Origin of the sequence: Rhodoferax potami, from assembly GCF_032193805.1 — a bacterium.
In the GTDB taxonomy this organism is placed as follows: domain Bacteria; phylum Pseudomonadota; class Gammaproteobacteria; order Burkholderiales; family Burkholderiaceae_C; genus Allorhodoferax; species Allorhodoferax potami_A.
The window spans coordinates 1,726,715-1,783,907 of record NZ_JAVBIK010000001.1; the positions used below are offsets into that span (position 1 = coordinate 1,726,715).

Annotated in this window: 52 protein-coding genes and 2 pseudogenes (2 of these 54 cut by a window edge); 17 read left to right on the plus strand and 37 right to left on the minus strand. The window is 61.9% G+C overall.

What is annotated here, in order from left to right:
- Both RAE19_RS08270 and RAE19_RS08275 read right to left on the minus strand, forming a co-directional pair.
- Positions 1–497: the 5' portion of an ABC transporter ATP-binding protein gene (locus RAE19_RS08270; protein WP_313874423.1), read on the minus strand. The gene continues 301 nt to the left of window position 1, outside the view; 497 of the gene's 798 nt are visible here — the first part of the coding sequence; it begins with the start codon at positions 495–497; its stop codon lies beyond the left edge, outside the window.
- Positions 494–1,630: an MlaE family ABC transporter permease gene (locus RAE19_RS08275; protein ID WP_313874424.1), complete on the minus strand. Its 1,137-nt coding sequence runs from the start codon at positions 1,628–1,630 to the stop codon at positions 494–496. The genes RAE19_RS08270 and RAE19_RS08275 overlap by 4 nt, the downstream gene beginning before the upstream one ends.
- Positions 1,631–1,713: 83 nt before the next feature.
- On the opposite strand from RAE19_RS08275, the gene RAE19_RS08280 reads away from it, so the two are divergent.
- From RAE19_RS08280 to RAE19_RS08295, 4 genes are all read left to right on the plus strand, one after another.
- The gene (locus RAE19_RS08280; RefSeq protein ID WP_313874425.1) at positions 1,714–2,499 is read left to right on the plus strand and encodes an enoyl-CoA hydratase/isomerase family protein; all 786 of its coding nucleotides are present in this window, start codon (positions 1,714–1,716) and stop codon (positions 2,497–2,499) included.
- Positions 2,496–3,770 carry a putative Na+/H+ antiporter gene (locus RAE19_RS08285; protein WP_313874426.1) on the plus strand — a complete coding sequence of 425 codons (1,275 nt, stop codon included), beginning with the start codon at positions 2,496–2,498 and terminating at the stop codon, positions 3,768–3,770. Before RAE19_RS08280 ends, RAE19_RS08285 begins: the two co-directional genes overlap by 4 nt.
- Entirely contained in the window at positions 3,767–5,506 is a 1,740-nt protein-coding gene (locus RAE19_RS08290; protein WP_313874427.1) for a GMC family oxidoreductase, read from the plus strand. Before RAE19_RS08285 ends, RAE19_RS08290 begins: the two co-directional genes overlap by 4 nt.
- 290 nt (positions 5,507–5,796) lie before the next feature.
- The gene (locus tag RAE19_RS08295; RefSeq protein ID WP_313874428.1) at positions 5,797–6,561 is read left to right on the plus strand and encodes a sulfite exporter TauE/SafE family protein; all 765 of its coding nucleotides are present in this window, start codon (positions 5,797–5,799) and stop codon (positions 6,559–6,561) included.
- 6 nt (positions 6,562–6,567) lie between these two features.
- Here RAE19_RS08295 and mrdA read toward each other — a convergent pair whose 3' ends face one another.
- Genes mrdA through RAE19_RS08315 form a run of 4 tightly spaced genes read right to left on the minus strand, consistent with a single transcriptional unit; the run spans position 6,568 to position 11,043 of the window.
- A complete protein-coding gene (gene mrdA, locus RAE19_RS08300) occupies positions 6,568–8,514 on the minus strand; it encodes a penicillin-binding protein 2 (protein ID WP_313874429.1) in 1,947 nt (648 codons plus the stop codon).
- Between the two features lie 11 nt (positions 8,515–8,525).
- Entirely contained in the window at positions 8,526–9,056 is a 531-nt protein-coding gene (gene mreD, locus RAE19_RS08305) for a rod shape-determining protein MreD (protein WP_313874430.1), read from the minus strand.
- Positions 9,053–10,057, minus strand: coding sequence for a rod shape-determining protein MreC (gene mreC, locus RAE19_RS08310; protein WP_313874431.1), 1,005 nt, complete (start codon positions 10,055–10,057; stop codon positions 9,053–9,055). The genes mreD and mreC overlap by 4 nt, the downstream gene beginning before the upstream one ends.
- The gene (locus tag RAE19_RS08315; RefSeq protein ID WP_313874432.1) at positions 10,000–11,043 is read right to left on the minus strand and encodes a rod shape-determining protein; all 1,044 of its coding nucleotides are present in this window, start codon (positions 11,041–11,043) and stop codon (positions 10,000–10,002) included. Before RAE19_RS08315 ends, mreC begins: the two co-directional genes overlap by 58 nt.
- Positions 11,044–11,244: 201 nt before the next feature.
- Here RAE19_RS08315 and gatC point away from each other — a divergent pair, with 201 nt between their 5' ends.
- From gatC to gatB, 3 genes and pseudogenes are all read left to right on the plus strand, one after another.
- Entirely contained in the window at positions 11,245–11,544 is a 300-nt protein-coding gene (gene gatC / locus RAE19_RS08320) for an Asp-tRNA(Asn)/Glu-tRNA(Gln) amidotransferase subunit GatC (RefSeq protein WP_313874433.1), read from the plus strand.
- Positions 11,545–11,558: 14 nt separating this feature from the next.
- A pseudogene (gene gatA, locus RAE19_RS08325) lies at positions 11,559–13,075 on the plus strand (Asp-tRNA(Asn)/Glu-tRNA(Gln) amidotransferase subunit GatA).
- Positions 13,076–13,077: 2 nt separating this feature from the next.
- Entirely contained in the window at positions 13,078–14,619 is a 1,542-nt protein-coding gene (gene gatB / locus RAE19_RS08330; protein WP_313874434.1) for an Asp-tRNA(Asn)/Glu-tRNA(Gln) amidotransferase subunit GatB, read from the plus strand.
- A gap of 3 nt (positions 14,620–14,622) precedes the next feature.
- Here the strand turns inward: gatB and RAE19_RS08335 are convergent, their stop codons facing one another.
- Entirely contained in the window at positions 14,623–15,285 is a 663-nt protein-coding gene (locus RAE19_RS08335) for a DUF4124 domain-containing protein (RefSeq protein WP_313874435.1), read from the minus strand.
- Positions 15,286–15,960: an orotate phosphoribosyltransferase gene (gene pyrE, locus RAE19_RS08340; RefSeq protein ID WP_313874436.1), complete on the minus strand. Its 675-nt coding sequence runs from the start codon at positions 15,958–15,960 to the stop codon at positions 15,286–15,288. It abuts the gene before it with no gap.
- Positions 15,961–15,970: 10 nt separating this feature from the next.
- Between pyrE and RAE19_RS08345 the strand changes: the two genes are divergently transcribed.
- The gene (locus RAE19_RS08345) at positions 15,971–16,762 is read left to right on the plus strand and encodes an exodeoxyribonuclease III (protein ID WP_313874437.1); all 792 of its coding nucleotides are present in this window, start codon (positions 15,971–15,973) and stop codon (positions 16,760–16,762) included.
- A gap of 300 nt (positions 16,763–17,062) precedes the next feature.
- Here RAE19_RS08345 and RAE19_RS08350 read toward each other — a convergent pair whose 3' ends face one another.
- Complete coding sequence (locus RAE19_RS08350; protein WP_313876203.1) at positions 17,063–17,863, minus strand: M48 family metallopeptidase; 801 nt, start codon at positions 17,861–17,863, stop codon at positions 17,063–17,065.
- 1,104 nt (positions 17,864–18,967) lie between these two features.
- Here RAE19_RS08350 and ltrA point away from each other — a divergent pair.
- From ltrA to RAE19_RS08370, 4 genes are all read left to right on the plus strand, one after another.
- Positions 18,968–20,722, plus strand: a complete 1,755-nt coding sequence (gene ltrA / locus RAE19_RS08355; protein ID WP_313874438.1) for a group II intron reverse transcriptase/maturase — start codon at positions 18,968–18,970, stop codon at positions 20,720–20,722.
- A 72-nt stretch (positions 20,723–20,794) separates the two neighbouring features.
- Positions 20,795–22,153: an AmpG family muropeptide MFS transporter gene (locus tag RAE19_RS08360; RefSeq protein ID WP_430962522.1), complete on the plus strand. Its 1,359-nt coding sequence runs from the start codon at positions 20,795–20,797 to the stop codon at positions 22,151–22,153.
- Between the two features lie 104 nt (positions 22,154–22,257).
- Positions 22,258–22,974 carry a response regulator transcription factor gene (locus tag RAE19_RS08365; RefSeq protein WP_313874439.1) on the plus strand — a complete coding sequence of 239 codons (717 nt, stop codon included), beginning with the start codon at positions 22,258–22,260 and terminating at the stop codon, positions 22,972–22,974.
- 6 nt (positions 22,975–22,980) lie between these two features.
- Entirely contained in the window at positions 22,981–24,228 is a 1,248-nt protein-coding gene (locus RAE19_RS08370) for a sensor histidine kinase (RefSeq protein ID WP_313874440.1), read from the plus strand.
- Positions 24,229–24,232: 4 nt separating this feature from the next.
- Here RAE19_RS08370 and RAE19_RS08375 read toward each other — a convergent pair whose 3' ends face one another.
- The 4 genes from RAE19_RS08375 to RAE19_RS08390 form a co-directional block, all read right to left on the minus strand.
- Positions 24,233–25,492 carry an ROK family transcriptional regulator gene (locus RAE19_RS08375; RefSeq protein WP_313874441.1) on the minus strand — a complete coding sequence of 420 codons (1,260 nt, stop codon included), beginning with the start codon at positions 25,490–25,492 and terminating at the stop codon, positions 24,233–24,235.
- A gap of 91 nt (positions 25,493–25,583) precedes the next feature.
- Entirely contained in the window at positions 25,584–26,372 is a 789-nt protein-coding gene (locus RAE19_RS08380; protein ID WP_313874442.1) for an ATP-binding cassette domain-containing protein, read from the minus strand.
- Positions 26,372–27,331, minus strand: coding sequence for an ABC transporter permease (locus tag RAE19_RS08385; protein ID WP_313874443.1), 960 nt, complete (start codon positions 27,329–27,331; stop codon positions 26,372–26,374). Before RAE19_RS08385 ends, RAE19_RS08380 begins: the two co-directional genes overlap by 1 nt.
- Positions 27,332–27,472: 141 nt before the next feature.
- Complete coding sequence (locus RAE19_RS08390) at positions 27,473–28,459, minus strand: sugar ABC transporter substrate-binding protein (protein ID WP_313874444.1); 987 nt, start codon at positions 28,457–28,459, stop codon at positions 27,473–27,475.
- Between the two features lie 129 nt (positions 28,460–28,588).
- Here RAE19_RS08390 and RAE19_RS08395 point away from each other — a divergent pair, with 129 nt between their 5' ends.
- Positions 28,589–29,251: a nucleoside/nucleotide kinase family protein gene (locus RAE19_RS08395; protein WP_313874445.1), complete on the plus strand. Its 663-nt coding sequence runs from the start codon at positions 28,589–28,591 to the stop codon at positions 29,249–29,251.
- Between the two features lie 285 nt (positions 29,252–29,536).
- Here the strand turns inward: RAE19_RS08395 and waaF are convergent, their stop codons facing one another.
- The 11 genes from waaF to radA form a co-directional block, all read right to left on the minus strand.
- Positions 29,537–30,571: a lipopolysaccharide heptosyltransferase II gene (gene waaF, locus RAE19_RS08400; protein ID WP_313876205.1), complete on the minus strand. Its 1,035-nt coding sequence runs from the start codon at positions 30,569–30,571 to the stop codon at positions 29,537–29,539.
- 8 nt (positions 30,572–30,579) lie between these two features.
- The gene (locus RAE19_RS08405; protein ID WP_313874446.1) at positions 30,580–30,786 is read right to left on the minus strand and encodes a zinc-finger domain-containing protein; all 207 of its coding nucleotides are present in this window, start codon (positions 30,784–30,786) and stop codon (positions 30,580–30,582) included.
- Between the two features lie 2 nt (positions 30,787–30,788).
- Entirely contained in the window at positions 30,789–31,739 is a 951-nt protein-coding gene (locus RAE19_RS08410; RefSeq protein WP_296510026.1) for a branched-chain amino acid transaminase, read from the minus strand.
- 50 nt (positions 31,740–31,789) lie between these two features.
- Positions 31,790–32,242, minus strand: a complete 453-nt coding sequence (locus tag RAE19_RS08415) for a glycerate kinase (RefSeq protein WP_313874447.1) — start codon at positions 32,240–32,242, stop codon at positions 31,790–31,792.
- 61 nt (positions 32,243–32,303) lie between these two features.
- Complete coding sequence (locus tag RAE19_RS08420) at positions 32,304–33,659, minus strand: ATP-binding protein (protein WP_313874448.1); 1,356 nt, start codon at positions 33,657–33,659, stop codon at positions 32,304–32,306.
- On the minus strand, positions 33,656–34,324 hold the full coding sequence (locus RAE19_RS08425) for a response regulator transcription factor (protein ID WP_313874449.1): 669 nt from the start codon (positions 34,322–34,324) through the stop codon (positions 33,656–33,658). Before RAE19_RS08425 ends, RAE19_RS08420 begins: the two co-directional genes overlap by 4 nt.
- Positions 34,325–34,411: 87 nt before the next feature.
- A complete protein-coding gene (locus RAE19_RS08430; protein ID WP_313874450.1) occupies positions 34,412–35,173 on the minus strand; it encodes a cytochrome b/b6 domain-containing protein in 762 nt (253 codons plus the stop codon).
- A 15-nt stretch (positions 35,174–35,188) separates the two neighbouring features.
- Positions 35,189–35,671, minus strand: coding sequence for a diheme cytochrome c (locus RAE19_RS08435; protein ID WP_313874451.1), 483 nt, complete (start codon positions 35,669–35,671; stop codon positions 35,189–35,191).
- Positions 35,672–35,742: 71 nt separating this feature from the next.
- Positions 35,743–36,141, minus strand: coding sequence for a DUF1924 domain-containing protein (locus tag RAE19_RS08440; protein ID WP_430962523.1), 399 nt, complete (start codon positions 36,139–36,141; stop codon positions 35,743–35,745).
- 70 nt (positions 36,142–36,211) lie between these two features.
- Positions 36,212–36,547 carry a hypothetical protein gene (locus RAE19_RS08445; protein WP_313874452.1) on the minus strand — a complete coding sequence of 112 codons (336 nt, stop codon included), beginning with the start codon at positions 36,545–36,547 and terminating at the stop codon, positions 36,212–36,214.
- A gap of 39 nt (positions 36,548–36,586) precedes the next feature.
- On the minus strand, positions 36,587–37,954 hold the full coding sequence (gene radA / locus RAE19_RS08450) for a DNA repair protein RadA (RefSeq protein ID WP_313874453.1): 1,368 nt from the start codon (positions 37,952–37,954) through the stop codon (positions 36,587–36,589).
- A gap of 178 nt (positions 37,955–38,132) precedes the next feature.
- On the opposite strand from radA, the gene RAE19_RS08455 reads away from it, so the two are divergent.
- Positions 38,133–40,712 carry a cation-translocating P-type ATPase gene (locus tag RAE19_RS08455; RefSeq protein ID WP_313874454.1) on the plus strand — a complete coding sequence of 860 codons (2,580 nt, stop codon included), beginning with the start codon at positions 38,133–38,135 and terminating at the stop codon, positions 40,710–40,712.
- Here RAE19_RS08455 and RAE19_RS08460 read toward each other — a convergent pair whose 3' ends face one another.
- Both RAE19_RS08460 and alr read right to left on the minus strand, forming a co-directional pair.
- The gene (locus tag RAE19_RS08460; protein WP_313874455.1) at positions 40,713–41,924 is read right to left on the minus strand and encodes an HD-GYP domain-containing protein; all 1,212 of its coding nucleotides are present in this window, start codon (positions 41,922–41,924) and stop codon (positions 40,713–40,715) included. It abuts the gene before it with no gap.
- A gap of 5 nt (positions 41,925–41,929) precedes the next feature.
- A complete protein-coding gene (gene alr, locus RAE19_RS08465) occupies positions 41,930–43,024 on the minus strand; it encodes an alanine racemase (protein ID WP_313874456.1) in 1,095 nt (364 codons plus the stop codon).
- A 126-nt stretch (positions 43,025–43,150) separates the two neighbouring features.
- Between alr and lplT the strand changes: the two genes are divergently transcribed.
- Positions 43,151–44,434 carry a lysophospholipid transporter LplT gene (gene lplT / locus RAE19_RS08470; protein WP_313874457.1) on the plus strand — a complete coding sequence of 428 codons (1,284 nt, stop codon included), beginning with the start codon at positions 43,151–43,153 and terminating at the stop codon, positions 44,432–44,434.
- A 30-nt stretch (positions 44,435–44,464) separates the two neighbouring features.
- Here lplT and RAE19_RS08475 read toward each other — a convergent pair whose 3' ends face one another.
- Positions 44,465–45,691, minus strand: a complete 1,227-nt coding sequence (locus tag RAE19_RS08475; RefSeq protein WP_313874458.1) for a GGDEF domain-containing protein — start codon at positions 45,689–45,691, stop codon at positions 44,465–44,467.
- A gap of 100 nt (positions 45,692–45,791) precedes the next feature.
- On the opposite strand from RAE19_RS08475, the gene RAE19_RS08480 reads away from it, so the two are divergent.
- A complete protein-coding gene (locus RAE19_RS08480) occupies positions 45,792–46,277 on the plus strand; it encodes a glutathione peroxidase (RefSeq protein ID WP_313874459.1) in 486 nt (161 codons plus the stop codon).
- A gap of 15 nt (positions 46,278–46,292) precedes the next feature.
- On the opposite strand, the pseudogene glcF reads toward RAE19_RS08480, so the two are convergent.
- The 6 genes and pseudogenes from glcF to glnK form a co-directional block, all read right to left on the minus strand.
- Positions 46,293–47,533, minus strand: a pseudogene (glcF, locus tag RAE19_RS08485) (glycolate oxidase subunit GlcF).
- A 25-nt stretch (positions 47,534–47,558) separates the two neighbouring features.
- Positions 47,559–48,728 carry a glycolate oxidase subunit GlcE gene (gene glcE, locus RAE19_RS08490; protein WP_313874460.1) on the minus strand — a complete coding sequence of 390 codons (1,170 nt, stop codon included), beginning with the start codon at positions 48,726–48,728 and terminating at the stop codon, positions 47,559–47,561.
- 121 nt (positions 48,729–48,849) lie between these two features.
- Positions 48,850–49,761, minus strand: a complete 912-nt coding sequence (locus tag RAE19_RS08495) for an SMP-30/gluconolactonase/LRE family protein (RefSeq protein ID WP_313874461.1) — start codon at positions 49,759–49,761, stop codon at positions 48,850–48,852.
- Positions 49,758–50,624, minus strand: coding sequence for an aldose 1-epimerase (locus tag RAE19_RS08500; protein ID WP_313874462.1), 867 nt, complete (start codon positions 50,622–50,624; stop codon positions 49,758–49,760). Before RAE19_RS08500 ends, RAE19_RS08495 begins: the two co-directional genes overlap by 4 nt.
- Positions 50,625–50,770: 146 nt before the next feature.
- The gene (locus tag RAE19_RS08505) at positions 50,771–52,285 is read right to left on the minus strand and encodes an ammonium transporter (RefSeq protein WP_313874463.1); all 1,515 of its coding nucleotides are present in this window, start codon (positions 52,283–52,285) and stop codon (positions 50,771–50,773) included.
- Between the two features lie 18 nt (positions 52,286–52,303).
- Positions 52,304–52,642: a P-II family nitrogen regulator gene (gene glnK / locus RAE19_RS08510; RefSeq protein WP_087495551.1), complete on the minus strand. Its 339-nt coding sequence runs from the start codon at positions 52,640–52,642 to the stop codon at positions 52,304–52,306.
- Between the two features lie 249 nt (positions 52,643–52,891).
- Between glnK and RAE19_RS08515 the strand changes: the two genes are divergently transcribed.
- Complete coding sequence (locus RAE19_RS08515; RefSeq protein ID WP_313874464.1) at positions 52,892–54,445, plus strand: YifB family Mg chelatase-like AAA ATPase; 1,554 nt, start codon at positions 52,892–52,894, stop codon at positions 54,443–54,445.
- A 75-nt stretch (positions 54,446–54,520) separates the two neighbouring features.
- On the opposite strand, the gene RAE19_RS08520 is transcribed toward RAE19_RS08515, so the two are convergent.
- The 4 genes in view from RAE19_RS08520 to RAE19_RS08535 are tightly spaced (at most 24 nt apart) and all read right to left on the minus strand, a layout consistent with a single transcriptional unit that may run on beyond the window.
- Positions 54,521–55,591 (minus strand): tetratricopeptide repeat protein, encoded by a 1,071-nt coding sequence (locus RAE19_RS08520; RefSeq protein ID WP_313874465.1) that lies wholly within the window; start codon positions 55,589–55,591, stop codon positions 54,521–54,523.
- A complete protein-coding gene (locus RAE19_RS08525) occupies positions 55,588–56,004 on the minus strand; it encodes a hypothetical protein (RefSeq protein ID WP_313874466.1) in 417 nt (138 codons plus the stop codon). The genes RAE19_RS08520 and RAE19_RS08525 overlap by 4 nt, the downstream gene beginning before the upstream one ends.
- A gap of 24 nt (positions 56,005–56,028) precedes the next feature.
- On the minus strand, positions 56,029–56,502 hold the full coding sequence (locus RAE19_RS08530; RefSeq protein WP_313874467.1) for an ExeA family protein: 474 nt from the start codon (positions 56,500–56,502) through the stop codon (positions 56,029–56,031).
- Positions 56,502–57,193 carry the final stretch of a secretin N-terminal domain-containing protein gene (locus RAE19_RS08535; protein WP_313874468.1) on the minus strand. Its footprint extends 1,057 nt past the window's final position, so 692 of the gene's 1,749 nt are visible here — the last part of the coding sequence; its start codon lies off the right edge, out of view; its stop codon occupies positions 56,502–56,504. Before RAE19_RS08535 ends, RAE19_RS08530 begins: the two co-directional genes overlap by 1 nt.

The following is a 57,193-nucleotide window of genomic DNA, read 5'->3' on the forward strand; positions in this document are numbered from 1 at the left end:
GGCGGGTCCATGGCGAGTGCGCGCGCCAGTGCCACCCGCTTGATCATGCCGCCGGACAAGTCCGACGGCATTTTGTGGGCGTGCTTGGGGTCCAGCCCCACCATCTGCAACTTGACCATGGCCACATCGCGCACCAAGGCGGGCGGCAGGGTGCCGCGCTCGCGCAGCGGAAACGCAATGTTCTCCAGCACCGTGAATGCGGAAAACAAAGCCCCGTGCTGAAACAACATGCCCACCCGGCTGGACGCTCCAGCGCGCCCCAGCTCTGCAGCAGGCCGCCCTTGCACGGTCACGGTGCCGCGGGTCGGTGTTTCCAGCCCGAGCATCTGGCGCAGCAAGACGGTTTTGCCGCTGCCGGAGCCGCCCACAATCGAAAGCAGCTCCCCGTGCGCGACCGTGAGGTCGAGGTCTTGGTGGATCACGGTGGCGGTACCGGCGGTCTTGAACACGGACCACAGCTTGTCGATCTGCACCATGGCCTTGGCAGCGTCGCTCATAGGCCCACCGATTTAAAGACGACCGCAAAAAGCGCATCCACCAGAATCACCATAGTGATGGAGCTCACCACCGACGCGGTGGTACCCTCGCCCAGACTCTGGGTGTCCGGCTTGACCCGAAGGCCGTGGTGGCAGGCGATCAGCGCAATCAAGACGCCAAACACACAGGACTTGCCCAGGGCCAGCCACAGGTTGGCAATCTCTACGGTTTTGGGCAAGGCCGACACAAAGTAAGCCGGTGTGAGACCCATGCTCAGGTCTGCGGCCAGCATGCCGCCCAGCAAGGCCGCCAGCGTGGTCCACACTGCGACCAAGGGCATGGCCACCGCCATGGCCAAGGTGCGAGGCATCACGAGCCGGAACCCCTTGGGTATGCCCATGACGCGCATGGCGTCGAGCTCTTCCGTCACCCGCATGACGCCGATTTGCGCCGTGATCGCCGAGCCCGAACGCCCGGCTACCAGAATCGCAGCCAGCACAGGCCCGAGCTCGCGTATCAGTGACATACCGAGAATATTGACGATGAAGCTGTCCGCACCGTATTGGCGCAGCTGCTTGGACATCAGGTACGCCAACACCACACCGATCAAAAAGCCCACGAGCGCGGTTATCGGCAGCGCAGTGGCCCCGATGCGGTAAAGATGCCCCGACACATCCCGCCACGGGCCCTGCAGGGGGTGGCGGGCGAGTTGCACGCAGTCCAACAGCAACTGCCCCGTCATGCGCAGCAGCCCGATCAGGTGTGACTGCACACCGGCGAGTTTGCGGCCCAAGGCCGTCAGCAACACATGCCAGTCCATAGGGTCGGCGGGAGGCGGTGGCACCGAAAAGCGCGCCACCCGTTCCAGCAGGGCTTTGTGGATAGGCTCGGCCAGCAGTTGCTCCGGCCAGTGGCGGCTCCAGAAGTTCCAGAGCGCCTGGGCACCGGTATGGTCCATGCGCAGCACCGGCTGCGCGTCCCACACCACAGCCGGAGCGGCCTTGACCGCCGCCGCAACGGTGCGCCATTGGGCCTCGATACCAAGCCAGACGGCAGGCGCGGAGAGCGCATCGGCCGTCCATGTCCCGCGCAGAGTGACCCGCAGACCTTCGGGGTCCTGGGTGATGCTGAGTGCGGGCTGGGTGTCCTCCACGGGTCTGGTACTGTGAGTGGCTAAGGTGCGCATGGTAACTGCTCACAATTGCAAGCAAAATATCGACAGGAGACAAACCGACCATGCAAGAAAACGTAGGCCCGACCGAAGAACTGGGAATCGAACAACGCGGCGCTGTGCTGTGGCTCACCATCCAGCGCGAAGAGCGCCGCAATGCCATGAGCCACGGCGTGATTGCAGGCATGGCCGATGCGATTCGCGCGGCCCAGCACCAACCGGACATCCGCGCGATTGTGATCACCGGTGCAGGCCCTAAGGCGTTTTGCTCGGGCGCTGACTTGCAGGCATCCAAAGTCTTTACCGGCGACTATTCGCAACCCCACGCCCACCTGGCCCAGCTCTTGCGCGCGGCCCGCGCCAGCCATATTCCGCTGATCGCGCGGGTCAACGGCTTTTGTCTGGCCGGTGGCATGGGCCTGCTGTCCATGTGCGACATGGCCGTGGCGGCGAGCCACGCCACCTTCGGCCTGCCGGAAGTCAAAGTCGGCGTGTTTCCGGCGCAGGTACTCACGGTGCTGCAGCACTTGGTGCCGCGCCGGGTGCTTGCCGAGATGTGTATCACCGGCGAGCCGATTACGAGCGCACAGGGACTGGCCTATGGGCTGGTCAACCATGTGGACGACGATGTGGATGCCAAATTGCAATGGCTGCTGGACCGGATATTGGACAAGTCCCCTGCTGCCATTCGCCGGGGCCTGTACACCATGAAATCGGTGGAGACCATGGCGTTCGAGGAGTCCATGGCGTTCACCGAGAGCCAGATCGCGCTCTTTACCCTCACCGATGACGCCCGCGAGGGCCAAAAAGCCTTTCAGGAAAAGCGCAAGCCGCTCTGGACAGGCACATGAGTGGCTCGCTAGATACGGCAAGCCTGCTGAATATGGTGGGCGCCGTGCTGTTCGGCATTGCACTCATCCACACTTTTTGCGCCAAGTACCTGGAGTCGCTGGCCCACCGCCATCCGGCGCATGCCGGTTTGTTTCATCTGCTGGGCGAGGTGGAAGTGGTGTTCGGCTTCTGGGCTTTTGTGCTGGTTGCTGCGATAGCCCTGATCGCCGGTGGCAGCGAGGCCATCGCCTATGCCGAATCTCGCCACTACACCGAGCCGCTGTTTGTGTGCGTAGTGATGGTGGTGGCCGCTTCACGCCCGGTGCTGGAGGCTGTGCGCGCGGCCCTGAATGGCATCAGCCGGATCGTGCCGTTGCCATCTTCCTTGGTGTTGGCCTGGCTGGGTTTGGCTGCAGTGCCGCTTCTGGGCTCCCTGATCACAGAGCCTGCCGCCATGACACTGGCGGCCCTGATGCTCGCGCCGCAGATCTTCCGCGCCGAGATGCCTGAGCGGCTGAAATATGCGGCGCTGGGCGTGCTGTTTGTCAATATTTCCATCGGCGGCACGCTCACCTCATATGCCGCGCCGCCGGTGCTGATGGTGGCCGCCACTTGGAACTGGGACACCGCCTTCATGGCCACTCAATTCGGCTGGAAAGCCACCATCGCCGTGCTGGTGAACGCGAGTGCCATGACCTGGGTCTTGCGGCGGCATTTGCCGGCTACGCCCGCCCACACCGACAGACCAGGGGAAGTGCCAGTGCCCGCCGTAGTGAGCCTGGTGCACCTCGCGTTTCTGGCAGGCGTGGTGGTTCTTGCGCACCATCCGGTGCTGTTTCTGGGCTTGTTTTTGTTCTTTCTGGGCTACACCCAGGCCTACGCGCGATTCCAGTCGCCCTTGATCCTCAAGGAGGGTTTGCTGGTCGGCTTCTTTTTGGCGGGCCTGGTGGTTTTGGGGGGCATGCAGCAGTGGTGGCTGCAACCGATCGTGTCCGGCCTCGAGCCCACGGCGCTGTTTTTCGGGGCCTTGGTGCTGACGGCTTTTACCGACAATGCGGCGCTGACCTACTTGGGCTCGTTGATTCAGGGTATTTCACCCGCCTCGCAGTACATGCTGGTGGCCGGTGCCGTTGCGGGCGGGGGGCTGACGGTGATCGCCAACGCCCCCAACCCGGCGGGCGTTGCGCTGCTGCGCCACGGTTTTGAAGACCAATCCATCGGTGCCGGCGGCTTGCTGCTCGGCGCCCTTCTCCCGACTGCCGTTGCGGCAGCGTGCTTTTTGCTGCTATGAACAACGACACTACTTTTGACTACATCATCATCGGCGCAGGCACTGCCGGCTGCCTGCTCGCTAACCGGTTAAGTGCCAATGCCTCCAAGCGGGTGCTGCTGATCGAGGCGGGCCGCAAGGACGATTACCACTGGATCCACATCCCCGTGGGCTACCTGTACTGCATTGGCAACCCGCGCACCGATTGGCTGTTTCACACAGCCCCCGAGGCCGGGCTGAACGGGCGCAGCCTGCGCTACCCGCGAGGTAAGACCCTGGGTGGATGCAGCAGCATCAACGGCATGATTTATATGCGGGGCCAAGCCCGCGATTACGACCAATGGGCCCAACTCACGGCCGACGCCCATTGGAACTGGGACAACAGCCTGCCCTATTTCCAGCTGCATGAAGACCATCACCTCGGTGCGACCCCTCTCCATGGCGCCAAAGGGACGGCCTCACCGATCATCAAGAACAACGCCACGGTGTATGGCGAGGTACTGCGGCACCACCGCGCGGGCGGGGAGTGGCGCGTAGAGAAACAACGCCTGCGGTGGGATGTGCTGGATGCATTTGCGCAGGCGGCACAACAGGCGGGGGTCCCTGCCACCGAGGACTTCAACCGCGGCAATAACGAAGGCGTGGGCTATTTCGAGGTCAATCAGAAAGACGGCTGGCGCTGGAACACGGCCAAGGCGTTTTTGCGGCCCATGTGTTACGGGCGCCCGAATTTCGAGCTCTGGAATTCGGCCCAAGTAGCCCGGCTGTTGATCGAACCGGCGGCAGAGGACGCCTCAGGAGCCACACCTCTGCGCTGCAAAGGGGTGGAAGTCTGGACCGGCAGCGAAATGGTGACAGCGACTGCGCGCGCGGAGGTCTTGCTGTGTGCGGGTGCGGTGGGATCCCCCCAAATACTCCAACACTCCGGCATCGGCCCCGCAGGACTTTTGCAACAGTACGGCGTCAAGGTGCTGCAAGACACACCCGGCGTGGGTGCCAACCTGCAAGACCACCTGCAGATCCGCGCCGTCTTCAAGGTCAAAAACACGACCACGCTCAACACCCAAGCCAACAGCCTGTGGGGCAAAGCGAAAATCGGGCTCGAATACGCCCTCAAGCGCAGCGGCCCCATGAGCATGGCGCCCAGCCAGTTGGGTGCATTCACCCGCAGCAGCCCCGATCAAAAGTACCCCAACATCCAGTACCACGTGCAACCCTTGAGCCTGGAGGCTTTCGGCGAACCCCTGCACACCTTCAATGCGTTCACCGCCAGTGTGTGCAACCTGAACCCCACCAGCCGGGGGACGGTACAGATCCAGTCACCAGACTTCAATGCGGCGCCGCGCATTGCCCCGAACTACCTCAGTACCGACGAAGACCGCAAAGTCGCGGCGGACTCTTTGCGGGTCACACGCCGCATCGTGGCGCAACCTGCGTTGCAAAAATTTGAGCCGGAGGAATACAAACCGGGCGTGCAATTCCAGAGCGATGCCGAATTGGCCCAGCTCGCCGGTGACATTGCCACCACCATCTTCCACCCCGTGGGCACCACCAAAATGGGCCGGATCGACGGACCTGACCAGGACCCGATGGCCGTGGTCGATAGCCGCCTGAAAGTGCGCGGTGTGGCCGGCTTGCGCGTGGTGGATGCCGGTGTGATGCCGCTGATCACGAGTGGCAACACCAACTCGCCCACCTTAATGATTGCCGAGAAGGCAGCGCAGTGGATTGCGGAAGATGCCGCTTTGCGCGAATGAAGGGTTTGTCCTGATGCCGTGACCCCGCAGTGGCAGCTACATTTCATGCCAACGCTGAACCGAACAGCAACTGCGAGGCCCACAAGGCCGGGCATGAAACGACGCCGAGGAGACGGCTAAGAACACATCCAATAATCCTGCACATAGCGATGCAGCCTCACAAAAGCACCGGCAACCCCGGTGCTTTTTTATGTGCACTTCAATCAGGCCCTGGCTTTGGTGGAGTCTGCGCATACTGCTATTATTTTTATAGCAACAGTCACCCATCTGCGAATGCGACAATCACCCGCATGGAATTGCTTATTGCGTCGCTCGCATCCGGTCTGGCCGGGTTTATTGATTCGATCGTGGGTGGCGGCGGACTCATCCTCACACCCGCCCTGTTTGCCCTGTTTCCGCACACGGCGCCGGCTACCTTGTTCGGTACCAACAAAGGCGCAGCAGTGGCAGGCACAGCATTTGCCGCGGTTCAATACAACCGCAAGGTGTCTTTGCCTTGGAAGGCTCTACTGCCGGCCACCGCGGTTTGCTTTTCTGCCGCGCTGACGGGCGCATGGGTGGTGACCCAAGTCTCCCCCGAATACCTGCGCAAGGCGCTCCCGTTCATCTTGGTGCTGGTACTCGGCTACACACTCGCCAAAAAAGAATTGGGCCGGCACCATGCGCCGCGTTTCAGCGGCAGGCATGAGGTGCTGGTCGCCTGCTGTGTCGGGGGCATCATTGGCTTTTATGACGGATTCTTTGGCCCCGGCACCGGCAGTTTCTTTGTGTTTTTGCTGGTGCGGCTCTTGGGGTACGATTTTTTGCACGCCTCGGCGGGCGCCAAATTGCTGAACACCGCCTCTAACGCGGCCGCTTTGCTGTTGTTCAGCTTTACCGGCCATGTCTGGTGGCACTACGTGGTGTTCATGGCCTTGGCCAATGTGGCGGGTAGCCTGGCCGGCACCCACCTTGCGCTCAAGCACGGTACCGGCTTTGTGCGCTCGGTGTTTATTGCGGTGGTTTCCGCACTGATCCTGAAAACTGCCTACGACGCCTTTTTGCGAGGCCTCTAGCCCGCTTTAGCGGGCCGTTGGCCAGGGCAAGTCGGCCGCCACACGCGGCTTCCCGAGCGGGGCGGTGGCTTTACCTTGGCTGACCGCGGCCAAGTCTTCCTCGCTGGGGTATTGGCCTAAGAGCCAGTAGTCAAAGGTACGCCGGGCAATAGGCGCTGCTGAAGCGGCTCCGAAGCCGGCGTTCTCGACAATCACCGCCAGAGCGATCTTCGGGTCATCGGCTGGCGCAAACGCCACATACAACGAGTGGTCGCGCTGATGCTCCTCCATGGTGGAGGCGTTGTATTTCTGGTTTTTTCCCAGGCTCACCGCCTGTGCTGTCCCGGTTTTACCGCCACTGACATAACCAGCCCCGGCAAACACACGTGTGCCCGTGCCCCCTTGGGTCACGCCGACCATGGCGTCACGGATCACCTTCAAATTCTCCGGCTTGTAGCCCAAATCAATCGGGGGCTCAGGTGTTACCGGGGTGCGCACCCGGGTCGTGGCATCTTGTGTCGCAATCACGAGTTGGGGTTTGTGCTTGACGCCGTTGTTGGCAATCACTGCCACCGCCTGTGCCACCTGCAGCATGGTGAAGCTGTTGTACCCTTGCCCGATGCCCAGAGAGATGGTTTCCCCGGCATACCATTTTTGGTGCTCTGGCCGTTTGTAGTACTTGCGTTTCCACGCTTGACTAGGCAGTACACCACGAACCTCGCCGTTCACATCGATACCGGTCAACTGCCCGAAACCCAAGGGCGCCATGAAGTCGTGCATGGTGTCTACACCGAGCTCATTAGCCAACGAGTAAAAGTACACGTTGCTCGACTCCACGATCGCGCGGCGCATATCCATGATGCCGCCCTTTTCGTTGGCAGGACTGCCGAAGCGGTTGCCGCCAAAAATGTAGGTCCCGGTATCGTTGATCAGGGTTTGGGGCGTGCGCGTGCCGGTTTCCAGAGCGGCCAAGGCCATGAAGGGTTTGTACGTCGACCCCGGCGGATAGGTGCCTCGCAAGGCCCGGTTGAGCAGTGGTTTGTCGATGGACTCGTTGAGCATCTGCCAGTTCTCCTGGTCAATGCCCTCTACAAACAAATTGGAATCAAAGGTCGGCTTGCTGACAAAGGCCAGCACTTCGCCCGTCTTGGGGTCTAAGGCCACCAAGGCACCGCGACGGCTGCCAAACATGTCTTCGATCAGCTTTTGAAGCTTGATGTCGATGGACAGCATCACCACGTTGCCCGGCGTTGACGGATTGCTGGCGAGCTTGCGCACCGCCCGGCCCCCAGCCGAGGTTTCGATGCGCTCCACGCCGGTGGTGCCGTGCAACACGGACTCGAAGCTCTGCTCTACCCCGAGCTTGCCGATGTACTCGGTGCCCCGGTAATTGGCCTGGTCTTCGCTGTCGTCGATCCGTTCTTTTTCCGCCCGGTTGATGCGACCGATGTAGCCAATAACATGGCTCGCCAACTCGCCATAGGGGTAGTTGCGGAACAGGCGCGCCTTGATCTCTACACCGGGAAAGCGAAAGCGTTGAGCTGCAAACCGGGCGACTTCGGCATCGGTCAGCCGAGTGCGAATGGGCAAGGACTCAAAGCTCTTGGACTCCTCCATCAGCTTTTTGAAACGCCGCCGGTCCCGCGGCGTGATGTCGACCACTTGTGCAAGCTCGTCCAAGGTGGATTCGACGCCGCCGCTTTTAGAGGGAGTTATTTCGAGGGTGTAGGCCGAATAGTTGCTGGCCAGTACCACCCCGTTGCGGTCCATGATCAGGCCGCGATTGGGCACGATCGGAACGATGGAGGTGCGGTTGCTCTCCGCTTGGGCCCGCAAGTCGTCATGGCGGAATATCTGGAGATAGACCAGGCGCGCAAAAAGCAAAACGAAGCACAACAAGACCAGCACGCTGACCGCAAAAATGCGGGTGCGAAAGCGGGCCAGGTCGGCTTGTACATTGCGCAACTCAGTCATCAGAGCGCACCTTACAGGGGTCGGTTGGCATCAGGGTCCGGCGCACGCCGCTGCGGCGCAAGCAGCACGATACTCGCAACCGGCCACAGCGCAGCCTCCAAAAAAGGCGCCAGCATCAATAGCCAGCCGGGGAAGGCACCGCCACCAGCCATGCGCAAAAACAATTCCAACCCATGCGCAGCCGCAAACAAAGGGAACACCTGGGCAGCTTGCGAAGGAACCGAAAACCAGAGCAAGCGCCGATGCACCGCAATCGCCAGAAAGCTCAACACCGTGTACGACATGGCGTGTTGCCCCAGCAGCGCACCTTGATGGACGTCCATCAACAAGCCCATGAAAAAGGCGGCACCAATGCCCACGCGAAGGGGCTGGTGTACTGTCCAAAACACCAGCACGAGCGCCAGCATGTCAGGCGTCCAGGCGGAGCGTCCCCACCACCCCATGTTGAACAGCATGTTCAGCAACAAAGCGCTCAGCAGGCTTCCCCATATGAACAAGGGTTTGGCCGGCAACAGCAATTGCTGCCCGGGTCGCATGATCATGGCTTAGCCCCTTTGGCTTTCGGGGCGACAGCTAAAGGCTCGGGCTGCGGGCGCGCCGGTATTTTGTCGCCCAGTGGATCAAGAACGATCACATGCCCGGCTCCGGACACCAGCCCTAGCGGCACACAGTAAATGCGCGCGAATACCGCATCCACTTTACGCTCCACTTTTTCCACCCGGGCCACAGGCAGGCCGGGCGGGTAAATGCCATCGACACCGCTGGTGGTCAATAAGTCACCCACCGCCACATCCGCGTTGGCCGCCATGTAGCGCAACTCCAAAGCATCCGCATAGGAGGAGGTATCACCGAATGCCACTCCGCGCGCTCCGGTGCGGGCATTCAGTACCGGAATCGCGTGGTCCCGGTCGGTAATCAAGGTCACTTCACTCGTGAGCGGATACACACGGGTCACTTGCCCGATGACACCCGACTCGTCCAGCACCGGAGAACCCAAGGCGACCCGGTGCAGTTGCCCCCGGTCGATGATCACTTTGCGGGTATAGGGGTCGGCAGCGTCGTAGATAACCTGGGCAGCACGGAAATTGGTGTCAAGGCGTGCCGAAAGATCCAGCAGCTTGCGCAAACGCTGATTTTCCAACTCGAGCTGATCGACCTGATTGGCGCGCAGTGACTGGGTACTCAATTTGCGCCGCGCTTCTTCCTGCACGGTTTCTGCGGTGGCGAGCGTCGAGAAATACCCCGACAGCTGCCCTGCAGCGGCCAAAGGCTGCAAAGCCAGCCATTGCACCGGATAGAGCACGGCTGCAAGTGCCGTGCGCAGAGGTTGCATCACTTTAAAGCGAGCATCTGACACCATCAACAACAGCGCAAATGCGCTGCAGACAGCCAGCTTGGTCAGGGCCGAAGGGCCCTGACGGAAGAAGGGGGAGGATCTCTGTCCAGCGTACCGAGTGGCATCGCTGTGCCCGGAATGAGTGGAGATTATTCGCTGGTGAAAATGGAACCCAAGCGCTCCATCTGTTCCAACGCGATGCCACAACCGCGGACCACGCAGGTCAGCGGATCTTCAGCCACCAACACCGGCAAGCCGGTTTCCTCGGCCAACAAACGGTCCAGGTCGCGCAACAAGGCGCCACCACCGGTCAGCATCATGCCGCGGTCCGCAATGTCTGCACCCAACTCAGGCGGGGTTTGCTCCAAAGCATTCTTGACGGCCGACACGATGTTGTTCAACGGGTCGGTCAAGGCTTCCAGGATTTCGTTGGAAGAGATCGTGAAGCTGCGCGGCACACCTTCCGACAAGTTGCGACCACGGACTTCCATTTCCTTGACTTCAGAGCCTGGGAATGCAGAACCGATTTGCTTCTTGATGGCTTCAGCGGTGGGCTCACCGATCAGCATGCCGTAGTTGCGGCGGATGTAGTTGATGATGGCTTCGTCAAACTTGTCGCCACCGACGCGGACAGAGCCCTTGTAGACCATGCCGCCCAAAGAGATCACGCCGACTTCGGTAGTACCGCCGCCGATGTCCACCACCATGGAGCCACTGGCTTCAGCCACTGGCAAACCGGCACCGATGGCGGCTGCCATGGGTTCTTCGATCAGGTATACGTCGCTGGCACCTGCGCCCAGCGCAGATTCGCGGATGGCACGACGTTCCACTTGGGTGGAGCCGCAAGGCACGCAAATGATGATGCGGGGGCTGGGTTTGAACACGCCGCGGGGGTGGACCATCTTGATGAACTGCTTGAGCATCTGCTCAGTCACGGTGAAGTCGGCAATCACGCCGTCCTTCATCGGGCGGATCGCCTCGATGTTGCCGGGCACTTTGCCCAACATGGCTTTGGCTTCGCGGCCTACGGCCTGGATCGTCTTCTTGCCTTGCGGACCGCCTTCGTGGCGAATCGCGACCACGGAGGGCTCGTCGAGCACAATGCCTTTGTCTCGCACGTAAATCAGGGTGTTGGCAGTGCCAAGGTCAATCGCCAAGTCAGTAGAAAAATACTGACGGAAAGCTCCAAACATTACATTTCCTCTCAAGCGTGCCGCGCGCTTCGGCGCAACACCACCGGTTTTAACAATTTAAATTCGTAAGTTTGGCGTCAAAGACCGCGGGTTTCCGAGCCTCTGGCCAAAGGCAGGATAATAACCCATCCCCTGTGAATAACTCCGGACGGAAAGCGTGGTTTCACACGATTTACCGCCGGTTTCAACCCTTCTACACCCATGTCCTTGACATCTGCCGACATCGCTCGTATTGCCAATCTAGCGCGCCTCGAACTCCAACCGGAGGAAAGTGAGCGCATGCTGACCCAATTGAACGGTTTTTTTGGAATCGTGGAGACCATGCGCGCAGTCGACACGACGGGCATCCAGCCCTTGGCACACCCGGTGGCGACCATTCAAGACATCACCCTGCGCTTGCGGGACGACCTTGCCACAGAGACAAACCAACGCGAAGCCAACCAACGCAGCGCGCCCGCCGTGGAGCGCGGGCTCTTTTTGGTGCCCAAGGTTATTGAGTAAAGCTACGTAAATTTATGACGAATCCCCTCTCCACCCGCACGCCGCATGACCTGAGTGTTCAGGAACTGGTGACCGCGCTTGCAGACAAACAAGTGTCTGCCACCGAACTCGCCCAGCATTTTCTGGACCGGGGCCAAGCCCACAGCGCGCTCGGCGTCTATGTCGATAGCAACCCCGAAGCCACCTTGACCCAGGCCCGCGCGTCGGACGCCCGCATTGCGGCAGGCAAGGCGCTCCCCTTGGATGGCTTGCCGCTGGCGCACAAAGACATTTTTGTGACCCGTGATTTCGCCACCACCGCCGGCTCCCGCATGCTCAGGGGCTACCGCTCGCCTTTTGATGCCACCGTGGTGAGCAAACTGGCAGACGCAGGCGCGGTTACCTTGGGCAAAGTGAACTGCGACGAGTTCGCCATGGGCTCCAGCAACGAAAACACGGCGGTTGCGCCCGTAGGCAGCGACACCGTAGAACCGGTGCTCAACCCGTGGGATACCACCCGCATTCCTGGTGGCTCCTCCGGCGGCAGCGCAGCCGTGGTAGCCGCCCGCTTGGCACCTGCTGCGACCGGCACCGACACCGGCGGCTCGATCCGCCAACCGGCCGCGTTTTGCGGCATCACCGGTATCAAGCCGACCTACGGCCGCGCTTCGCGCTACGGCATGGTGGCGTTTGCATCCAGTCTGGACCAAGCCGGCCCATGGCCCGCAGCGCAGAAGACTGCGCATTGCTTTTGTCAGCCATGTGCGGCCCGGACCCGGACCGCGACTCCACATCGCTCGACACACCTGCCGAGAATTTCTCGCGCAAGCTGAACGACAGCATTGAAGGCCTGCGCATCGGCGTGCCGAAAGAGTTTTTCGGCGAAGGTTTGTCCGACGATGTGCGTGCATCGGTCGATGCAGCGCTCAAGCAATACGAACAACTCGGCGCAAAACTGGTGCCGATTGCGTTGCCACGCACCGAGCTCTCCATCCCGGTGTACTACATCATTGCGCCGGCTGAAGCGTCGAGCAACCTGAGCCGCTTCGACGGCGTGAAGTTCGGACACCGCGCCAAAGACTACGGCGACCTGGCCGACATGTACAAAAAGACCCGCGCCGAAGGCTTTGGCGACGAAGTCAAGCGCCGGATCATGATCGGCACCTATGTGCTGAGCCATGGCTACTACGACGCCTATTACCTGCAGGCCCAAAAAATCCGCCGCATGATTGCGGACGATTTCCAGAATGCCTTCAAGGAGTGCGATGTCATTGCCGGCCCCGTAGCGCCTACGGTGGCATGGAAGATCGGCGAAAAATCGGATGACCCGGTTGCCAACTACCTGGCTGACATCTTCACCCTGTCCGGCTCTTTGGCCGGTCTGCCGGGCATGAGCATTCCTGTCGGCTTTGCCAAAGCGGAGGCGGACAAGGGCTTGCCCATCGGCATGCAGTTGCTGGGCAACTACCTTGACGAAGCTCGCCTGCTCAACGCTGCGCACCGCTTCCAACAAGCGACTGACTACCACTTGGCCAAGCCTGCAGGATTCTGAATATGAGTGAGACCGTGAACACATTCGAAGCACAACAACAGGGCCGCCCCACCGGTCCGCTGGTGCACGGCTACGAGGTCATCATTGGCTTTGAGACCCACGCCCAGCTCTCGACCCTGTCGAAGATCTTTTCCCGCGCTAGTATCGCCTTTGGCGCTGAGCCCAACACCCAGGCCTGCGCGGTGGACCTGGCCTTGCCGGGCACCCTGCCGGTAATGAACAAGGGCGCGGTAGAACGCGCCATCCAGTTCGGACTCGCGATCGGCTCCCACATTGCGCCACGCAGCGTTTTTGCCCGCAAGAATTACTTCTACCCGGATCTGCCCAAGGGCTACCAAATCAGCCAGTTTGAGATTCCGGTGGTGCAAGGCGGCGCGGTGGAATTCTTTCTCGAGACAGGCAAAGGCGCCGACTTGATACGGGAAAAGAAAACCGTGCGCTTGGTGCGCGCGCACCTCGAAGAAGATGCGGGCAAGTCTTTGCACGAAGACTTCATCGGGCAAAGCGGTATTGACCTGAACCGCGCGGGCACACCCCTGCTGGAGATCGTGACGGAGCCCGACATGCGCTCCAGCGCCGAAGCCGTGGCCTACGCCAAAGAACTGCACAAGATCGTGACTTGGATCGGCATCTGCGACGGCAACATGCAAGAAGGCTCCTTCCGCTGCGACGCCAACGTATCGGTCCGCAAACCGGGCCAGCCCCTCGGCACGCGCCGTGAGATCAAGAACCTGAACAGTTTCAAGTTCATGCAGCAGGCCATCGACTACGAGGTGCGCTGGCAGATCGAGCAGATCGAAGACGGGTTGGAAATCCAGCAAGCCACCGTGCTTTTCAACCCTGACACCGGCGAAACCCGCGCCATGCGCACCAAGGAAGACGCAGCCGACTACCGCTATTTTCCGGACCCGGACCTACCGCCGCTATGTATTTCAGAGCAGTGGATCGAGACAGTTCGCGGGCAAATGGCCGAATTGCCTCGTAATATGGCCGCGCGTTTCCAAGCGGATTACGGTCTGAGTGAGTACGACGCGACGCAGCTCACGCAAAGCCAATCCATCGCAAAGTATTTTGAATCCACGGCAAAGACCAGCGGGCAACCTAAGTTAGCAGCCAACTGGGTATTGGGTGAGGTGTCAGCATTTACAAACAAGCAAGGCATTTCCATCGACGATCCAGAGGTACCAAATCCGATTGCGGTTGGCGAAATCGTGAAGCGTATTGCGTCCGGAGAGATCAACGGTGGTGGCGCGAAGACTGCGTTCCAAGCACTCTGCACCGAACGCCATAACGACATCAGTGATCTGGCGGGATTTGTTGAGAAGATCATCATTGACCGCGATCTCAAGCAAATGAACGACACCGGCGCGTTGGAAGCGATCGTCGTTCAAGTAATTGAAGCCAACGCCAAGAACGTGGCCGAATTCAAGGCAGGTAACGAGAAAGCCCTGAACGGCTTGGTGGGTCAGATCATGAAGGCCAGCAAAGGCAAGGCGAACCCGCAACAGGTCAACGACCTGCTGCGCAGCAAACTCGCGGACTAACCCTTACCGGTTGGCAGCGGCTGCGGCGGCCCAGAGCTGTCGCAGCCGAACCAGTTCATCGTCAAAGCGGGCATTGACGCGTTTGGCCTCAGCGTCCTGCTCGCTGATAAACCGCTCTTGCACCGCTTTGCTCTGCTCGTTTTCTTCGAGCTGCCGACGCAGGTATGCAGGTGCTTTGTTGGGGTCCTTTTTGTAGAACTCCATCTCCGCATCAATGGCGAGGCGCTGCTTGGCGAGCTCATCCACGCGGTTGGTGGCAGCCTTCACGACCACCGCAATTTGGGCCAGTGCATCTGATCGTTCCTGGTCGTGCACAACTTTGCTCGGGTAGCGCACCAATAGGGCACGGTCCCGGCGCTTTTCTTCGGCGATCCGGTTGCGGTCCTCTTGTTCGCGCTTCTCGCGCGCCTCCAGTTCCGCCCGTTCTTTGGAAGTCAAACTGGGGCCGACCTTGGCGCGGGTGGTTCCGCTGGGGTTCAAGATCCTTTGCTCGCGATCAATACATTCTTGAATCGGTCGATCAGCGGTGAGCTTGCGGCCCTTTGCATCCACACAGGTGTAGATGCCCCCGGCAGCAGGCGCTGAACTCTGGGCGCTCGCCGTGGGCACGACACCCAGGCAAAGCCCTCCCCACACCATCGTTGCCACCAAGGCGGACTGCTTCATTTATTCACTTTCATCGACACCGTAACGCTGACGGTAAGCCAGTACACGCTCGGCGTCTGCTGCGGACCCATCGGTCTCTTGCAAATACTGCATCAAATCGCCCAGCTTCGCAATTGCGCAGACGTTCAAGCCCAGCTGACCACGCACGTATTGCACAGCACTGTATGGCACATCTTTGCCGTTCTCCGTTGCCATCTCCTGCCGGTCCAGTGCAATGCATACGGCATGTGGAATCGCACCGGCGGCTTGAATGATGGCGATCGACTCGCGCGCTGCGGTCCCGGCAGACATGACGTCATCCACAATCAATACGCGACCTTTCAGGGGAGCTCCGACCAATGTGCCGCCCTCACCATGGTCTTTGGCCTCTTTGCGGTTGTAGGCAAAAGGCACGTTGCGACCCCGGCGAGCCAGCTCAATCGCAACAGCAGCGCCCAGCGGAATACCCTTGTAGGCAGGCCCGAACACCATGTTAAACTCGATGCCGCTTTCGATCAAGCGCTCCGCATAAAATCCCGCGAGCTGCCCCAGTTTGGCGCCATCGTCAAACAGGCCAGCATTGAAAAAGTAGGGGCTCATGCGACCGGCTTTGGTCTTGAATTCGCCGAATCGCAGCACGCCACATGCCACAGCAAACTGTACAAACTCTTGTGCCAACGGGTCTTTGTCCGACATGGGGAAATCCTTGTTTAAATTAACCAGCCTGAACCTAAACGGCATCCGTTCCGCCACCAGCAAAGGCCTTGAAGCCTGGCTTGCCCAAGCGCAGCCCGATTGTATTTGCGTCCAGGAAGTCAAAGCCCAGGCCACGGACGTTGCGGGTAAGTTCGAGTCCTTTGGCGATCTGAAAGGGCATTTCCATTTTGCGGAGAAGAAGGGTTATTCCGGTGTGGGCATCTACACCCGGGCCATACCGAGCGACGTCCGGGTGGGATACGGCTCCCAAGAGTTCGACGCGGAGGGTCGCTATGTGGAGCTGCGTTTTGACACGCCCAGCCGCAAGTTCTCCATCATCAGCGCGTACTTCCCGAGCGGCTCTTCCGGAGAAGACCGGCAGGCCGCCAAGTTCCGATTCCTGGAAGAGTTTTACCCCCATCTCCAGGACCTCCGGTCAGGGCGTGAGTTGGTGCTGTGTGGCGACCTCAATATTGCGCACCAAGAGATTGACCTGAAAAACTGGAAAGGCAACAAAAAGAACTCCGGCTTTTTGCCCGAAGAGCGGGCGTGGATGACCAAGGCGCTCACCGACGGAGGGCTGGTAGATGTGTACCGCACGCTACACCCGACAGCCACCGAAGAATGCTACACATGGTGGAGCAATCGCGGACAGGCCTACGCCAAGAACGTGGGCTGGCGACTCGACTACCACTTGGCCACCCCTGCTTTCGCCGCCACAGCCAAGGAAGTCGCCATTTACAAGGCCGAGAAGTTTTCCGACCATGCACCCGTTACCGTCGCCTACGACTGGAATTTTTGACCGGTTGCCAAGCAACAGCGGGGCTGTGATCTCCCAACAAAAAGAGCCCTCTCGGGGCTCTTTTTTTATGGCTTCTGCGCTTTGCGACGTCAGGCCACTGCACCCAAAACGGCCAGTCCACCCAACATCAGGGCATAAATCTTTGTCGTCGCAGTCCTTGTCGTTAAACATCAGCAATGCACTCTGTTTATCGTTGCTCAAGACCATGCCCACGCGGGAGTCACCATACACAAACGCGGTGCCCAAGTTGCCCTGCAGAAGAAACTGAAGTTCAGTTTTCCGGTGCCTTTCAGGCACGCTTCAAGGCACTTTTTTGGATTTTTCAGGCTTTTGAGCCTTCGCATACAGGGGCACCACTTGCGCCATGGCCGCTTCCATGTCGGCAATCCGGGTATCGCCGGCAGGGTGGGTCGACAGCCATTGCGGCGGCGCATTCTTGTTGGCGGCCGACATCTTTCGCCACAGGGTGATGCCCGCGCGCGGGTCGTAACCCGCGCGGGCAGCAAGCTCCAGCCCGACCAGATCGGCCTCGGACTCATCTTCACGGCTGAACTTCAAGGTCAAGAGCTGGGCACCGTATTGGGTGACTGTTTGCCCGATCTGCCCAAGCCCGAGCACCTGCGACAGCAAGTTCGCACCCAGCCCGGTCGCTGCAGTTTTACCCATCCGCTCGCGGGCATGCTCCCGCAAGGCATGGGCGATTTCGTGGCCCATGACCATGGCGACTTCGTCATCCGTGAGTTTGAGCGTATCGAGAATGCCGGTGTAGAAAGCGATCTTCCCCCCCGGCATGCAAAAAGCATTGATCTGCTTGGATCCGATCAGGTTGATCTCCCACCGCCAGTCTTTCGCGCGAGGATTCCATTCATTGGCGTAAGGGATGATGCGCCGCGCGATCGCCCTCAAACGCTGTACTTGAGGATGCTCATTCCCGGCCAGCGCCCTTTGCTGCTGCGCCTGGGCCAGCATCTGCGCGTATTGCTGCGCTGCGGACTGCTCAATGTCGCTCGCAGACACCAGTTTGCTGAATGCGGAGTTGCCCCCCACCTCCACGCCCTCCCTCGCCGACACGGCCGGGGTGAACACGGTGCAACCCACCATCAACAAGCCGCCAACCCAGCGGATCAGGGATGGGCGGAGGCGACTCACAGGACAAAGATCACTCAACATGGCAGCGTTTGACTCCAAAGTGGACAGGTATTATTCCCCGATGGTGCGACTCGATGTCGCTTCATAGGTCTTCGGATCTACTCATACTTTGAACTGCTCTCCCTCTGGGAGAGACACCAAAAGCCCCTCTCAAAGGGGCTTAAAAGGTGCAGTCGGATGGCATAAATTTGGCTGCACTAAGCTACCCCACAAGGGCGGCTAATGTGTGTTTTGGCGGGCTCACGCCTCCAAAACGTTGCATACACACTACATTTACACCTGTAAATGCAAGTTGTTACAAATTTTTACAACTTGCCATCCAAACCATCAAAGTAACTGAGAGCGGCACCGCTCTCTGTGTCTTGTTTTCTACCAAAACCACGTCTGGAACGACGTGACCTCGACTGTACGTGCGTCTGGAGTAATCCGGGGGTGCGGAGCTACGGTTAAACGACCCGTGCGTGAGCACACAAGACTGGCGCGAGCCAGTTCCAACACACACGAACAAGAAGTGGGTAGGTCGCCGAGGTAAAGGGTATGGGAAATGTAATGTGAACTTTCGTCTGAACCGTCGTAAGAATAGCCCAGCTTACTCTTGTTTCTTCCGAAAGGAAGGAGCTGTAGCCAAAAGGCATGAAGTCAGGAAAGGCACGTCATCGAGTGTCTTTCGTCTCCCGACAGACTTCCGGCGGATAGAAGGTCCCTAACCCCATCATTGGACAAGCCAGTCCAATGGACACAGAGGGAAACGAGGTAAACCCCACTCATCGCCAACTCCGAAAGGATGCGGCAACCCGCGAGTAATCAAGGGCCATGGTGGAGGGGGCAGAGGAAGAGGCAAAAAGCAAACGCCGGCCTGTAATGGGACGGATAGGTCATGCCTAAGCGAAAGCGAGCAGACTTGCCTCAGGTGCGACAGCGTGAAGCCGCTGCAAATTCAACTAACGACCCGGAGGGGGCTATCCCTTCGGGGAGAGCTACCCCTCCAGAGAGTTGTTCACACGTGTGAACACTCCTGCACGAAAGTGCGGGCCGCACACCTAACTGGAGGACGGTATGGAAAACAACCGCAAGGTTGCTGCGTCTCCAGACAAACCTACTAACTGGCATGCCATCGACTGGAAGCTCGTTACGGAATTTGTAGGGAAGACGCAGCTGCGCATAGCGCAGGCAGAAACGGAGAAGGACTTCCGACGGGTCGCGAGACTCACAAGAAGCCTGACCCGATCTTGGCAGGCTAAGGCATTAGCGGTCAGGAAAGTAACCACGAACAAAGGGAAGCAGACGAGCGGCGTCGACTGCGCACTTTGGGACACGCCAACAAGAAAATGGGATGCGATAGGTTGTCTGAATCCACGGGGGTACAAGGCTCGCCCATTAAAGCGGGTCTATATCCCCAAGCCTGACGGGAAGGAACGCCCCCTGGGCATACCGACCATGAGGGACAGAGCGATGCAAGCGCTCTACTTGCTTGCACTGGAGCCCACTGTGGAGTGCGCGTCCGATCCAAATAGCTACGGCTTCAGGAAAGGGCGATCAACGCATGACGCACGGAGCCAGTTGTTTGTGTCTCTATCCATGAAGGCCTCAGCCCGATGGGTGCTCGACGCAGACATCAAAGGGTTCTTTGACAACATCAATCACGACTGGCTGCTGAACCACGTCCACATGGACAAGGAGATGCTGAGGAAGTGGCTGAAATCTGGAGTAGTTGACGCGGGTCAACTCCAGCGCACGGATGAGGGCACGCCGCAAGGCGGCATCATCTCGCCGACCCTCGCGAACATCACGCTGAATGGACTTGAACAGGGACTCGACAACTTCCTCCGGAAGACGTTGGGAACCAAACTAACCAAGCAAGCAAAGGTGAACGCGATCCGATATGCAGATGACTTTGTGGTGACAGGCGCTTCAAAAGAGCTGCTTGAAACCGTGGTCCGACCATGGATTGTGGAATTCCTGCGAGAGCGGGGTCTCACACTGTCCGCGGAAAAGACACGCATCTTGCATATTGACGAAGGATTCGATTTCCTTGGGTGGAACTTCCGCAAGTACAAAGGGAAACTGCTCATCAAACCAAATCAAAAAAACGTGAAAGCGTTCTATGACAAGGTAAGAGGAATCATCGCCACTTCGGTGTCGGTTCCAACAGAAACGCTGATAAAGCGCCTGAACCCAGTCCTCAAAGGCTGGGCGATGTACCACAGAGGAACTGTTGCTAAGGACATCTTTAGCAAAGTCGACCATCTAATCTACTGGCGGCTGAAACGTTGGGGTCTACGCAGACACCCACGCAAAACCGCTGGGTGGATCTACCGCCACTACTGGAAACAATGTGGCTCAAGGAAACAGTTCGCTGGTTTACAAGATGACCCCTTTGGGGGTAGTGAGAGGATACCGCTTCCGCTGTATCTCCTGACGGACACGAAAATTGTTCGTCACATCAAAGTACGAGGGGATTACAACCCTTACCACCCTGACTGGATCGCCTACGGCGAGAAACTGCGCGTGCAAAGGATGGGTGACACCATCTGGAGCGGACAAAGGGCCTCCTTGTGGTTTTCCCAAAATGGTAGATGCGCTCTCTGTCAACAAGAAATCGACATAGCTGATGAAAACATGGACGACCACCACATCGTCTATCGGCAGCTAGGGGGGAGTGATGCTCTCTCCAATCGGATGCTCCTACATCCGTTCTGTCACTGGCGGGTCCACGCCCTAGGTTTGAAGGTTATCAAGCCGGTCCCCAGTACGGGGGACTTAAATCTGAAAAAGCGGTCGAAGGGAATGCAACCTGACGACACCGTTTAATCAGTGGTCGTACGTGAGCCGTGTGCGGTGAAAGTCGCAAGCACGGTTCGATGGGGGGGATATCATCGAAAGATGGTATCCCTACCCTCCAGTTCCCTAACGCCCGACACCCCCGCTACCGCCGACAAACCCCACTGGCGGGACATGCTCAAGGTCTATGCAGAACCGGCCTCGCTGCGGATGCTAGCGCTGGGCTTCTCGGCGGGACTGCCCTTCTTGCTGGTGTTCGGAACCTTGAGCTTCTGGTTGCGCGAAGCCGGCGTCGACCGCAGCACCATTGGCCACATGAGCTGGGTGGGCATCGCCTTCGGCTTCAAGTGGGCGTGGGCCCCCTTGGTGGACCGCTTGCCAATCCCTTTGCTCACCGCCGCGCTCGGCCGCCGCCGCAGCTGGCTGCTCGTGGCGCAAGCGGCCATCATGGCGGCACTCTGCACCATGGCCCTGACCGACCCGCGCAACGCCTTGACCCCGGTGGTGTGGTGCGCGATTGCGTTGGCTTTTGCCTCTGCGACCCAGGATATTGCGCTGGATGCGTTTCGCATCGAATCCGGCGACAGCCAGCACCAAGCCGCACTGTCTGCCACCTACATGGCGGGCTACCGGCTGGCCATGATCTGGGCGGGCGCAGGTGCCCTTTGGATTGCAGCGGCCAACGAAACCCCCAGCGCCGACCTGTACCAATACGCGGCCTGGCGCACCGCCTACCTGGTCATGGCGATGAGCATGCTGCCAGGCATGTTGGTGGTGCTCTTGTCCAAAGAACCCGCACCCGCGCCTCTGCGCCCGGCCCGCAACGCCGGTGAATGGCTACAAAGTGCACTGATTGAGCCCTTCGCCGAGTTTGTGCGGCGCCACCGCTGGCATGCAGTGTTGATCTTGTCCTTGATTGCCACCTACCGCATCAGCGATGTGGTCATGGGCATCATGGCCAACCCGTTTTACGTGGACATGGGCTACACCAAGGGCGAAGTTGCGGCGATTACCAAGGTCTATGGCGTCATCATGACGCTGGTCGGCGCCTTTGTCGGCGGCGCGCTGGCGCTGCGCATGGGCGTGCTCAAAGTCTTGATGCTGGGCGCAGTGCTGAGTGCCGGCAGCAACCTGCTGTTTGCCTGGCTGGGCACCCGCGGGCACGACCTACACGCCTTGATGGCGGTGATCTCGGCCGACAACTTCTCCAGCGGGATTGCGACTGCGGCGTTTGTGGCCTATCTGTCCTCACTCACCAACATCCAATACTCGGCCACCCAATATGCGCTGTTCAGCTCCATGATGGTGTTGCTGCCCAAGTTTCTGGCCGGCTTCTCGGGCGATGTGGTCAACGCGGTCGGGTACACCCCATTTTTCGTGGGTACTGCCTGCATCGGGCTACCTGTGCTGGTGCTGATCGTTTTAGCGTCACGCATCAAATCGACCCCTAGCGCTCATTAATCAAGCACCTATTGCTATATATTTAATAGCAAAATTTACCCAACTTTACGGAATCTTCAAGCCAGCCGCATCTGGGCAGGGATGGTCACCGCTAGACTGCGGGCATGCGCCAAAACCTGCTCATGATCGAAGACGATGCCCGGCTAGCCTCTATGGTGGCCGAGTACCTCGAACAATCCGGCTTCTCCGTAGCCCACGCGGGCGATGGACATAGCGGTCTCGCCCGGCTCGCCGCAGACAGCGGAGTCCCGCCACCGGACTTGGTGATCCTGGACCTGATGCTCCCGGACATGGACGGTCTCGAGATTTGCCGCCGCATCCGCGCCCTGCCCGGCGCGATGGGGCAAGTCCCTGTACTGATGCTGACCGCCAAAGGGGATGCGATGGACCGCATCATCGGGCTGGAAATCGGCGCCGACGACTACCTGCCCAAGCCCTTTGAACCCCGCGAACTGCTGGCACGGATTCGCGCCATCCTGCGGCGCAAGGGGGAGACACCCGCCACGAACGCCAAAGCCTTGCGCTTCGGCACCCTCGAAATCGACCGCGATGCCCGCACCGTCACGGTGGCCGGCACCGCCTGCGAGCTCACCTCATACCAATTCGACCTGCTGGTCGCGCTGGCAGAGCGGGCCGGCCGGGTACTGACCCGCGACCAGATCATGGAAGCGGTGCGGGGCCGCGAGCTGGAGGCCTTTGACCGCTCCATCGATGTGCACATGGGCCGCATCCGCGCAGCCATCGAAGCAGACGCCAAGGAGCCCAAACGCATCCTGACGGTCCGTGGCGTGGGTTATGTGTTTGCCCGGCAGCAGGACTAACCGGTAATGCTGCACAAGCTGTATGTCCGCATCTGGCTGGCCGTGGTGCTCACGGTCGTGGTGCTGACCTTGCTGGTCGGATGGGTGTGGCGCATGACCAGCGAGCCGCCCCTGCGGGAAGTCGTAGTGCGCAATGAATTTGGCGAGGTCATCGGCAACGGCCGGGCCCGCCTGAGCCGCCCGCCACCGGTACCCGGCCTCAGCCTGGGAGACCATCCGCCCCCGCCCGACACCAAAGACGACGCCAGCGATGACCGCGATAGCGAGCGCCCGGGCCGTTTCGGCCGGGGTCCGGAGTTTCTGGTGCGCATGGCCGATGGCCAAACCATTCACCTGCACCTGCCGCGACCGCCCAATAACAATTTCAAGGCCCCCTTCGGCTTTGCCTGGACGCTTGCGCTGGTCGCGGTTGCGGTGGCGCTGGGTACTTACCCCATCATCCGCCGTTTGACCCGCAGGCTGGAAACGCTGCAAAACGGGGTTGAGCGCTGGGGCAACGGGGATCTGGGTGCCCGGGTGCGCATGCAGGGCGACGATGAGGTGGGCTTTCTGGCCGCGCGCTTCAACCATGCCGCGGAGCAGATCGAAACCCTGGTGCAGGCGCGCGACACCCTGCTGGCCTCCCAAAAATCACTTCTAGCCAATGCGTCGCACGAGCTACGCTCCCCGCTGGCTCGCATCCGCATGGGGCTGGAGTTGATGGGCAGCACGCCCAGCGCGGCGTTCAAGCAAGAGGTGGCCCGCAACATTGCCGAGCTGGACCAACTGATTGAAGAGATCCTGCTGGCCAGCCGGCTGGATGCCAAAGAAGCCGACCTCGGCACGGTGGAGTCGGTGGATCTTGTCGGGCTGGCCGCCGAAGAATGCGCGCGCAACCAAGCGCTGCTGGATGTTGAGCTGCAGGCTTTTGAGGTTCCCGGTGTCGCCAAACTGCTGCGGCGCGCAGTACGCAACCTGCTGGAAAACGCGCGCCGTTACGGTGCGGGCGACGTGCGTCTGGTGGTGCGCGAAGAGGCCGAGTGGGCCCTGATTCAGGTGTGCGACAGCGGCCCTGGAGTGCCCCCGGAGCAACAACAGCGAATTTTTGAGCCGTTTTACCGGCTGCCAGGCGCTTCTGAGCGAGAGGGCGGCGTCGGACTCGGCCTGGCTTTGGTGAAATCCATCACCGAGCGACACGGCGGCACCGTGCGGTGCACCAACCGGCCGGAAGGCGGCGCCTGCTTCGAGATCCGCTTGCCGCTCAAAGGCGCTTAAGGTCTCAGGCGGTGACCTTGAGAAAAAGGTCGCGGTCGGGGGCAAAGTTTTCATGCAGGGGCAGCAAGGCCCCCCCCAAAGCCCGCGCATCTGACCCGATGCTGCCGGCAATCACTTTGGCTGGCCACAGGCCTTCCCAGTCGTAGTTGCGCAGGGCTGAGGTGGTCTGGTCGATCAGGCGCTTGAGCATGGCGCGGCTGAACGATCCGTCGATCACCACCGCGTCCAGATCCAAAAATGCCGTGCCACTCACTACACACTGCGCCAGGCCTTGAGCCGCACTGGCAATCCAGGCTTCGGTAAGGGGCGCATAAGCACCCTCCAGCGCACGGTCGTCGTAGGCGGCGGCGGGGTCGAGGCCGCTGGCCTTGAAATGCTGCTCCAACTCCCACAAAGAAGCGTGGGCCAATAGCTGCTCCGGCACCGCACCACCGCTGGCCACCTGCAAGGGCAGCGAAGCGACAGCCCCCGCATTGCCATGAATGCCGCCGTGCAAGTGCGAGTTCAGCACCAATCCACCGCCGACAAACGTGTCGACAAACAGGTACAAAAAGCTCTTCAAATCACGCCCGCGCCCGGCCACCAGCTCTGCCACACACGCCGCTTGGGTGTCCTTGGCGAAGCTCACCGGTACATCGGTCATCGCCTGGACTTGCGCCGCAAGGTCAATATGGTTCCATTGGTCAGACACCGAGGCCGACAGGCCCAGCATCTTGTGCCAGCCACCCAGGTTAAAGGGGGCCGCTACCCCGACACCCACGATGCGCGGGGCCAAGGCGCCCAAGCCATCCTGAAGGCTGCGCATGCGGCTTTGCACTTGCGGGAGCAACGTATCCGCATCGGGGAAGCTGTAGGACAAGGTTTCGCGCGCCCTGACCACGCCGGTGAAGTCGACCAACAACCAGTCGGCACTGCGGCGGCCGATCTTGATGCCCATCGAGAAGGCGCCGTCGGGGTTCAAAGCCATCGGTACCGAGGGCTGTCCGATGCGGCCGCGCACGCGGTCCTGGCGCAGCAGCAAGCCATCGTCCTCGAGGCGGGTGGTGATCAGTCCGATGGTTTGGGCTGTGAGGCCGGTCAAGCGGGCTAAATCGGCCTTGGGCAGGCTGCCGTTTAGCCGGATCGCCTGCAGTACCACCCGCTCATTGAACTGGCGCATACCCACATGGTTGGAGCCCCGTGGCCGCAATACCGAAGGAGCATGGGCTGCTGTCGAAGCCGGGGCTTCGGGCAAGGCATTGGGCAGGGTGGCTTCAAAATTCATGGTCTTCAGATTTTCACCGATGAAGCCCGTGCGAACCAGATTAGTTTTAGGGGACTTCCCCGCCCTGTAGCCTTGCTGCATGCCCCCGGCCTCACGCCAGCGCAGAGGCCGGAATGTCTTCAACCGCTTTGGCGCCGGTCATGACGGCGACGGTGTCGCTCATGCTGATTTCTTTCGGATTCACCACGCATGCCCGTTTGCCGAGGCGCTGGATATGAATCCGGTCCGCGATTTCAAACACATGGGGCATGTTGTGGCTGATCAGAATCACCGGCAGCCCCTTGTCGCGCACCCGGCGGATCAACTCAAGCACCATGTTGCCCTCTTTGACACCCAAGGCCGCAGTCGGCTCGTCCATGATGACCACATGCTGGGCAAAAGCGGCCGCGCGGGCGACCGCCACGCACTGGCGCTGCCCACCGGACAGGGTTTCCACCGCCTGGGTCATCGAGCGGATGCCAACCTTGAGGTCATTCATGCGCGAAACCGCCTCTTCGAGCATGCGTTTTTTGTCGAGTGACCGGAACACACTGCCCAACACGCCGGGGCGGCGGAGTTCGCGGCCCAGAAACAGGTTTTCAGCAATCGACATTGCTGGCGCCACTGCAAGGTCTTGGTACACGGTTTCGATGCCGTGGCGGCGCGCGTCGATCGGCGAGCGGAACAGCACTGGTTTGCCATCGAGCTCCATGCTGCCTTCATCCGGCACCACAGCACCCGACAAGGCCTTGATCAGGCTGGATTTACCGGCACCGTTGTCGCCGATCACCGCCAAAATTTCTCCGGCGCGGAGTTCAAAATCTACACCATCAAGGGCGGTAACACCGCCATAGCGCTTGACCAGTCCACTGGCCTTCAAAACGATTTGCGGGCTGCTCATTAGCGTGCTCCCTTGCGTGAAAGTTGGTCGGCTGCCACCGCCAGAATGACCAGAATGCCGGTAATCAGGGTTTGGTACACCGATGCCACATCCATCAGCGTCAGTCCGTTGCGGAACACACCCACGATGACAGCACCCACCAGCGAGCCCAGAATCACACCCCGGCCGCCGAACAAAGAGGTACCGCCCAGAACCACCGCGGTAATCGCGTCCAGATTCTCGGTCTGGCCCGCTTGCGGGTCACCCACACCAGTGCGCGCCACCGACAAGAGCGCGGCCACGCCATACAAGACGCCAGCCATCACATACACCCCGAGCAACACCCGGTCGACAGAAATACCGGTCAAGCGGACGGCCTCAGGGTTGTTACCCACGGCATAGACGTGGCGGCCGGCGGCGGTATCCCGCAGCAGGTGCCAGGCCAGCAAATACATGCCCAGCATGACGACGGTGCCCCAGGCCACCGAGGTGCCGCCGAGACTGAAGGTATTGCCCAGCGCGGTCATGGATTCCGGCAGGTTACCCACGGTTTGCGCTTCAGAATAAATTTGGGTGATGGCGAAGGCGATATTCATGGTGCCCAAGGTCACGATGAAAGAGGGCAACTTCACACGGGTTACCAGCAAGCCGTTAAGCAAGCCGAACGATGCGGTGACCAGAATCCCGCACAGCACCGCCCAGAAGGGGGGAATGCCCAGGTCCATGGTGAACTTGGTCATCACGATGCCGCCCAGCGCCATGACCATGCCGCAGGACAGATCGATACCGGCGGTCAGAATAATGAGTGTCTGCCCGATCGCGAGCAAACCCACCACCATGACCTGCTGCAATACGAGGGACAGGTTCTCACCCGTCAGAAAGCGGTCGGACTGGGTGGCGAAAAAGGTGCACGCAGCCAACAAGGCGAGCCACGGTCCGAGCATGGCCCATGGAATTTGTTTGGTATTGGTTGTAGCCATGGTGTGGTCCGGAGTGACGCCGGATTCGCTTGAAAACAGGAGGCGCGTGGCGCCGACTCAGGGAAACACGGGGCCCGGCATTTGCGCGTGCAAAACACCGGCCCCGGATGGAGCTGAACGCAGTGTCAGCCCCGGTTCAACTTACTTCTTGCCCCAGCACAGATCGGTGCCGGTTTTGACGTCTTTGCTGTCAACGCCTGCCACGGGCTTGCCGGCGATCAGGGTCACGCCTGTGTCCACATAGCCGGAGGCTTTTTTGCCGCCCTTGGCGTATTCCACGCCGGCAGCCACACCCATAGCGGCCATCTTCAGGGGGTATTGCTGCGAGGTCGCTGCGATCACGCCCTTGCCCACATCGGCCACGCCGGCACAGCCGCCGTCGACCGAGACGATCAGCACGCCTTTTTCCTTGCCCGCTTTTTTCAGTGCGTTGTAGGCACCTGCAGCAGCTGGCTCATTAATGGTGTACACCACGTTGATGGCCGGGTCCTTTTGCAAGCAGGTTTCCATGGCGGTCTGGCCCTTGGCCTGGTTGCCATCGGTATCGGCAGCGCAGACGGTTTCTGCGGTTTTAGAGAGTTCGTTGGACTTGGCGTCGTTCGCTTGCAAGCCGAAACCCTTCATGAAGCCGTTGTGGCGCTGTGCGCCCACAGGGTGGCCGGGGAACAGGTCCAACATGGCGATCTTGGCAGGCTTGCCACCGAGTGCGGCCTTGGCGTATTGGCCAATCAACTCACCGGCTTTGTAGTTGTCGGTCGCGAACAAAGCGTCAGCGCCATCAAACGGGCTGTCCAGGGCGATGACTTGCACGCCTTTTTCCTGGGCCTTTTTCACCGCAGGCAGGATCGCATCGCCGGAAGAGGTGATCAGAATGGTTTTCGCGCCGCGAGCAGTCATGTTTTCAATGGCGGCGATTTGGGATGCGGTGTCACCGTCTTTTTTGCCGGACGCGGTCAACAACTTGGCGCCCATTTTTTTCGCTTCAGCGGTCGCGCCTTCCTTCATCTTGACGAAGAAGGGGTTGGTTTCGGTCTTGGTGATCAGGCCGATCACCGGCTCGTTGGCAGCAAAAGCGCCGGAAGCGGCCAAAGCCAATGCGGACAAGATCAGGGGGGCGGATTTCTTCATTCAGGTCTCCTCGGTCAATATGACACTTATGCTTAGGACCCCCGAGAAGGACCCCGGGGAACTACGCACAGGTTTTGGCGTGGTGAGACTATAGACTCATCGATGTTAGTAAATCAAGTTACTTTAATTATGGAAAACCCTTATTTGACGCCAAATAGTGCATCCCCTCAGAGCGCCCTGCCGCCAGAGGCAATCGCCCGTATTGAAGCGCTTTTGTCCAGCGGGCGCCGGACCATTCTGGGGATTGCTGCAGGCCCGGGGGCCGGCAAATCCACCCTGGCACAGGCCCTCCATGCCCGGTTCAGTACGCAGAGCCAATACCTGCCGATGGACGGATTCCACCTCGCCAACCGGGAGCTTGCCCGCTTGCAACAAGGCCACTGCAAGGGTGCGCCGCACACCTTTGACAGCGCAGGCTATGTGCACCTGTTAGAACGTGTGCGCAGCCAGCCCGAGGGCGAGACCATTTACGCCCCCGACTTTGACCGCCAGCTCGAAGAACCCATCGCCGGCGCGATCCCCCTCCATGCGGACAAGCCGCTGATCATCACGGAAGGAAACTACCTGCTGCTCGAGGATGGCGCCTGGTCCCGGGTGCGGGGTTTGCTCGACGAAGCCTGGTACCTGGACTTGGACCCGGCCCTACGCCACGCCCGCTTGCTGGCCCGGCACATGCGGTTCGGACGCAGCGAACCAGAGGCCCGGGCATGGATAGACAGCACGGACGAGCCCAACGCCGTTCGGATCGCAGCCACCCGCCACCATGCGGACTGGGTGCTGCAAAGCTGGTAGCGACTTCAATCCCGGCCGCCCGCATGAGAAAACGCTGCACTGCACCAAAAAATGTGAAAAAAGAGTGCAAATTCACCCGAATGGGGGATACCGCTCTCTCCACATGCGCGAGAAAATTCATCCCAGCTGCTGTCACAGTTCACAAGGATAGAAGAGAAGGCCAAGCAATAGGCCTCCTTCAACAGGTTCCAACGACGTCCCTTCGGGGACTTTATAAAGCCACCCTCGGGTGGCTTTTTTTTGTGCAAAATCAGGCGCTAGCGCTCGCGGAATCTGCGCATACAGCTACAAAATCGATAGCACTTTATCCGGAGTGATGTCGTTCAGGCAGCGTGTGTGCCCCAGCGGACACCCCCGCTTGAAGCACGGCGCGCAATCCAGCGGCGGTTGGTAGGCGGGGTCATTCTTCAGCCACAGGACCGTGGCCGCCGGATTCAGCGGCGGCGTGTGCAGCGGACTGGACGATCCGAAGATCGCCACCTGCGGCACCCCGAATGCGGCCGCGACATGCATGAGGCCCGAGTCGTTGCTCACCATGGCGTGCGCTCCGGCAATCAGCGCGACTGCCTCGTCCAGGCTGGTGCGCCCGGCCAGATTCACACAATGGCCCGGGCGCAGGGCATTCACTGCCTCTGCAATCTCGGTGCACACCGCATCATCCTTGGCCGAGCCCAGCAACAACACCGGCTGCTCCAGCCCCGCAGCCATGGCAGCGAAATGGGCGGCCGGCCAGCGCTTGGCCGGGCCGTACTCGGCGCCCGGTGCCACCACATAAAAACCTTGCGCTTGCAAGCCGCGCGGCGCGAGCACCGCCGCAATCGCGCCGGGCGCAACCTGCAGCGTCGGCCGGTCATGGTCCACGCCGGCTTCGCTACTCAAGGCAGAGTAAAACGCCACCATGGGCGGGCGGCTGTTTTGGGGGGGATTGGGCAGGCGGCGGTTCAGCAGCCCGAAGCGCAGCTCACCCGAGTAGCCCACGCGCACCGGGATGCCGGCCCAAAAAGGGATCAGCGCACTTTTGAGGGAGTTGGGGCACACATAGGCCCGGTCGAATCGGCCCCGCAAACCGGCCGCATAGGCACGGCGCGCAGTCCACTGGACGCCGCCACGCGCAAAGGGCAAGACCAGCACCTCTGCCACCTGGGGCATGGCGCGGTACACCGGTGCCACCCACGGCACCGCAGCCACCGTGATGCGCTCGCCCCGCGCCGCCAACCGGCGTAAGAGCGGCTCGGTCATCACCGCATCCCCGATCCATTGCGGAGCGATGATCAATGACTCCCCACCGAAGCGGCCGGTGGCCGCCTGGCTTGGGGCCATCTGCACGCTCAGTGACCTGCTGCGAAGTGCTCGCCGTCTTTCAGCTTGTACACGGTGCCGCAATACGCGCACTTGGCTTCGCCGGAGCGACCCACATCCAGGTACACCTTGGGGTGGGTGTTCCAGGTTTGCATGCCTGCCACCGGGCTGGGGCAAAACACGCCACCTTGGTGGTTCAAATCGCTGGCCAGGAGTTCAACTACTGCTTGGGACATATTCAGACTTTCGTGAGCCAGTGGGCGTATTTGGGGTTGCGGCCGTTGACGATGTCAAAGAACGCAGATTGGATTTTTTCAGTGATCGGACCACGGCTGCCCACGTAGTCGCCCTTGCCCATGGCAATGCGGTCGAGTTCGCGGATCGGGGTCACTTCCGCGGCGGTGCCGGTGAAGAAGGCTTCGTCAGCGATGTAGACCTCATCGCGGGTGATGCGCTTTTGCACAATTTCCAAGCCCAGATCTTTGGCGATGTGGAACACGGTGTTGCGGGTGATGCCGTTCAGGGCGCCGGCGGACAAGTCGGGGGTGTAGATCACGCCGTTCTTGATGACGAAAATGTTTTCGCCCGCGCCTTCAGACACGAAACCGGAGCTGTCGAGCAACAAGGCTTCGTCGTAGCCGTCATCGGTGGCTTCCATGTTGGCCAGGATGGAGTTGGTGTAGTTGCTCACCGCCTTGGCCTGCGTCATGGTGATGTTGACGTGGTGGCGGGTGTAGCTACTGGTTTTGACGCGGATGCCGCGCTTCATGCCCTCTTCGCCCAGGTACGCACCCCATGGCCATGCAGCGACCATCAAGTGGATGGTGTTGCCCTTGGGGGACACACCCAGCTTTTTGTCGCCGATCCAGGTCAAGGGGCGCAGGTAGCCGGATTCGAGTTTGTTTTCGCGGATCACGGCGCACTGGGCTTCGTTGACTTGCTCCTGGGTGAAGGGGATCGTCATCCGCAGGATCTTGGCGCTGTTGAACAGGCGCTCGGTGTGCTCCTGCAGGCGGAAGATGGCGGGACCGTTCACCGTGTTGTAGGCCCGCACGCCTTCAAAGGCACCGCACCCGTAGTGCAGCGTATGGCTCAGCACGTGGATCTTGGCATCGCGCCATTCGACCATCTGGCCATCCATCCAGATTTTGCCGTCGCGATCAGACATAGAAGGTGGGAGTACGCTCATCGGGTGTCCTTGAAGAGAGGGATTTGCAGGAATTTGCAAAAAGGGGGATTTTACGAGGCCGATTCCACCGCAGCAGCGTGCGCGGGCTCTGGCAGCGCTTTGTCTTGCGAGGGACGCTGCAAGTCCCAGCTTTGGAGCTTGCCGCCGTTGAACACACACAGCACCGTGCTGCCCGCGGTATCGGTCCAGCGGTAGCGCTCAGGTTGGGTGTCTTTGGGGGATTCGAGCTGCCCCAGAGAGCGGGTCATGGCCACCACATGCAGCAAGGGCAAGCCGGCTCTCAAGCGGGCGTGCAACATGACGGCGCTGTCCACATGGCCGATAGGCCGGTTGGCCGCCCGCTTGAGCACTTGCAACATGCGGGTGAAGTGCAGCAGCTGCCACATGATCAGGCCACCGCCCACCAAAGCCACGCCGGGCCAGCCATAGTGCCGGTAGCCGAGGATCAAGGCCGCCAGGGCGGCCAGCGGAATCACGATTCGTTGGATTTTTTGAAACATCATCGGGCGATTTTCGCAGGCTCCGGCGCCGCTGCAATCAAACGCCCTACGCGCCGCACTGCCACTAGGCCGGCTCGGCCATCGGCCAGGACACCTGCACCTGCAAGCCGCCCAAGCTTGCAGAGTGTGTGACCTCCACCTGCGCCCCCGTGGCCTGCGCAATGCGCCGGACGATAGACCAGCCCAAGCCACTCCCGGTCTGCGCCGTCCCCAGCACCCGGAAAAAGCGCTCGCCGAGCCGGGCCATCTCGGCCGGCGACAAGCCCGGCCCACTATCCCGCACCGTCAGCTGCACCCAGCCCCGCACCACAGCCACCGACACCGCTATGCGCGCACCGTCGCCCGCATAGCGCGAGGCGTTGTCCAGCAGATTGCGCAGCAGGACCCGCGGCAACACCTCGTCGATAGCGACCGGGCAGGGCTGCGGCGCTTGCAGCTCGAGGTCCTGGCCCCGCGCCAAGGCTTGTGGCGCCATGTCTGCGGCGACGCTGCGCGCCAGTGCACTCAGGTCTGTGCGTCCTGAGGCGGCTGCACTGGCCGGTGCGTCCAAGCGGGCCAGCGTGAGCAGCTGATCCACCAAACGCGCCGCACGGTCACAGCCGGCCAGCGTGTTCTGCAAGGCATGGCGACGCTCATCCGCATCGTCCACCGCGCCCATGGCGACCTGCGCCTGGGTGCGGATCGCGGCAATCGGGGTGCGCAACTCGTGGGCCGCATCGGCGGTAAAGCGCCGCTCGGAGGCGACCATGCCCTCGATGCGTTGCAACAGGGCATTGAGCTCGTCGACCATGGGGCGCATTTCTGTGGGCAGGCTGTCGCGGGGCAGCGGCACGGTGCTGTCTGGTGCGCGACTGCGCAGGCTGTGGCCCAAGGCGTCCAGCGGTGCCATCGCCTTGCGCACCGCCCACCACATCAGGGCGGCCAGAAGGGGCAAGGCCAACATCGAGGGCAGCAACATGCCGCGCAACACCGCCCGCAAAATGCCGTCGCGCGAATCGAGCTGTTCGCCCACATACACCTGGATATCGCGCTTGCTGCCCCGGGTGGCAAACACGCGCCAGCGGTCACCGTTGTCCAGGGTCACCGTATCAAAACCGCGGGTCTCACGGGTCATGGGCGTCAGGCCCGCGTTGCCGGAGCGGGCGACCAGCGCCCCTTCGTGAAACACCTGAAATGCCACCCGCGGCGCGTATTTGTGCAGCACGGGGGCTTCTTCCTCGTTTTCGTCATCGTCTACATGGCTTTGCTGCACCACCAACAAGGCGGCAGCCTGCGCAAGATGGCTGTCCAGCAGCTCGTCAAGCTCGTGGCGGGCGTCCACCCAGGTCCATGCCGCAGCCGCCAGCCACACCAGTGTCACACCGGCCGACAAATAGGCCAGCAGACGCAGCTGCATCGAGTGGAGTGCAGGCAGTCTCACAAGCCCGCCTTCGGGTTGAGGATGTAACCCACGCCCCGCACGGTCTGGATTACGTCGGCCTGCAATTTGCGGCGCAGGTGGTGGATATGCACCTCGATGGTGTTGCTCTCCACCTCCAGCCCCCAGCTGTACATCTGCTGCTCCAGCTGTTCGCGTGACAGCACCCGGCCGGCGCTGCGCATCAAGGCGTGCAGCAAATCAAACTCACGGGTCGACAAAGGCACCACCGCCTCCAGCCAGGCGACTTGCCGGGCAGAGGGGTCCAGCCGCAGCGCGCCGGCCTGCAAAATATCTTGGGCCACCCCGTGCGAGCGGCGCACCAGCGAGCGCAGCCGCGCGGCCAGCTCGTGCAGGTCTACCGGTTTGAGCACATAGTCGTCAGCCCCGGCGTCCAGCCCACGGATGCGGTCGGGCACCGCGTCACGTGCCGTGAGAACCAGCACCGGGGTGGTGTTGCGGGCGGCGCGCAGGGCCTGCAGCACCTCCATGCCGTCTTTGCCGGGCAGGCCGAGGTCGAGCACAGCGGCGGCGTAGTCCACCGCGCGCAGCTCGCGTTCGGCGGCCACGCCATCACGCACCCAGTCCACCTGAAAGCCTGCCTGCCGCAGGCCGGCACGCAGGCCATCGCCCAGCATGGAGTCGTCTTCAGCCAACAGGATACGCATGGGTTATTCCATCAAAAACTCGGGGCGCGCAGTGGGTGCGCCATCTCATTTTGCACCCGCGTTGTGCGCACATCTCTCGCATGCCACTCAATCAGCATCGTCAGATTCGCGCCCGCTCAGCAAGTCGCTCACCGCCTGCGCAGAGACCAAGCCTTTGGGGGACTGCTGCCACTCCCAGCTCCAATAGCCCAGCACCGCCACCAGGACCAAGACGGCCAACCACGCGTGGTTGCGCGTGACCAGGTCCGGGCCGGGGCCCTCGGTGCGGCCGTGCACCATGGGCATCGCCATGTTTTTGTGGCGCAACACGCTCATGACCGCGATCAGTGCAATGTGGGCCAGCACCAGCACCAAAAAGGCATCGCCGATCACCCCATGCACATCCTCCAGCCAGTCGCCCCACTCGTTGTAACTGCCATAGCCGCTGAGTGTCAGGGGCACCACCATCAGCAAGAGGGCCACCACGGCGAAAGCCAGCGCCAAGTTCTGCCCCTGGCGCCAGTTCACCGCCACGCCGGCCATCCCGGACAGAGACTGCCGGACTGAGCCCAGCCACTGCGGCGCCGTCTGCAGCTTGCGCCACAAAAGGGACAGCCGGGCATGGCGTGGGCCGACCAAGCCATAGACCACCCGAAACACCAACAAGCCCGCCATGCTGTAACCCAGCGTGACATGCAGCAAGCGCATGGACTCCCCCTCGGAAGTGACATAGGCGCCCAGAAAACACAGCGCAAACAAGGCATGGAACATGCGGGTAGGCGCATCCACCATACGGCGACTGCTCACCGGCAAGGCGGGGGTGCCGGGCTTGCCGGCCCCGGTAGAGCCGGGAATGGAGGTAGTGACCATGGGGCTGCCTTTTAATCAATCAGACCAGTTGCGGCGAAAGCGCGCGTCCAGCCCTTTGGGAAATTGGATTTCGGATTCGCGGAAGCTGCCTTTGTCGGCCGCGGTGTGGCACGCCGCGCAATTGGCGGCGCTTTTGACGGCCGCCTGCTTCCAGATGTGCGGATCCACCTCGCTGTGCTTGCGCACAAACCATTGCGAGCGGGTGATGCGGTCTTGCGGTGGCTCTTCAGACACCCGCTTGTAGGTACCCGCATGGGTTTGCAGCCAGCCACTGATCTCGCGCACACTGACTTCGTCGAGCGACGCATCGGTGCCGTAGTGTTTATCCAGCGAGCCCATGAGTCGCTTCCACGACGCGGCGGGTAACATGCCGGGCGGATAGGCCAGGTGGCAGGCGGCGCACTCCTGCTGGTATTTGGGCAGCGGAGGGACGCGCTGCGGGCTGTCGGCGCGCGCCAGGCCAATGCCGGCCAATAGCAAGATTGCTATCCATTTCATAGCTGCTTGCGCAGATAGGACGGGCACCAGGGGCTTTTTTTTCATATAAGTCCTATACATGAGAGCGGATCTCAACGCTTCAAACTCATCAGCCAAGCCAGCACATCGGCTTTCTCGGCGGAGGTGCATTCGCGGGCGAGCACGTCATTGCAGTTGCGGCGGAACCACTTCTCGCTTTTGGCGGGATCGGTGAAGCGCTCGGGGTTGAAAGCGGGCGCGAGCGCGGAAATAGATTTGCCCGTATTTGCGTGCTTACCCTCGCCCGTGGGCTGGGCGTTGTGGCAAGAGGCGCAGCTCCATTCGCGGCCGTGTGTGGCATTGAAAAACTGCTGGCCCTGCGCCGCGCTGGGGCTGCGGCAGGCTTGGGCGCTCAAGGCGCTGAGTTGCTCTTGCGGGGTGCCGGCCCAGACAGTGCCGGCCAGTGCGGCAGCCAGCATGAGTGCGCGGGCTGCGGTGCGGATACATGACATAGTGACCTCCATGCCCTGCATGGTGGCCCGCCAAGATTAAGCCGGTCTTAAGGGGGTGCGCCGCAGAGCGCTACAGGTCGGCGCGCGGCTGATCACTATGGCTGACCTCCAGCCCGTCGGCCACATAGCCGGGGCCTTTCATCACCATAACCACCACACAGCCGATGGCCGCGGTGATCACCAGCGTCCAGTGGAAGACGATGACTCCGAACACGATGTACTCCGCCAATTGCAGCGCCCGTGCCTCTGCAGGGGTAGCAGCCTCTGCGAACGCATGGTAGAGCGCCAGCCCCAGCAAAGGCAGCACGGTGCCCACCAACGCAATCAGGGGGAGCTTGCGCCACAGGGCCCACTCCAGCCCGGAGGCGGAGCGGATCGAATGGGGCAGTTTGGTCAGCCAGCGCATGCCTGCAGTGTAGGCATTTACAGGCCGGAGCGTATTGCCTCAGGTCAAGCCGCGCACCACGTTCATGGCTTCTTCCACCCGCTCTACCGCGTGGATGGTCATGCCCTCAATCGGCTTTTTAGGCGCATTCGCCTTGGGCACCACCGCGATGGTGAAGCCCAGCTTGGCAGCTTCTTTCAGGCGCTCCTGGCCACGGGGTGCAGGGCGCACTTCGCCGGCCAGCCCCACTTCGCCAAACGCGATAAAGCCTTTGGGCAAGGGCTTGCCACGCAGGCTGGAAGTGATGGACAGCATCACCGCCAAGTCGGCGGCCGGCTCGCCGATGCGCACGCCGCCCACCGCGTTGATGAACACATCCTGGTCCATACAGGCCACGCCCGCGTGGCGGTGCAAGACGGCCAGCAACATGGCCAGGCGGTCTTTATCCAGCCCCACACTCAAGCGACGCGGTGATGGGCCGCCCATGTCCACCAGCGCCTGAATCTCCACCAACAACGGGCGGGTGCCTTCCAGCGTGACCATCACGCAACTGCCGGGCACCGGCTCGGCATGCTGGCTTAGAAAAATGGCGCTCGGATTGCTCACGCCCTTCAGGCCTTTTTCGGTCATGGCGAAGACGCCAATCTCGTTGACCGCGCCAAAGCGGTTTTTGATGGCGCGCACCAGCCTGAACTGGCTGTGCGTGTCGCCCTCAAAGTACAGCACGGTGTCCACCATGTGCTCCAGCACGCGCGGTCCGGCCAACGCGCCCTCTTTGGTCACATGGCCTACCAGCACGATGGCGGTGCCGCTGGCCTTGGCGGCGCGGGTCAGGTGGGCGGCGCACTCGCGCACCTGGGCGACCGAGCCCGGCGCGCTGGTGAGCTGCTCGGAGTACACGGTCTGGATGGAGTCAATCACCGCCACGTCCGGGCGGTTGGCCTCCAGGGTGGCGAGGATTTTTTCGAGCTGAATCTCGGCCAGCACTTTCACCTGCGAGTGGTCCAGCCCCAAGCGGCGCGAGCGCAACGCGACTTGCGCCCCGCTCTCTTCGCCCGTCACGTAGAGGGTGCTCTTGCCGGAGCGCTGCAGCGAATCGAGCGCCTGCAACAAGAGTGTGGACTTGCCGATGCCGGGGTCGCCGCCAATCAGCACGACGCCGCCTTCGACCATGCCGCCGCCCAACACACGGTCCAGCTCCTCGTGGCCGGTGGGGGTGCGGTCCACGTCCTGCGCCTCAATGTCGGAGAGCACCGTGACCTCGGCCGTCTTGGCCAGCGAGGCGAAGCGGTTTTTGGCAGGGCCGTCGCTGCTGGCAACGGATTCGATCAGCGTGTTCCAGGCGTTGCAGTGCGGGCACTTGCCCAGCCACTTGGGGCTGGTGCCGCCGCACTCGTTGCAGGTGTAGATGGTTTTGTCTTTGGCCATGGCCGGAATAATACTGTACAAAACCACAGATATCAAACTGCGCAGACCATGCGCCAGATCACAGACAGCAGCGCCCCGCGTCCCTAGCATGGTGAAAAGTGCACCAAGAGTTTGCTACCAAATCAGGAGCTGCTCACGCACATTTCACAAGGGCTACATGCCAATTTCACCTGAAACAATGGCATCGGTTGCCGACAGCACTACCCCCCAAGGCCTGAGCAGCGCGCAAGCCGCCCAGTTGCTGGCCACCCACGGCCCCAACGCACTGCCCGGCGCCGGCTCACGGCGCTGGACCGCCATCGCCCGCGAAACGCTGACCGAGCCCATGTTTTTGCTACTGCTTGGGGCTGCCGTGCTCTACGGCCTGCTGGGCGACTGGCAGGAGGGCGGCGTTCTGCTCGGGCTGGTGGTGATGGTGGTGGCGCTCACGCTCTACCAGGAGGGCAAAACCGAACACGCCATGCAGGCCCTGCGCCAACTCGCCAGCCCACAGGCCCAGGTGCTACGCGACGGCAAAGCCCAAGCCGTGCCGGGCAGCACCGTGGTGCCTGGCGATGTACTGGTGCTGGCCGAGGGCGACCGGGTGGCCGCGGATGCCACGCTCTTGAGCGGCAGCGATGTGATGGCGGATGAGTCCATGCTCAGCGGCGAATCAGTGCCGGTGGAGAAGGCCGCCACCGGGGGCGACGCCGCCCTGTTCGGCGGCACCCTGCTGGTGCGCGGCCACGGGCTGGCGCGGGTGGAGCACACCGGCGCGGAGTCGGCCATGGGGCGCATCGGCAGCGCCTTGGACGGCTTGGGCCCGGAAGACTCGCCGCTCAAGCAACAAACGACCGTGCTGGTCAAACGCCTGGCAGTGGTGGCGTTAGCTGCCAGCTTGCTGCTGTTTCTGGCCAGCGGGCTCCTACATGGCAACTGGACTGCCGCCCTGCTCTCGGGGATCGCACTGGCCATGGCCTTGCTTCCACAAGAGTTCACCGTCATCTTGACCGTGCTACCGGCATTGGGCGCCTGGCGGCTCGCCAAGCAGCAGGTGCTGACCCGCCGCCTGGCCGCGATTGAAACCCTAGGGGCGACCTCGGTGCTGTGTGTGGACAAGACTGGCACCCTGACCGAAAACCGTATGCGGGTGGCCGCCTTGTTTGCCTATGGTGGCACGGCAGCAGATCAAACTCTGGCCCTTCCTGACGGCGAACCCCACGCGCTGCCGGAGGCGTTTCACCGCGTGGCCGAGTACGCCATTCTGGCCAGTGTGGAGGAGCCGTTTGACCCGATGGAACAGGCCTTCCACCGGCTGGGCGCCCAGACCCTGCAAGACACCGAGCACCTGCACCGCGACTGGACCTTGGTGCGCGAATACGGCCTGAGCCCGCAACTGCGCGCCATGTCGCATGTGTGGACGGCCGACGACGGCGATGCCCACATCGTGGCCGCCAAGGGCGCACCCGAAGCCGTGTTCGACCTGTGCCACCTGCCGCCTGCCGAGTTGGCCCGTGCCCAAGCGGCCGCCGGTGCATTGGCAGATCAAGGGCTGCGTGTGCTGGGCGTGGCCTCGAGCCGGGTTCCGGGTGCGGCAGGCACCATTACCCTGCCGCGGCAGGAGCACGATTTCGACTTCACCTTGCTCGGCCTCATCGGGCTGGAAGACCCGCTGCGCTTTGGTATTGCCGACTCGGTGGCGGAGTGTTTGCAGGCAGGTATCCGGGTGGTGATGATCACCGGCGACCACCCGGGCACGGCCACTGCCATCGCAAAACACGCGGGCATCCTCACCGCAGCCACAAGGCCGGGTAACACGGCGGCCGATGAAGTGCTCAGTGGCGATGACATCGACACGCTGGACGACGCAGCCTTGCGCGAGCGCATGCGCCACACCCGGGTGTGTGCCCGGGTAGCGCCGGTACAAAAGCTGCGCATCGTGCAGGCATTGCAGGCCGAAGGGCAGATCGTGGCCATGACCGGCGACGGTGTGAACGACGCCCCGGCCCTGAAATCGGCCCATGTGGGCATTGCCATGGGGCAACGCGGCACCGATGTGGCGCGCGAATCAGCTGCCTTGGTGCTGCTGGACGACAACTTTGCGTCGATTACCGCTGCGGTGCGGCTGGGCCGGCGCATTTTCGACAATGTGCGCAAGTCCATGGCCTATGTGCTCGCGGTGCATGTGCCGATTGCCGGCATGGCGCTGCTGCCGGTGCTGCTGGGTTGGCCCACAGCCCTGTTTCCGCTGCACATTGCCTTTCTGGAACTGGTGATCGACCCGGCCTGCTCCATGGTGTTTGAAAACGAACCTGCCGAGAAAAACGGGATGCAACAGCCGCCACGGGATGTGAAGGCCCCACTACTGAACCGCGGCACGCTCTGGCAGGCACTGGCCCAAGGCGTGGTCGGCCTGCTGGCCGTCATGGGTGCCATGGCTTGGGGCTTGGCCCACGCCAGCCCGGAGCATGCGCGCACGCTGGCGTTTGCCACCCTGCTGCTGGTCAACCTGAGCCTGATCTTTATGAACCGCAGCGCAGACCTGAACCCGCGCGCTTGGCTGCTGCGGCCCAATGGCGTGTTGTGGGGCGTGTGCGCTGTGGCACTGGGCGTGCTGCTGGCCATGGTGTATGTGCCGTGGATACAGCAGCTGGCCGCATTTGCCGCCCTGAATGCCGAGCAATGGACGGTGTGCGCAGGCTTGGTGGGGCTCACCCTGCTGGCCTGCGCCGGCCTTAAGTGGGCCGGCCGGCAGCACCCGGCGGCCATGGCCGCGTAACTAGGCCTTGGGTATGCGGGCGCGGGCCCGCTGCACCCGGTCCGCGCTGACCGAGACCTTCACCGACTGGAAGTTCAAGGGCGTCACCAGCGCCCAGGCCGGGTCATGGGTGTCCCGGCAGGTGTAGACCGTGACCGGCATGCTGTTTTTGTCCATCACCGGGATCACCCAGGGCGCATTGGCGCGCGCACCCCGCTGGGCCACGACCGCGGTGTCGCCATTGACCAGCAAGACATAGGTGCCCGGCGGGTAAAAGCCGGTGCTGGTTGCCATGGCGCCGCCCACGGTGGCAGCTTCGCCCTCGGCCGCCGCGAATATGGATTTGGCGGCGCTGATGGCAGGCATGGGCGTGCGGGATTTGCGGGCGGCCATTTTGGCCACAAACCCATCGGCAGTCGCCAGCACCCGGCGTGCCATGCGGTTGCGCGGCAGGGCCTCGGGGTGCAGCGGCTTGTGGTGCCAGCGCACCAGGTCCAGGGTGTCTTCGTCTTCCAGCCCGAGCTTGTGCAGGGTGTCGGCACTCCGGCCCGCATGGTCGGCAATCAGCTGGCGCTGCCACTCGGTGGGTGCTGCGTTCTGGCGGGAGAGGCTGTCCTGGTCGCGGGCCATGCCGATGTTCTGGGTCAGGGCGGCGTCCAGCAGGCTGCGGCGCACACTGGGGTCCAAGCCCAACTTGTCAGCGGTGAGCAGGCTGATGGTGCCGGTCAACAGCGCGTGGGTGGAGCAGTAACCCAGGCTGTTGTCACCCAACATTTGGAACAGGCGAAAGAGCGCATCGTCCGGGTCCGCTTCCAGCAACTTGAGCACGGTGCGGGCCATGCCGTCCAGCCGGGAAAGCGGGTTGATGGCCAGCCCCCCTTGGTACAAGATGCCGCGCAGTACATCCTGCAAATCGGGCCAGCCGCCACTCAGTGCGGTGCCCGCCACATAGTCCACCTCGCGGATGCGGGAGGGCATGGGCGCCTGGGCGATGGTTTGCACATCCACGCCGTCGCGCAGCATCTCGTGCACCATGCGCTCGTAGGCGCGCTGCCAGGCCATGGCGTCGCCCGGCGTGGAGCTGGCGTTGAAGGCGTGGAGCTTGTCGCGGTGCTGCTCGGAGACAACCGGCTGCCCTTTCTTCAAGAGCAGCTGGCCGGTATCGCTCCAGATGTCGATCGGCAAAGGCCGGCCCACTTCCAGCATGGCAATCGGAATGGGCACATATTTCATGGAGGCTAGTCTGCCACGACGACCGGTACCCGCTGCGCGAGCGCGCACATCAATTCATAGCCCACGGTGCCGGCGGCGGCCGCAATTTCGTCAATCGGCAGCACCGCACCGTTGGCTGCACGCCCCCACAAGGTGACCTCGGAACCCATGCCAGCCTGGGGCACCGGGTCGAGGTCGACGGTGATCATGTCCATGCTGACCCGGCCCACGACACGGCTGCGCACCCCGTTGATGAGCACCGGGGTGCCGGTGGGGCAGATGCGGGGGTAGCCGTCGGCATAGCCGCAAGCCACCACGCCGATACGCATCGGCTTGTCTGCGGTAAAGTTAGAGCCATATCCGACTGTATCGCCCGCCGATAGTGCGCGGGTAGCTATGATTTTTGCAGCAAGCGTCATGGTGGGCTGCAAGCCCCAGTGGGCGATGTCGTGCTCGGGATAGTCCGGCGCGCTGCCGTAGGTGGCAATGCCGGCGCGCACCCAGTCCGACACCAGGCCGGAGCCCGAATGCCGCAAGGTGGCCGCACTGTTGCTGACCGTGCGTTCGCCGGGCAGGTCGTCGGTGGCTTGTTTGAACACCGCCATCTGGCCGGTAATGCCCTTGGGGCCGTCGGCATCGCTGAAGTGGGTCATGAGCGAAATCTCGTCCACCTGCGGCAAGGCATTCAGGCGGGTCCACGCAGACCGCACCTGTTCGGGCTGGAAGCCCAAACGGTTCATGCCGGAGTTGACCTTCAAAAACACCCGGTGCGGCTCGTTGGTTTTGTGGATGGCCAGCATGTCGATCTGCTCCTGGCAGTGCACCGTGTGCCACAGGCCGAGGCGGGAGCACAGCTCCAGGTCGCGCTGCTCAAACACGCCCTCCAGCAACAGGATGGGCCCGCGCCAGCCCAAGCTCCGCACCCGCTGGGCCTCGTCCAAGTCAAGAAGCGCAATGCCGTCTGCGCCGCGCAATCCGTCAAAGGCGCGTTCAATGCCGTGCCCGTACGCATTGGCCTTGACCACTGCCCAGATGCGGGCATCCGGCGCCGCGCGGCGGCAAACCTCCAGGTTATGACGCAGGGCCTGAACATGAATGGTGGCTTGGATAGGACGTGGCATAGAGTGGGTAACAACAAGGGACCGCAATGATTTTGACATTCCACGCCGTGCTATAACCGTCGCACGCTTGGAGACCCACAACAATATTCCGCGCATTAGCCCCGCTAATGCGCCCAGAACCTACCCATGAAACGCGGCTTCTACACCATCATGTCAGCGCAGTTCTTCAGCTCGCTGGCCGACAACGCCTTGTTTGTGGGTGCCGTTCAGTTACTGCGCAGCTCCGGCGCACCGGAATGGCAGCAAGCCGCACTGGTTCCCATGTTCGCCTTGTTTTACGTGGTGCTGGCGCCCTTTGTGGGCGCATTTGCAGACGCCATGCCCAAAGGCAAGGTCATGTTCATCAGCAACACCATCAAGGTGGTGGGCTGCCTGTTGATGCTGTTCGGCACGCATCCGCTCATGGCGTACGCCATCGTGGGACTGGGTGCCGCCGCGTACTCGCCCGCCAAATACGGCATCTTGACCGAGCTGCTGCCAGCTTCCCAATTGGTCAAAGCCAACGGCTGGATTGAAGGCTTGACGATTGCCTCCATCATTCTGGGTGTGTTGCTGGGTGGCCAATTGGTGAGCCCGATGATCTCCAGCGCGCTGCTGTCGTTTGATTTCCCGTTCATCACCACCAGCATTGATACCGCGCCGGAAGCCGCCATTGGCATCCTGATTTTTGTGTACCTGGCAGCCGCCTGGTTCAACACCCGCATTCCCGAGACGGGCGTGAGCATGCGGCCCATGCCCAAAAACCTCATGAGCCTGTTGCCTGACTTCTGGACTTGCAACACCAAGCTCTGGAACGACAAGCTGGGCCAGATCTCGTTGAGCACCACCACCCTGTTCTGGGGCGTGAGCGGCAATTTGCGTTACATCGTGCTGGCGTGGGCAGCAGCGGCTTTGGGCTACAGCGTCACCCAAGCCTCGGCCCTGGTGGGCGTGGTGGCTATCGGCACCGCGATCGGTGCCGTGGCTGCGTCGCTGCGCATGCGGCTGGAACATGCGGTTAATGTGATGCCCTTGGGTATCGGCATGGGCTTGCTGGTCATCCTGCTGAACTTCATCGACAACGTGTGGGTAGCAGCACCCTTCCTGATTTTGCTGGGCGGGCTGGGCGGCTTCTTGGTGGTGCCGATGAATGCGCTGCTCCAACACCGTGGGCACAACCTGATGGGCGCCGGCCGCTCGATTGCGGTGCAGAACTTCAATGAACAGGCCTGTATTCTGGGCTTGGGCGGGATGTACGCGCTGTCCACCAGCATGGGGCTCTCTGCCTTCGGCGCCATCAGCGCCTTCGGTATTGTGGTGGCGGGCTTTATGTGGATCATCAAGCGCTGGCATGAGCGCAACGTCCGCGACCATGCCGACGAGGTCAACCACTTGCTGGACGTAGCCCGCAACGACAACCTGCACGGCTGAGCCAGGCCGCTGGGCCTCCGGCGGCAGCCGCTAGGCTTTGTGCTTGAGCTCTGAAGCCTCGGGCGCCGCGTATTCCACTTTGTCACGGCCGGTTTGTTTGGCCACATACAGCGCGCGGTCGGCCGCGGCATAAATGGCATCTGCCGTACCGCGCACTGTGGGTGCCAGCGTGCTGACCCCGAAGCTGGCAGTCACCTGGATGGGCTGGCCCTCAAAATCCACGTCCATGGCGCGTATCGCATCACGCAACTTGCTGGCGACTTGCATGGCACCTTCGCGCCCGGTGTCCGGCAGCAACACAATGAACTCTTCTCCGCCCATGCGGGCCAATGTATCGGTAACGCGCAGCGAATAGCTCAGGCACTGTGCGGTGGCTTTGAGGACCGCATCGCCCCCGGGGTGGCCATAGCGGTCGTTCACACTTTTAAAGAAGTCCAGATCCACCATGATGACGGCGGTGTGGCACGGCACCCGCGTAGCGCGCAGCAGCTCCATGTGCGCCAGGCGCATGAACTCGCGGCGGTTGTAGAGGCCGGTGAGCGCGTCGTGATCGGCCAGAAAAGCCAGCTCCGCCTGCTGGGCCACCAGGTCTGCATTGCTTTTGCTGAGCTGGCGGCGCAGCACCACGGCTCTGGCGTATTGGTTCCAGTTCATGATCGAGGCCATGAGCGCCAGCGCCGGGGTGATGAACGCCACGATACGCAAACTCGGGAGCTGCGAACGGTTGATGAATGCGTTCTCCAGCAACACGGCAAACACCACATAGCTCAAGGAAAAAACCGGCACCGAGATCGCAGGCCGCATCAGCGCCAGCACGCCAAACGTGACACAGATCAGCAAGAAACTCGCCAGGCCGGCACCTGCGTTGTATTCCAGGTCCAACAGCGTGATGTACGCCCCGAAACTCAGGTATGCCGCGGCAATGAAGATTTGCAGGGTAATTGCACCGGCCGTAGCCCGCGTGTTGCGCTCCAAAAACATATGGCCCGCCAGCACTGTGACGAGCACGCCCACACAGGCCAACCCCTGGGCGTAGGCCAGGTCATGGGCCCACTGCGCCAGCTCGGGCCTGAATTCCGGGGGCGTGAAATGCGCAAAAAACCAGGCCAACGCCGCATGCAGAGGCACCAGAAAAAAGGCGAGGCGCCGGTAGCGCTTCAAGGACTCGATGGTGGCCTCGCCCTGCACCCGGTCATTCTCAAGCTTGCTCGCGATGAAGCGCGCACGACAGCGGTGATACCAAGGGGAGAAAAACAATCCTGAACTCCTCGTTTTCCAAATCTTCCCAGCAATGCCTGCTCAACACAAGCTTTTGCAAGGAATGCTATGGTGAAGCCCACTTTCTTGGGAGATGCGAATGAGCAGTGTGTATGACTTCGAGGCCTTGAACATCCAGGGCCAGCCGATCGGCTTGGGCGATTTCAAAGGCAAAGCGCTATTGATCGTCAACACCGCCAGTGCCTGCGGCTTCACACCGCAGTTCGCCGGGCTGGAAGCTTTGCACCAGGAGTACGGCAGCAAGGGGCTGGTAGTGCTGGGTTTCCCGTGCAACCAATTCGGCGCACAGGACAAGGGCAGCAATGACGAGATTTCTTCTTTTTGCCAACTCAACTACGGCGTGAGCTTCCCGATGATGGCGAAGATTGAGGTCAACGGCGGCGGCGCCCACCCGCTGTACCAGTGGCTGGCCGGAGAAGCACCGGGCCTGCTGGGCACCAAGGCCATCAAATGGAACTTCACCAAATTCCTGGTGGGTAAAGACGGCAAAGTGCTCAAGCGCTATGCGCCGACCGACACGCCTGCCAGCCTTTCCAAAGACATCGAGGCTGCACTGGCAGCCTGAGGGCGCGGGGTCAGCTCAAGTCCGGTTGGCAGGCGCCAGAGCCGCGTCCAAGACCTCGATCCAGTGGCGCACGGCGGTGGTGGTGCCACTTTGCAGATGGGTGATACACCCGATGTTGGCGCTGATGATGACCTCGTTGTCGGCCGGCGCCAGATGGCCCAGCTTGCGGTCGCGCAGCTGGTAAGAGATCTCGGGGTTCAGCACCGAATAGGTACCGGCCGAGCCGCAGCACAGGTGCGACTCATTGCTGGCAACCCGCACCGAAAACCCGAGCTCCGCCATCTGCGACTCGACACCGCCTTTGAGTTTTTGGCCGTGCTGCAGGGTGCAGGGCGGGTGAAACACCAGCGCCGGGGTACTGACATCCAGCTGGATCAGGGGTTTGAGTCGCGGCAGGCACTCCGGCAACAGCTCGCTCAGGTCGCGTGTGAGGGCGCTGATGCGCGCCGCCTTGGCGGCATAGGCAGGGTCATCGCGCAGGATATGGCCGTACTCTCTGACTGTGACACCGCAACCGGAAGCGTTCATCACCAGCGCCTCGACGCCATCCAGCACATAGGGCCACCAGGCGTCGATGTTGGCGCGCATTTGCGCCTTGCCGCCGTCTTGGTCGTTGAGGTGGAATTTGACTGCGCCGCAGCACCCTGCAGCAGGTGCCAGCAAGGGCTGGATACCGGCTGCATCCAGCACCCGGGCCGTGGCGCTGTTGATATTGGGCGACATGCTGGGCTGCACGCAACCGGCCAGCATCAACACCTGGCGCGGGTGCTCACGGTCAGGCCATTGGCCGGCATCCTGCGGCGCCGGCACTTTGTTTTTCAGGCTTTGGGGCAGCAGCGGGCGCACCAGTTGGCCCAACTTCATGGCCGGGGCGAACAGGGGGAAGGCAGCCCCTCTTTCAGCGCCCAGCGCAAGGCCTTTTCGCCCGCGGGCCGGGGCACTTTGGCATCCACCAGCTTGCGGCCGATGTCGACCAGATGGCCGTAGTCCACCCCGCTGGGGCAGGTGCTTTCGCAGTTGCGGCAGGTCAGGCAACGGTCGAGGTGCATCTGGGTGGCGCGCGTGGGCTCCTGGCCTTCCAGCACCTGCTTCATCAGGTAGATGCGGCCGCGCGGGCCATCGAGCTCATCGCCGAGCAGCTGGTAAGTCGGGCACGTTGCGGTGCAAAAACCGCAATGGACACATTTGCGCAGAATGGCCTCGGCGGCTTGGCCGTCCGCGGTGTTCTGGTATTCGGGGGCGAGTTGGGTCTGCATAAGGTGTGGTGAGTGGCGCCCGGCGTCAGAAGTCCGGGTAAAGCCTGCCGGCGTTGAAGATACCGGCCGGATCGAACGCGGCCTTGAGGCGTTTGAGCAAAGCGGCCTGCCCCGGAACATCAGAGCGGAATTGGCACTTGGCCCCGGTAACGTCTGCGGCTCCAGCTACAAAAACCATAGCATTACCACCGGCTGCGCGGGCCACGGTCTGCAATTGGGGCCCGGCTTGCAGCGGCGCCCAGAGCCAACGCACACCGCCATGCCACTCGATCAACTGCGCCCAAGGCAAGTCCAGCACCGGCGCGGTTTGCGCCACCGACAAGCGCCACAAGGCGTGACCGGTGGCCGCACTGTCGGTAAAGAAGGGCAGCGTTTGGTCGCGGCAACGGTCCCAATCGGCGGCGGCTTGCACCGGGTCCATGCGCTCGCCCGGTACCTCGCGCAACATGCGCTGGCAGGCCGCTTCCACGGCGGCCACCGCTCCGCGCAGCCGCACAAACAACAAGTCTTGACCCGCCGCACCCGCGCTCCCGTCGTGCACCCAGCAGCTGGCATTCAGGGGCAGCGGCTCGCCGGCCCAGCGGTGGAGTTGCTCGAGGGCGGCAGCTTGACCTAGCGGGAACACCAGCGTGGCTTCGGCGGGGGCAAAGGGCAGCACCTTGAGCGAGACCTCGGTCATCAGGCCCAGGGTGCCCATGGCTCCTGCCATCAAGCGGGAAACGTCGTAACCGGCCACGTTTTTCATGACCTGGCCGCCGAAGGTCAGGTACTCCCCGCGGCCGTTGATGAGTTTCAAGCCCAGCACATAGTCGCGCACGCTGCCAACGCTGGCACGTGCGGGGCCCGCCAAACCACTGGCCACCAAACCGCCCACGGTGGCGGTGCTCGCCGGGGCGCCGGCAACGCGGGTAGACCATTGATAGTGCGGCGGCTCGAAAGGCAGACACTGGCCTTGCTCGGCCAGCAGGGCCTCGAGGGTGGAGAGCGGTGTTCCGGTGGCCACTGTGACCACCAGCTCGCTGGGCGCGTAATCGACCACGCCGCTCAGGCTGCGGGTGTCCAGCAGGCCTGCGGGCTGGAGACAACCGTAAAAGTCTTTGCTGCCTCCGCCGCGAATCTGCAGAGGCGTCTGGTCCGCAGCGGCGGCACGGATCTGGTCAACAAAGGGCTGTATGGCGGCGGGCAGGGGCAACATGGCGGCAATGGTAAGCGGCCCCCCTGCCCTTCGGCGTGAATTTTTTGAACAGCCAAACGCCGGAAATTTGAGTCCCCGCCGCCCCGGGCCAGGCCGCCCTCAGGCCTTTAGGCCTTGAGGCTCAGTCCGCGAAGGCCTGCACCGGCAGACCCGCCACGTCCACACGCATGAAGAACACCGCGCCCGACAAAGGAAACTGCGCCAGCTCCGCGGCACTGCGTCCGTGCCGGGCCGTGGTGATGTAGAGGGTTTTGAGGTCCTCTCCGCCAAAACAGGGCATGGTCGGGCACTGGGCCGGCGTCTCCCAGCTGGCCAACAGGCGGCCATCGGGTGCAAATTTGCAGATGCGGCGCCCTTCAAACATGGCCGCGTAGTAATTGCCCTCGACATCCACCGCAGCGCCATCTGGGCGGCCGGCATAGTGGGTGTTCTCGAAGGTCCAGCCGGCGGGCTTGGGCTCGTACTGGCGCCAGACGCGGTGGGCGCTCAGGGCGTTGGCTTGAAGGTCAAAGTCCCACGCGTGGGTCACATGGTTCGGGGTGTCCGACCAGTAGACGGTGTGCTGGTCCGGGCTCCAGGCCAAGCCGTTGGCGGTCAGCGCATCGCCCGCATGCTTTTGCACCACGGCAGCGCCGGAGCGGCAATCGATGGAAAACAGCTCCGCGGCCCGTCCGGCCTTGGGCTCGTCGATCGTACCCACCCAAAAGCGGCCCAAGGCATCGCACTTGCCATCGTTGGCGCGGATGACCGCGGTGTCGTACGGCAAGGTAGCAATCCGGTGCAACTCTCCGCCCCACGAGTGGGCACGGAAAACGCCATCGCGCAGGGCGATCACCAGCCCGCCTTTGGCTGCAGGGGCAATGCAACCGGGTTCGCTGGGCATGTCCCAGCGCTGCACGGTGCCCATGTAAATATTGGCCCGCAGAATGGCTTTGCCGGGAATGTCCACCCAGTACAGCTGCTGCTCAGCCGGGTGCCAGAACGGGGACTCGCCCAGCTCGAAAAGGTCTTCACTCAATGCGTGCCAGCTCATACCTGTTCCTCCACGGTGACCTGCATACTGCAGCTCCAACTCTCGCCCGGCTGTAGCACCCGCACACCAAGGCTGTCGGCGCTGGCGCCAGTTGTGGCCATCAGGTTCAGCGCATTGTTGACGTGGCTGACCGGCTCGACCGCGATGTTGTCGCGCTCAGGGGTGGTGAAGACCACCAGACGGCTGAGTGCCGAGCTGACGGTGATGTGCATCAGGGCATCGCGCAAGTGCAGCGCGCCGCCCCAGCCATCAAAACAATGGTCTACCGTCAGGGTGTCGGTCGATTGATCGAGCCCTGCATGGGGCGCACGGTGGGTCGGCAGTTTGTCCGCGGCCATTTCCCAGCGGCCTGTCGCGGCAAATTGCACCGTGGCACCGGCGCGCTTGACAAAGTAAGGGTGCCAACCCAACCCCACTGGTGCGGGGCTGGCGCCTTGGTTGGTCACGCTCAGGCCGAGATCGAGAGTGCCGTCGCCCAAGCGAAAGGTTTGCGAACAATCAAAGTCAAAGGGCCAGGCCGCATCGGCTCGGTGCTCCATGGAGAGCAAGGCCAAGTTCTCGGTGCTCTCTAGCACGGCCCAAGGGCGCTCCCATCCGATGCCGTGGATCGTGTGGGGCTCCGGGTCGAAGTTCCGGATCAGGGGGTGGCTGGTTCCGTCCCACTGCAATTGCCCATGGCCTATACGGTTGGAAAACGGCACCAAAGGAAAACTCGCAGACTGGCGCACGCTGGTCAACTCTGCGCCCGGTGTGGAGCGCATGACGGGCAGGTCGCGCCACCACAAACCGGCGATCGCACCGCCCAATGCAGGGCAAAGATCGCAGCGCAATGCGCCATGGCGCAGGGTCAAAGGGGTACTCATGAGGAATCAATCCTTGGGTTGTTTGCAACTGCGCTGGATTGTGCACCTGCGCCCATCAAAAAACCCGGCTCACCTTGCGGTGGCCGGGTTTGGGGCGGGTTTCGAAACCCGTCTGAAACTGCGGCGCGCTGCGCCGCATTCAGGGTTTAGCGGTTGTAAGCGGTTTCGCCGTGGCTGGAGATGTCCAGACCTTCGCGCTCTTCTTCTTCAGAGACGCGCAGACCGATCACCAAGTCCACCAACTTGAAGGCGATGAAGGACACCACGCCCGACCACACGATGGTGATCAACACGCCTTCCGCCTGGATCCACACCTGGTTGGCGATGGAGTACTCAGCGCCCACGGCGTTGGCCACGTAGTCATACACGCCAGTGCCACCCAAGGAAGGCGCTGCAAACACGCCGGTCAACAAAGCGCCCACGATACCGCAGACACCGTGCACACCGAACACGTCCAGGGAGTCGTCTGCGCCCAAGAGACGCTTCAGACCGTTCACACCCCACAGGCCTGCAAAGCCACCGATCAAGCCGATCGCGATGGAGCCCATAGGACCCACGAAACCGCAAGCGGGAGTGATCGCCACCAAACCAGCCACTGCACCGGAGGCCGCACCCAACATGGAAGCCTTGCCGCGGGACAGTGATTCACCGGTAATCCAGGCCAACGTAGCGGCAGCCGTTGCCAACATAGTGTTGATGAAGGCCAATGCCGTCAGGCCGTTGGCTTCCAGGTTGGAGCCGGCGTTGAAGCCGAACCAGCCGAACCACAGCATGGCAGCGCCCACCATGGTCAAGGTCAGGCTGTGAGGAGCCATGGGCTCTTTGCCGTAACCGATGCGCTTGCCCACCACGTAGGCACCGACCAAACCAGCAACCGCTGCGTTGATGTGCACCACGGTGCCGCCAGCGAAGTCCAAGGCACCCTTGCCCCACAGGTAACCGGCAGCTGCCACGACTTTTTCCAGGGAAGCGGCGTCGGAGATGGCGTCAGGGCCGGCCCAGTACCAGACCATGTGTGCCATGGGCAGGTAGCTGAAGGTGAACCAGATCACGCAGAAAGCCAGTACTGCAGAGAACTTGATGCGCTCAGCAAAGGCACCCACGATCAGGGCACAGGTGATGGCCGCAAAAGTGGCTTGGAAAGCAATGAAAGTCAACTCAGGAATCACGACACCCTTGCTGAAGGTAGCGGCCACCGAGTCCACGGTGACACCCTTCAGGAACAGCTTGTCGAAAGTACCGAAGAAGGCACCGTCACCGCCGAAGGCCAAGGTGTAGCCGTAGATGGCCCACAACACATAGATCAGTGCAGTAACCACGAACACTTGCATCAGCACCGACAACATGTTCTTGCTGCGGACCAGGCCGCCGTAGAACAAAGCCAGACCGGGCAAGGTCATGAACAGGACCATGGCCGTCGAGATCGTCATCCAGGCGGTGTCGCCCTTGTTAGGAACCGGTGCTGGTGCAGCGGCTGGAGCTGCTTCAGCGGCAGCAGGTGCTGCAGCCGGTGCGGGCGCAGCAGCAGGCGCTGCAGCTTCAGGGGCAGAAGCGGTTGCGGCAGGCGCATCAGCCGCCGGCGCAGCGGTTTGGGCCAACGCAAAAGAACCGGCTGTCATCAGGCTCAAGCCCAGAGCCAGCGTGGCGAGAAGTTTTTTCATGTCGTGCTCTCTTTCTATTTACAGCGCTTCTTTGCCGGTTTCACCGGTGCGGATGCGGACCACTTGTTCCAGGTCGTAGACAAAAATCTTGCCGTCGCCGATCTTGCCGGTGCGGGCGGCGCCCTCGACCGCTTCGATGACGCGCTCTACCAAAGCGTCGTCAATCGCCGCTTCAATCTTGACCTTGGGAAGGAAGTCGACCACGTACTCTGCACCGCGGTACAGCTCTGTGTGGCCTTTTTGGCGGCCGAAGCCTTTGACTTCAGTCACGGTAATGCCTTGCACTCCCATGCCGGACAAGGCTTCGCGCACCTCATCGAGCTTGAACGGTTTAATGATGGCCGTCACGAGTTTCATGTGTTCACCTCAGCTTGATAGTTAATGACAGAGTCCGGGCCTGGTGGCTTGCCGCGCCAGGTTTTCGGGAGCTAAGAGGCATAAAGCAGAAGCCGTGCCAAGTTGCGCGCCGGTGGTGTTCTGCAAAAAAGCCCCACAGTTTCTGCAGATTCCGCTAACATCACTGTACAAAACAACAGTTTGCACGGCAATGGTGCACCACAGCGCAATGCACCGAGATATTGCGCACCTTTTTGGGAAATCAGGGAAATGAGCTTGTCTTTGGTGCAAAGTCGCGCGTTATTGGGGCTCGAAGCGGTTCAAGTAACCGTGGAGGTGCACTTGGCCAACGGGCTCCCGAGCTTCACCTTGGTCGGTTTGGCCGATGTAGAAGTCAAAGAGGCCCGTGAGCGGGTGCGCTGCGCCATTCAAAACAGTGGCCTCGAGTTCCCTAACAACAAACGCATCACCGTTAACTTGGCACCGGCCGACCTGCCCAAAGACTCCGGCCGGCTGGATTTGCCGATCGCCCTAGGCATTCTGGCGGCCAGCGGACAGGTAGATGCCCAAGCACTGGCAGGCTTTGAATTTGCGGGTGAACTGTCCTTGTCCGGAGAATTGCGCGCTGTGCGCGGCGCCCTGGCCATGGCGCTGGCACTTCGGAAAACAGCCAGCCGCCCCCAGCTGGTGCTGCCACCAGGCAATGCCGAAGAGGCCGCCCTGGTGCCCGACTCCCGGGTGATCCGTGCCCGGCGCCTGCTGGATGTGGTGCACCACTTCGCGCCGGGCGGTCAGGCCAAGGATGCGGAAGGCATCCCCCTGGAGCAAGACCCGGACGGTTGGGTCCGGGTGGAGCCCACCCCCTTGCAAGCCCCCGCCCCCGGGCTGGACATGGCCGATGTCAAAGGCCAAGTGGCTGCCAAGCGCGCCCTCGAAATTGCGGCTGCAGGCGGACACAGCTTGTTATTGGTAGGCCCGCCGGGCTCTGGCAAGTCCATGCTGGCCCAGCGTTTTGCAGCCTTGCTGCCGGACCTGAACACCGACGAAGCACTCGAGAGCGCTGCCATCGGCAGCCTGTGCGGGCGCTTTGACTTGCAGCGCTGGGGACTGCGCCCCACCTGCAGCCCCCACCATTCTGCGAGCGCTGTCGCTCTGGTGGGCGGTGGCTCGCCACCGCGGCCCGGAGAAATTTCATTAGCGCACCATGGGGTGTTGTTTTTGGACGAGCTACCCGAGTTTCCGCGCCAGGCGCTTGAAGCCCTCCGCGAACCGCTGGAGACCGGCAGCATCACTATCGCTAGAGCGGCCCGGCGGGCCGAGTTTCCTGCGCGCTTCCAGTTGATTGCCGCCATGAACCCCTGCCCCTGCGGTTACCTCGGGGCGGCGGCACGCCCTTGCCGGTGCACGCCGGACCAAGTGAGTCGCTACCAAGGCAAACTGAGCGGGCCGCTGATGGACCGGATCGACCTGCACGTCGAGGTGCCAGCACTTGCGGCCGAAGAGCTGCTGCACAGTCCCCCCGGCGAGCGCAGTGCCGACATCCGCGAACGCAGCCACCAGGCGCGGGAGCGGGCACTTCAGCGTCAGGGCTGCAGCAACCAGGCGCTGGCCGGTCAAGCGATTGATCAGCATATTGCGCTGGAACCCGCCGCCCTGAAATTCTTGCAGACAGCGGCCGCGCAGCTCGGCTGGTCTGCGCGCAGCACCCACCGCACCCTGAAAATCGCCCGCACGATTGCCGACTTGGCTGGCAGCGCCGACACCCAACTCCACCATGTGGCGGAAGCCATGCAATACCGGCGCGTATTGCGCGGTGCCAACTGAGAAGGTAGCGCAACTTGCTATTATTTATATAGCAATCGGCGCAAACAGACAGAGGGCCACAGCCATTTTTGACACTCAAGGCTTCTCGGGAAGCACTACGCCCTGCTGCCGCAGGTAAGCCCAGACCTCTTTGCTCACAGGGCCCAGACTGCGCGCCCGTTCAGCAGAATCCGCCGCGGCGACAAGTTGCCCCAAGGCCGACAACGAAACCGCGGTACCCAGCAGCCAGCGTTGCTCCGCCGGGCGGGATTGAAGCGCCACACCATAAAACTGCACCGCATCCTGATGCCGGCCCAGACGTTGCGCCGCGTTCGCACGCACCGCCCACAACTCCGGCTGCCCGGCCAAGAGCGGCTCCACCTGCGTCATCAACTCCAGCACGGCGGCTGAGCGGCCTTGCGCCAGCTCCATCCGGGCCAGTTCGCGCACCAGCATGAGCTGAGTGGCAGCCGGAGTGGGCGGCTGGGCCCGCTCGGCACCAGCCAGAGAGTCTTGCAGCAGCTGGATCGCCGCATCCGCAGAACCGCTGTTGTAAAGCGATTGCGCCTGGGCCAGCACGTCGCGCACTGCTGTTTGCTGGCGCTGTGCTGCGACTGCCCCGTCCGCCACCGGCTGCGCCGGTTTGGCCGATGGCGGTGCAGGAGGCACAGCGGCCAGCGACGCAACGGGTGCTGGCGAGGCCGTAGGCATAGGGGGCTGTGTCACGGCCGCAGGCGGTGGAGCACTCGCTGGTACCGCGGGTGCTGCGGCGATGGTCGCTGGCGGAAGAACAGAAGAGGTCTGCTTGCCGCCGGGCACTTGGGTGGCCACCGTCAATGCCGGCAGCTCTGACAGCTCGGTCGCAAGCTTCAAACCCGCCCAGGGCGCGGCAGGGGCCGACGCGACGGCCATGGCGCTATCGGTCGGCAGCTCAGCCACCGGTCCTGAGGACATTGATACGGGCGGCGCGGCTGACCACCACCAGAAAGCTGCTGCCAAAACCGCCAGACCAACACCACCGGCCATCAGCAACATGCGCGGGGATCTGCGATGAGCCTCCTCACCACCTATCACCATGCGAGCGCTGGTGCCAGCGCCAATCGCAGGCTCCAACGGGCTGGCGCTGCGCTTGTCAAGGTCGCGCAGCATTTGGTTGATCACACTCATTCCAACACCTCCCCAGCGGTGCGGGTGGGGCCGGACCACCGCTTCCACCAATTCCACGGGTTCCACCAAGGGCCCCCACTGGTGTGGAAGGGGCGCAGGCCCGGCGTATCGCGGACGGCCAGCTTGACATGCATCGCAGAGACACGGTGCACCCCTTGCCCGTAGGCCAATATCAGGCACTTGTGCGCAAGAATATTGATCAACCGCGGCACACCCGCTGTAGCCACCGCCAAACGGTCGATAGCCTCTGGGGTGAACACCTCGAGATCGGTGTGCTCAGTGGCAGCCGCCCGCGCCAAGCGGTGGCGCACATAGTCGCCCACACTCGCGCCAGTCATGGGACCCAAGTATTCGCTAAAGGTAATGCGCTGCAGCAGTTGCCGAATCTCGGGGCGCGCCAGCTTGGTGTCCAAATCGGGCTGGCCCAGCAGGACCAGTTAAATCAGTTTGCGCTTTTCGGTTTCGAGATTCGAGACCAGGCGCAGGCTCTCGAGGCTGCGCACCGGAATCGCCTGCGCCTCGTCGATACACACCACCACTCTTCGCCCGGCAGCCGCATGGTTCAACAAACAGTTGCTGATAAGGGTCATGACAGTGTGGCGGTTGGGGGGGAGTTCGACCTCCAACCCCAATTCGGCCGCCAATGCGCACAGCAAATCGTCGGGCCCCATATCCGGGTTGGGAATATAGGCAGTTACGCACTCGCTGTGCAACGTCTTGAGGAGTTGCCGGCACAAGACTGTTTTGCCGCAACCCAGCTCGCCCACAACTTTCAAAAAGCCTTCGCCACTGCGCAAGGCCACCAAAAGCGTATTCAAAGTCGCTTGCGCACCGTCATGGGCAAAGTAAAAGTCAGTGTCCGGCGTGATGGAAAACGGGGCCTCACGCAGGGCAAAGTGCCCCAAATACATTACTTGGCCGAACCATCAATCTGGATGACCCGGGCGCGGGCGGCATCCATGTCATCAATTGCGGCGCGGGCACGCCGGTTCTGCGCATCCCAGTCTGCCGCACTGCGGATGATGGTGGGCTTGATCAGCACAATCACCTCTTTCTTGCGACCCTGGTTGGCGCGGTTCCCGAACAGGGCACCCAATCCCGGCATGCTGGTAGTGCCCGGTATGCCGGATGCATTGCGGCTTGATTCGAGCTGCATCAAGCCACCAATCGCCACAATGGAGCCGTCCTGAATACGCACCAAGGTGTCTGTCTCATTGACTGCACTGGAGGCCAATGGGAGCTTGAAGTTGCCGGCACTACCCAAATCGATTTGTTTGGACTTTTCACTCACCGTGGTCAGTGCAGGATGCACATGCAAGGTCACATTGACGCCGTCGTCGATTTGAGGCGTCACATCCAGCGAGATCCCCGAAAAGAACGGCGTCAAGGTCACCGTCGGTAGCGTGCTGGTGGTGGCGCTGTTACTGTTGGAGCTGGTGGAGTTGGTGCCACCCGACACATTGGTCACAAAAAACTCATCGGTGCCCACCTTGAGCACCGCCTTTTGGTTATTAAGGGTGGCAATACGGGGGCTAGAGAGGGTCTGCACATCGCCCTGGGTCTCCAGGAAACCCAGCACCGCACCGAACTGGGTGGTTGCAA

Bases quoted from the DNA above. Each gene is read 5' to 3' on its own strand.
- RAE19_RS08280 (WP_313874425.1), top strand. From the start codon at position 1,714: ATGCAAGAAAACGTAGGCCCGACCGAAGAACTGGGAATCGAACAACGC.
- RAE19_RS08285 (WP_313874426.1), top strand. From the start codon at position 2,496: ATGAGTGGCTCGCTAGATACGGCAAGCCTGCTGAATATGGTGGGCGCC.
- RAE19_RS08290 (WP_313874427.1), top strand. From the start codon at position 3,767: ATGAACAACGACACTACTTTTGACTACATCATCATCGGCGCAGGCACT.
- RAE19_RS08295 (WP_313874428.1), top strand. From the start codon at position 5,797: ATGGAATTGCTTATTGCGTCGCTCGCATCCGGTCTGGCCGGGTTTATT.
- mrdA (WP_313874429.1), bottom strand. From the start codon at position 8,514: ATGACTGAGTTGCGCAATGTACAAGCCGACCTGGCCCGCTTTCGCACC.
- mreD (WP_313874430.1), bottom strand. From the start codon at position 9,056: ATGATCATGCGACCCGGGCAGCAATTGCTGTTGCCGGCCAAACCCTTG.
- RAE19_RS08315 (WP_313874432.1), bottom strand. From the start codon at position 11,043: ATGTTTGGAGCTTTCCGTCAGTATTTTTCTACTGACTTGGCGATTGAC.
- gatC (WP_313874433.1), top strand. From the start codon at position 11,245: ATGTCCTTGACATCTGCCGACATCGCTCGTATTGCCAATCTAGCGCGC.
- gatB (WP_313874434.1), top strand. From the start codon at position 13,078: ATGAGTGAGACCGTGAACACATTCGAAGCACAACAACAGGGCCGCCCC.
- RAE19_RS08335 (WP_313874435.1), bottom strand. From the start codon at position 15,285: ATGAAGCAGTCCGCCTTGGTGGCAACGATGGTGTGGGGAGGGCTTTGC.
- pyrE (WP_313874436.1), bottom strand. From the start codon at position 15,960: ATGTCGGACAAAGACCCGTTGGCACAAGAGTTTGTACAGTTTGCTGTG.
- RAE19_RS08350 (WP_313876203.1), bottom strand. From the start codon at position 17,863: ATGGTGGGTTGCACCGTGTTCACCCCGGCCGTGTCGGCGAGGGAGGGC.
- ltrA (WP_313874438.1), top strand. From the start codon at position 18,968: ATGGAAAACAACCGCAAGGTTGCTGCGTCTCCAGACAAACCTACTAAC.
- RAE19_RS08360 (WP_430962522.1), top strand. From the start codon at position 20,795: ATGGTATCCCTACCCTCCAGTTCCCTAACGCCCGACACCCCCGCTACC.
- RAE19_RS08365 (WP_313874439.1), top strand. From the start codon at position 22,258: ATGCGCCAAAACCTGCTCATGATCGAAGACGATGCCCGGCTAGCCTCT.
- RAE19_RS08370 (WP_313874440.1), top strand. From the start codon at position 22,981: ATGCTGCACAAGCTGTATGTCCGCATCTGGCTGGCCGTGGTGCTCACG.
- RAE19_RS08375 (WP_313874441.1), bottom strand. From the start codon at position 25,492: ATGAATTTTGAAGCCACCCTGCCCAATGCCTTGCCCGAAGCCCCGGCT.
- RAE19_RS08380 (WP_313874442.1), bottom strand. From the start codon at position 26,372: ATGAGCAGCCCGCAAATCGTTTTGAAGGCCAGTGGACTGGTCAAGCGC.
- RAE19_RS08385 (WP_313874443.1), bottom strand. From the start codon at position 27,331: ATGGCTACAACCAATACCAAACAAATTCCATGGGCCATGCTCGGACCG.
- RAE19_RS08390 (WP_313874444.1), bottom strand. From the start codon at position 28,459: ATGAAGAAATCCGCCCCCCTGATCTTGTCCGCATTGGCTTTGGCCGCT.
- RAE19_RS08395 (WP_313874445.1), top strand. From the start codon at position 28,589: ATGGAAAACCCTTATTTGACGCCAAATAGTGCATCCCCTCAGAGCGCC.
- waaF (WP_313876205.1), bottom strand. From the start codon at position 30,571: ATGGCCCCAAGCCAGGCGGCCACCGGCCGCTTCGGTGGGGAGTCATTG.
- RAE19_RS08405 (WP_313874446.1), bottom strand. From the start codon at position 30,786: ATGTCCCAAGCAGTAGTTGAACTCCTGGCCAGCGATTTGAACCACCAA.
- RAE19_RS08410 (WP_296510026.1), bottom strand. From the start codon at position 31,739: ATGAGCGTACTCCCACCTTCTATGTCTGATCGCGACGGCAAAATCTGG.
- RAE19_RS08415 (WP_313874447.1), bottom strand. From the start codon at position 32,242: ATGATGTTTCAAAAAATCCAACGAATCGTGATTCCGCTGGCCGCCCTG.
- RAE19_RS08425 (WP_313874449.1), bottom strand. From the start codon at position 34,324: ATGCGTATCCTGTTGGCTGAAGACGACTCCATGCTGGGCGATGGCCTG.
- RAE19_RS08430 (WP_313874450.1), bottom strand. From the start codon at position 35,173: ATGGTCACTACCTCCATTCCCGGCTCTACCGGGGCCGGCAAGCCCGGC.
- RAE19_RS08435 (WP_313874451.1), bottom strand. From the start codon at position 35,671: ATGAAATGGATAGCAATCTTGCTATTGGCCGGCATTGGCCTGGCGCGC.
- RAE19_RS08440 (WP_430962523.1), bottom strand. From the start codon at position 36,141: ATGTCATGTATCCGCACCGCAGCCCGCGCACTCATGCTGGCTGCCGCA.
- RAE19_RS08445 (WP_313874452.1), bottom strand. From the start codon at position 36,547: ATGCGCTGGCTGACCAAACTGCCCCATTCGATCCGCTCCGCCTCCGGG.
- radA (WP_313874453.1), bottom strand. From the start codon at position 37,954: ATGGCCAAAGACAAAACCATCTACACCTGCAACGAGTGCGGCGGCACC.
- RAE19_RS08455 (WP_313874454.1), top strand. From the start codon at position 38,133: ATGGCATCGGTTGCCGACAGCACTACCCCCCAAGGCCTGAGCAGCGCG.
- RAE19_RS08460 (WP_313874455.1), bottom strand. From the start codon at position 41,924: ATGAAATATGTGCCCATTCCGATTGCCATGCTGGAAGTGGGCCGGCCT.
- alr (WP_313874456.1), bottom strand. From the start codon at position 43,024: ATGCCACGTCCTATCCAAGCCACCATTCATGTTCAGGCCCTGCGTCAT.
- lplT (WP_313874457.1), top strand. From the start codon at position 43,151: ATGAAACGCGGCTTCTACACCATCATGTCAGCGCAGTTCTTCAGCTCG.
- RAE19_RS08480 (WP_313874459.1), top strand. From the start codon at position 45,792: ATGAGCAGTGTGTATGACTTCGAGGCCTTGAACATCCAGGGCCAGCCG.
- glcE (WP_313874460.1), bottom strand. From the start codon at position 48,728: ATGTTGCCCCTGCCCGCCGCCATACAGCCCTTTGTTGACCAGATCCGT.
- RAE19_RS08495 (WP_313874461.1), bottom strand. From the start codon at position 49,761: ATGAGCTGGCACGCATTGAGTGAAGACCTTTTCGAGCTGGGCGAGTCC.
- RAE19_RS08500 (WP_313874462.1), bottom strand. From the start codon at position 50,624: ATGAGTACCCCTTTGACCCTGCGCCATGGCGCATTGCGCTGCGATCTT.
- RAE19_RS08505 (WP_313874463.1), bottom strand. From the start codon at position 52,285: ATGAAAAAACTTCTCGCCACGCTGGCTCTGGGCTTGAGCCTGATGACA.
- glnK (WP_087495551.1), bottom strand. From the start codon at position 52,642: ATGAAACTCGTGACGGCCATCATTAAACCGTTCAAGCTCGATGAGGTG.
- RAE19_RS08515 (WP_313874464.1), top strand. From the start codon at position 52,892: ATGAGCTTGTCTTTGGTGCAAAGTCGCGCGTTATTGGGGCTCGAAGCG.
- RAE19_RS08520 (WP_313874465.1), bottom strand. From the start codon at position 55,591: ATGAGTGTGATCAACCAAATGCTGCGCGACCTTGACAAGCGCAGCGCC.
- RAE19_RS08530 (WP_313874467.1), bottom strand. From the start codon at position 56,502: ATGTATTTGGGGCACTTTGCCCTGCGTGAGGCCCCGTTTTCCATCACG.